Below are 57,671 nucleotides of genomic sequence, written 5' to 3'. Positions count from 1 at the left end.
TCGGCGCTGTCGGTCCACCGGCCCGGCAGGCCGGCGGGAATCACGTCGACGTCGCCGTGCGCCTGGATGCGCGACACGCGTTCGCCATCGCACACGCAATCCGCGCGCACGGGCGAACCGATATGCACGCCGATGCGGTGATGCTCGGCGGCCGGAATCCGGTACGTGCCCGCGCGAATCTCCAGCAACGACGCGCCGAAGCCGCGCCAGCCGAGCCCGCGGCTGGAGCGCAGGCTGACCGGCACGCCGTTGTCGGTCGGCGCGGCGAGAATCGGATCGCTCATGGTTCCCCTCCAGCAGATCGGGTGTCGAACGCGCATTGTGACGCTTTTCCGCGGTGCTTGCCGGGCCTGGACACCCGTTCCCGCAGCGCGCGGAAAAAGATCATCCGTTTCTGCTCAAACCGATCCGCGCCTGCGCGCCGGCAAGCGCCGACACGCCTACGATCGCCTCATCCGACACCTACGGAGCCCGTCATGCCCGATTGCCGCCCGTTTCGCGCGACGTTCGCCGCGCCGCCGCCGTCCGGGGCCACCCGCGTTGCTTCCCGCCGCGCTTCCCGCCCTGTTTCCCGTCCTCGCTCCGGCAGTATCCGCGCGACACTCGTCGCACGCTGCCTGCTCATGATCGGCTGGTATCGGCTCGAGCGGCTGCTCGCGTCGATTCCCGACAGCAACGACGACTTCGGGATCGTTTAACCGCCACGACACAGGGCACACACCCCACCCGCATCGGCCTACTTGCGCCGCCGCTCGTGCGGCGCGACGGTCGCGCCGTCGATCACCGGCGCGCCCTGCTTGATCAGGAAATCGCGAAACAGCCCCGTCACCTGCGAGATCCGCCGGTCGGCGAGCGTGACCACATACCATTCGCGCTCGATCGGGTTGCCCGGAAACGGCAACTGCCCGAGCAGCCCGGTGCGCAACTCGAGTGCACACGCGTGCAACGACAGGAACGCGACGCCGAGCCCCGCTTCGGCCATCTGCTTGATCGCCTCGTTGCTCGACAGTTCGGAGCCCACGTGGAAGCGGTAGCCGGCCGTCTTGAACAGGCTCTCGACCGTGGAACGCGTGCCCGCGCCGCGTTCGCGCACGAGCAGGTGCGCGGATTCGAGATCCTTCAGCGCGACGCGCTTGCGCTGCATCAGCGGATGGCCGGGCGCCGCGACGAACACCATCGGATGCTTCGCGAATTCGACCGCGTGCGTGCGCAGCTCCTTCGGCGCGCTGCCCATCACCGCGAGATCGATTTCATGCGTCGCGAGCATGCGAATGATGTCGTCGCGATTGCCGACCTTGAAATAGGTCTTCACGTGCGGACGCGTCGCGGTGAATTTCACGAGCAGCGGCGGGATCAGGTACTCGGCCGTCGTGATCGCGCCGATCCGCAGCGTGCCGCCGAGATCACCCGTCAGCGCGGCCACTTCGTCGCCGGCCTCGCTCCACAGATGCAGGATCTCGCGCGCATAGCGCGCCACGATTTCACCGGCGGCGGTCAGCTGCACGCCGCGCCCCACCCGCTGCAGCAGCGCGGCGCCCACCGCCTCCTCGAGCAGGCGCACCTGCAGCGACACGGCCGGCTGCGTCAGGTTCAGCTCCTCGGCCGCGCGCGACACGCTGCCGAGCCGCGCAATCATGTCCAGCGCCTTCAGCTGCCGGAACGTCGCGGTCTTTCCTATAAGTGAATACATATGAGTCGCTTATAAACATTAAATTGTTCGCGTAGGTTCAAAACTATATCGTCGGTTCTTGAGCAATGTCATCCGAATCGTCATCAGCGGGAGCCACAACATGGACACCATCACGCCTACCCTTGCAACGGATCGCGCACCGCGCGTGCCGCGCATCGTGATCGTCGGCGGCGGCGCCGGCGGCCTGCAGCTCGCCACGCGCCTCGGCGACACGGTCGGCCGCCGCGGGCAAGCCGACGTCGTGCTCGTCGACCGCTACCCGACGCACTTCTGGAAGCCGCTGCTGCACGAAGCCGCGTCCGGTCATCGCGATCCGGCCTCGCACACGATCGAATACGCGGCGCAGGCGAAGCGCCACGGCTTCCGCTTCGTGCAGGGCGCGCTGCAGCGGGTCGACCGCGCGGCACGCACGGCGACGATCGCCGCGGTGCAGGACGCGGACGGCACGGAGATCCTGCCGCAGCGCGAGCTCGGCTACGACGACCTGGTGCTGGCCGTCGGCAGCGTGACGAATTTCTTCAACGTGCCGGGCGCCGCGCGCCACGCGTTGCCGCTCGAAAACCTCGACCAGGCCGAGGACTTCCGCCGCAAGTTCCTCGCCGCGTGCACGAAGGCGAACCACCTGGCCGAGCAGCAGCCGGCGCGGCGCGCCGCGCCGATCTGCATCAACGTGATCGGCGCGGGCGCGACGGGCGTCGAACTGGCCGCGGCGCTGCGCCATGCGATCCAGCAACTGACCACGTATCGCTTCAAGGCGCTGGTGTCCGCACGCGACGTGCACATCCGGCTGATCGAAGGCGGCCCGCGCATCCTGCCTGCGCTCGACGCAAGGCTGTCGGCCAAGATGCACGCGCAACTGCGCACGCTGAACGTCGACGTGCTGACGGACACGCGCGTCGCGGAAGTCGGCGCGGACGCGGTCACGACCGCGGCCGGCGAGCGGCTCGCGAGCGACATCACGATCTGGGCGGCCGGCGTCGCGGGCCCCGCGATGCTGCGGGAACTCGGCGACATCGCGCTGAACCGGTCGAACCAGGTGATCGTGACCGACACGCTGCAGACGCCCGACGATCCGCACGTGTACGCGTTCGGCGACTGCGCCGCGTGCCCGTCGGCCGACGCGGGCGGCTTCCTGCCGCCGCGCGCGCAGGTCGCGCACCAGCAGGCCGTGTACCTGGGCGAAGCGCTCGCGCGGCGCCTCGCCGGCAAGCCGGTGGCGGGCTTCACGTTCCGCGACGCGGGCACCGTCGTGTCGCTCGGCCAAGCCGGTGCCGTCTATCAGGCCGACCTCGGCGTGCGTTCGCGCTCGCTGATCGTCGACGGGCTCGCCGCGATCGGGCTGTACAAGTTCCTGTACCGCAAGCACCTGTTCAGCGTGTACGGACTGAAGCGCGCGCTGTTCCAGTCGCTGAGCCACTGGCTGCAAAGCCGCAACCAGCCGTCGATCAAGCTGCACTGAGCGTCGACTGCCACGCGGCATCGCAAGACGGCGTATCGGGCGCACCTCGCCCGATACGCCGTTTTTTCACGTGCACACATCCGGTGCATTCATATCGCGCACGCGTCGGGTGCCTCACATCGAACGCCATCGATACGATGCCGATCATCCGGAACACATCGATCGCGTGCATCCCGCGCCGGTACTGGCTCGCCGCCCGATTCATCAGTCAAACCCTATGAGTCGGCTATAAATATTAATTGGTTGCAATTTCCGGATCGACGCTAAGGTGTGGGGCATTCCCGTCCGCGAACGGACCGTCACGTCTCAGGAGAGGAATCACCGTGGTCATCGAAGCCATCGTCACCCGTCTCGACGCCGCATTCGCGCAGATCGAAGCGACACCGGATTCGCACGAATCGCGCAACCAGCGCGATGCGATCATCCAGTGGCTCGACAGCGCGTCGGAGCAAGGATATCGACTCGGTCTCGTCACGACGCTGCCGGCCGCCCGCCTCAGCGACATGTTCGAAGGCCAGTTCGGCCGCGCGAACCTCGACCGCTTCTCGGTCGTCGTGACCGACGCCAATCAGCAGGACTCCATAGCAAATCAGCATCCGTTCGACGTCGCGCTGCAAGCGCTGGGCGTGCCGCCCGAGCGCGCGGTGGCCGTCGCGAGCAGCGAACCGGAACGCCGCGAAGCCGAGACGTTCGGCCTGTCGCGTTGCGTGCGCATCACCGACACGATGCGCTCGATCGCATCGGCAGGCGTGCACTGAGCCGAGCGCCGCATACGGGCCGGCTCACGCCGGCCGGTCGCGATCCGGCGCGATGCCGAGGATTGCCCGACCGAATCCTGAAATTCTGCCGTCAAAGTGGACTGCAACACTTCCAGGCTCGACCGATCCTGCACGGCGACCAGATGTCGTCGATAGCGGCGAACATGCGATGGGACGTGTATCGCAACGGCTCGCGGCTCATCGCGACGATGCTTGTACAACGAGCGCGAGATGGATTTCCAGGCGGCGTGCGACCGCGCGAAGATGGCCGCGGGTAGTCACTTCTATGACTACGCGGAATTGAAGCGCTGTGACGGGTATCCGTGACGCGCTGTCAGTCCACCGGGTAATCGAGATCGTGCCAGCGCTTCGCCGATTTCCCGCCGGAGCCGAGGTGACCGCCGGGGAAGCGCATCACCGCAATCGCGTGCAGCGCTTTCGTGTCGAGCGCGGCGTCGCCGCAGCTGCGCCTGACCTTGAGATCGCGGACGCGCCCCTGCTCGTCGAGCCAGACCCGCACGATCACGCGCCTTTTCGACACGGGAGTCTGCACGCCGCGTGACAACAGGCGATCCATCAGCGACATGAAGTTCTCCCCGATCGTCGAATGCTTCGGTTATCGCCGCGCGCATCGACGGATCGACGCGCGCTGGTGTGCGCGCCGCGTCAATGCCGGGCGGCTGTGCTCATGTGTGCCGGCGCGGCCTTCGGCTTCGCGGCGACATGCGCCTTCTGCTCGGCGCCGGCCGCATGTTGAACCTTGCCGGTCTTCGCGGGGGCCGCGTGTGCGTTCGGCGCAGGTTTCGCGCCGGCATGCGCCGCGACCGGCGCCTTCGACTGCTGACGAACGGTTTGCCGCCCCGGCTTCACGGCCGCCGCACTGCTCGCCGTCACGGGCGGATGCTTGACCTGCTGCGCGTACGCGTTGACGTCGTGATCGCTCATCCACGATTCCGTGTAGGCCGCCGACGCGGGATGAGCCAGGTTGAGATACGCGACCGATGCGACGAGAAAGGCACGAACATGCTTGCGACGATTGAATGCGGTAATGACGAATGCTCCTTGCGATCCGGCTTGACGCCGTGTATCGGCGCCGTCGTGGCGGCACGATAAATGAGCGCCTTCGGCATCGCAAGCCTCCGTCGGCGATTCAAACGATTCTTGACGTTTGAACGATCGATCCGGTGCGTGCGAGGTCGAACCGGCGCGGCAGCTGCGCGGTCGCTTCGGCATGCACATGTCGTCGCGCACGGGGCCGGAACGCTGAAAGCCAATCGCCCCCCCGACGAGGCCGAACTCGGATTCGCCGACGGTGTCGAACGTGCATCGCCGGAGATTCACATGAAACGCGCCGCCCCGTTCGCCCTCCTGATCCTGCTCGCCGCCAGCAGCTTGCCGGCCCTCGCCGGCAGTGCCGCGTCGCCGGTCCCGCAGCAAGCGAAAAACTGCGTACCGTCATCCACGTCCGCCGGCACGGCGCCCGGCTCCCGCACTGCATCAAAAGCGCCGCCGATCCGCGTATGCGTCGGCGATTCCGACACGCAACTGAACCTGCCGTGGTTCCTGACCGACGTCCTCACCGCCGTGGACACGCATCAATCTCCCCGCGACCTGCTCCACAAGATGCGCAACGATTTCTGAAGCGCGGCTGTGCCGCGGCACGCGGGTTGGACCTCGTTCAAGGCGATCCGGGGCCCGGATCGGCGGAGGTGACGCGCGATGCAAATATTTCCCATCAGGCATCAATCCAGCAATTGCGCTTTTTTTGAATATCAATATTTCGCAATCGGGCATGGCACGCCTTATACTTGCCGCGCACCATCCTCGTGCCAAGAGACGGTGTCTTTTGTCCCGGCTGCACACCGATGCGGCCGGGTTTTTTTCGTGTGCGATACCGATATACATGCGTGGTCGGGGTATGTTACGGAGAAGCGCCTCGAATCCAGCGCCCCGCCGCGATGCCGCTTCGTGCGTTTCGCGAGCTAGAATCGCCTTGCGTCCCGATATCGGCGCGAGCCGCGGTGCCCCGGCCAGGCACCGCGAATGCATCGCGTCTATCCATCGACCGGTTCGATCTGCATTCTCATGCGTACAACAACAAGTACGACCCGAGGACCTGCCGCGCCCGCACTGCGCCCGAAGCCCGCATTCCAGCGCAGCGGCGCGTGGCCGCACGTCGTTTTCCCGTTCGCCCTGATCGTCTGCATCCTCGTGTTCGTGGTCGCGCTCGTCGTTGCCGGGCGCCTGGCGCGCGACGCGATCGCGCAGCACGAACGCGTCGTCGCGAACGACATCGTGATATCGGTCGACCGCATTCTCGACGGGATTCGCTCGCGTCACCCGGCCGAGCTGGACGCGCTGGTCGGGCGACCCTGCATGACGATCTTCAGGACGCTCGCCGAAGTAGGCACTCACATGCGCTATCTTCGGGCCGTCGGGCTGGCGAACGACGGTCGCGTCACGTGCTCGTCGGCACTGGGCGCGATCGACGTCCCGCTCGCCGCATACATTCGCGCGCCCGGGCCGGGGATGACGGCCATCACGCTGCTTCGGCAAACGCCGTTTCAGCATCGCGTTCCGGTGCTGGCGGCGTTTCGCGCGACCGCGCCCGAATCCGGCGTCCTCTATGTGGTCGAAGGCGACTATGTGGCGGACATGCTCGCGCACGGCACCCGCTTCGGGGCGGAAACGGCCACGCTGTCGATCGAAGGCGCCGGAAGCATCGATCAGCATGGCGCGTTCGTGCCGCCGTTCGGCGCGGCGCCGCCCACCGGCAGCACGATCGCGTCGAACGCCTGGCCGTTCACGGTCTCCGTCACCTCGTCGGAACCCTACGTTTCGCAGGTGCAGCGGCGCTACGGACTGATCTGCGTGACGATCGCGCTGCTGGTCAACGGCCTCGTCGCGGCCGCGTACCTGCTCGCGATGGCGCCGCGCCGGCTGTTGCTGAAGGCCGTTCGCAATGCGCTGAAGCGCAACGAGTTTCATGTCGTCTATCAGACTATCGTCGATGTCGAAACGCGCAGGACCGTCGGCGTCGAGACGCTGCTGCGCTGGCAGCATCCGAAATGGGGGCCCATCAGTCCGGCCGTGTTCGTCCCGGAGGTTGAATCGAGCACGATCCTGCCGAAGGTGACCGAATTCGTGCTGCGCACGGCCATCGCGGAACTGTCCGCGCTCGCGCCGTCGATGCCGCTGCATGTCGCGATCAACATCGCGCCGAAGGATCTCGAACGCGCGCGCTTCGTGTCCGTCGTCGAAGACGCGATCCGCCGGCTACCGCCGGGCTGCACGCTGGTGCTCGAAGTCACCGAGCGCATCCTGCTCGAGAAGAATCCGCGCACCATCGAGATGTTCGCCGCGCTGCGCGCGAAAGGCGCGAAGTTCGCGATCGACGACTTCGGCACGCATCACAGCAACCTCGACATGCTGTCGCGCTTTCCGTTCGACTACGTGAAGATCGATCGACAGTTCATCTCCCAGCTGACGACGGGCAACGCGAAACTGATCGAAGGGATCGCCGCCGTCGCGCACCACTACGGCCTGAAGATCATTGCCGAGGGCGTGGAGACGGAGGAGCAGCATCGCGCGCTGCATGCGGTCGGGATTCAGTATGCGCAGGGCTATCTGTACCAGCGACCGCAGCGACCGGAAGACCTGAAACGGGAATTCGCGCCGATGCCGGCCTAGGGCCTGCGCTGCGGCAACGCTGCCGCAGCTGGCGGACGACGCGCTCGCGCGCTCGACAGACGAATGCGTACCGCACGAACGTCATCCGGCCTGCGCGCGACGCCGATTGCTTCACGCGGCCGATGCAACGCGCACCACGTGGCGGATCCGGCACCGCGTCCTGCCACCCGATGCCAGCGGCGCCGCTTCGGCGGGAACCGCGCGAGAAGCGCTAAAATCCGCCGCCTGGGCATCCACGACGAGCAAGTGTTTTGACTGCGTTCGAGCAGGGTTTCATCCTCACCCGCCACTGGCGGGACACCGCGTCCGGCATCGAGATCGAGTTCTGGCTGGCAACCGAACACGGTCCGCGCCGCGTGCGGCTGCGCCCGCAGGAAGCCGTCGCGTTCGTGCCGGCCGAGCAGCGGGCGCTCGCCGAACGCACGCTGGCCGGCGAGCGCGATGCCGAACTGCGCCCGCTCGCGCTGCGCGACTTCCGCCAGCGCGCGGTGGCCGGCCTCTACTGCCGCCGCTACCGCCATTTGTCCGGACTCCAGAAACGCCTCGCCGCGGCCGGCGTCGACGTCTACGAAGCCGACGTGCAGCCGCCCGACCGCTATACGATGGAGCGCTTCATCACGGCGCCCGTGCAGTTTCGCGGCACGGCCGGCCGCGACGGCACGCTGACCGACGGCGAACTGAAGCCCGCGACCGGCTATCGTCCCGCGCTGCGCTGCGTATCGCTCGACATCGAGACGAGCGTCCACGGCGAGCTGTATTCGATCGCGCTCGAAGGCTGCGGGCAGCGGCAGGTCTACATGCTCGGCCCGCCGAACGGCGACGCGCGCGCCGCGGACTTCAAGCTCGACTACTGCGACAGCCGGCCCGACATGCTCGCGCGGCTCAACGACTGGTTCGACGAACACGATCCCGATGCGGTGATCGGCTGGAACCTCGTGCAGTTCGACCTGCGCATCCTGCATGCACACGCGGAGCAATACGGCGTGCCGCTGAAGCTCGGGCGCGGCGGCAGCGTGCTCGAGTGGCGCGCGCACGGGCAGCAGCCCGACCATTTCTTCGCGGGCGCGGCCGGCCGCCTGATCCTCGACGGCATCGACATGCTGAAATCGGCGACGTGGACGTTCCCGTCGTTCAGCCTCGAATACGTATCGCAGTCGCTGCTCGGCGAAGGCAAGTCGATCGACAATCCGTATCAGCGGATGGACGAGATCCAGCGCCGCTTCGATCACGACAAGCCCGCGCTCGCGCACTACAACCTGAAGGACTGCGAACTCGTCACGCGCATCTTCGACAAGGCCGACCTGCTGTCCTTCGCGCTCGAACGCGCGACCGTCACGGGCCTCGCGGCCGATCGCACCGGCGGCTCGGTCGCCGCGTTCACGCACCTGTACCTGCCGCGCATGCACCGGCTCGGCTACGTCGCGCCGAACCTCGGCGACGTGACCGGCCAGAACAGCCCCGGCGGCTTCGTGATGGATTCACGACCCGGCCTGTACGACTCGGTGCTCGTGTTCGACTACAAGAGCCTTTATCCGTCGATCATCCGCACGTTCCTGATCGATCCGGCCGGGCTGATCGAAGGGCTCGCGCATCCGGGCGACGACACGTCGGTGCCCGGCTTTCTCGGCGCGCGCTTCTCGCGCACCGCGCATTGCCTGCCCGACATCGTGCGGCGCGTGTCGGAAGGCCGCGACGAAGCGAAGCGCCAGCGCAACGCGCCGTTGTCGCAGGCGCTGAAGATCATCATGAATTCGTTCTACGGCGTGCTCGGCTCGACGGGCTGCCGGTTCTTCGATCCGCGCCTCGCGTCGTCGATCACGATGCGCGGCCACGAGATCATGCACCGCACGCGCGAGCTGATCGAGGCGCAGGGTTACGAAGTCATCTACGGCGATACCGATTCGACCTTCGTGTGGCTCGGGCGCGAGCACGACGACGACGCGGCCGCCGCGAAGGGCCGCGCGCTCGTCGAGCACGTGAACCGCTGGTGGCAGGCGCACCTGCGCGATCGCTTCGGGCTCGAAAGCGCGCTCGAACTGCAGTACGAGCGGCATTACCGGCGCTTCCTGATGCCGACCGTGCGCGGCGCGGAAGAAGGCAGCAAGAAGCGCTATGCGGGCCTCGCGCGCGCGGCGGACGGCGGCGAGGACCTCGTGTTCAAGGGGCTCGAAACGGTGCGCACCGACTGGACGCCGCTCGCGCAGGCATTCCAGCGCGAACTCTACCGGCGGGTGTTCAAGCGCGAGCCGTACCAGGATTTCATTCGCGATTACGTGCGGCGCACGCTCGCCGGCGAATACGACGCGCAACTGATCTATCGCAAGCGCGTGCGCCGGCCGTTGAGCGAATATCAGCGCAACGTGCCGCCGCACGTGCGTGCCGCGCGGATCGCCGACGACTTCAACCAGGCGCGCGGCAGGCCGCTGCAGTACCAGCGCGGCGGCTGGATCAGCTACGTGATGACGACGGCCGGCCCCGAACCGCTCGAAACGATGCGCTCGCCGATCGACTACGCGTTCTACGTGAGCCGCCAGCTGCAGCCGGTCGCCGATGCGATCCTGCCGTTCCTGCGCGACGATTTCGAACGCGTGATTTCCGGGCAGGGGCAATTGTTCTGAGCGCGATGCGCGGCGAGCACGGCTGCCCGAGCCGACCGTCTCGCCACCGGCCCCGGCGATGCCGGCTAAAATACCGGCCTGCCGCGCCTCCCGCCGCGGCCGGAGGACCTTCATCATGACCGCACGTCGCGGTGCCGCGGTCGCCATCGCGCCCGGTCACGAGACAGCCAGCCTGTCCAAAGCCCAGCAAGCCTTCAATACGCTCGTCAAGCACATCGAAAAGCGGCGCGAGCGTCTGGGCGCATGGGAAGCGGTCACGCCGGCCTTCCAGAAGAAATTCGTCGACGGGCTGCTGCCGCTCGAACAGGAAGCGACCGCGCTGCGGATCAGGCTGCTCCATCTGCTCGACGACGCGTTCCTGCAGAAAGGCCTGAGCAAGGCCGAGCAGCGCATGCTGTCCGACCTGATCACCGACATGGCGCGCGACTTGCTGAACGTCAGCGACGACGCGGCGCTGAAGGTCATTTACAACCGCCATCGCGCATCCGACGACGCCGGCAATGCCGCGGCCGATCCCGAGCCGAGGAAGCGGGAGCCGAAGCCGATGCCCGCCACGGAGCCGGCCGACGATCTCGACACGCTGTCACCCGACGAGCTCGCCGAGCGGATGCAGGCCGAACTCGACGCCCAGTTCGAGCGCGACATGGCCGCTCACGCGGCACGCGAGGCCCAGCGCGCGAAGCGCAAGAAGGCGCCGAAGCAGTCGGCCGCGCAGGCGAAGCGCGAGGCCGAGCAGGCCGAATCGAGCAAGTCGATCCGTGAGATCTATCGCAAGCTGGCCAGCGCGCTGCATCCCGATCGCGAAACCGATCCGCAGGAACAGCAGCGCAAGACCGTGCTGATGCAGCGGGTCAACCACGCGTATGCGAAGGGCAATCTGCTGCAACTGCTGGAACTGCAGCTGGAGATCGAACAGATCGACCGACGCGCGATCGACGGCCTGAGCGAAGCACGGCTCACGCGCTACAACGGCATCCTGGAGGAACAGCTGCGCGAGCTCGATCAGGAGATCCGGCACGTCGAGAACGATTTCCGGCGCACTTACGGCATCGCGTCGTCCGTCAAGATCGCGCCCGATACCGTGATCCGCATGCTCGCGCGCGACATCGCCGGCATGCAGCGCGGCAACCAGGACCTGACCGTCGCGCTGCGCGAGTTCGAGGATCCGGACTATGTCAGGGACTGGTTGAAGGACATGAAACGCCGGCCGGTATCGTCGCGCTTCGACGACGATTCGTTTTGAGCGAAGCCGGCGTGGGCCGGCGCGCGGCGCGCACGCGCCGTCACATCACGGCGACTCGCCGATCCCGCCCATCAGCATCATCAACTGCTCGCGCAGCCACTGGCTGCCCTGATCCTGATCGGCGCTGCGATGCCAGTAGCAGAAATATTCGAGCCCCGGCATCTCGAACGGCAGTTCGAGAATCCGTGCGGGGTAGCGCTGCAGCAGCCGCAGCGGCGCCGTCAAAGCGAGGTCGCTGCGCATCGCGATCAGCGGCGCAACCATGTAGTGCTGCACGCGCATCTGGATGTTGCGGCGCAGCCCGAGCCGCGTCAGTTCCGCATCGACGTGCCCGCTGCCCTTGCGGCGGCTCGACACGTGGATGTGCCCCATCGACAGGTAGTCGTCCAGGGTCAGCGTGTCGCCCTTGAACGGGTGGTCGTCGCGGATCATGCACGCGTAGCGGTCGCGCACGAGCAGCGCCTGGTGCAGGTGCGGGTCGCCGATCAGCGGCGCGTCGATCGCGATGTCGACGGAGCCGTTCGCGAGCGCGGTCGCCACTTCGCGGCGGTCCATCGTGTAGCTGCGCACGTGCATGCCGGGCGCATGCGTCTGCAGCAGTTCGCCGAGCGCGGGCAACAACAGCGCTTCGGTCAGGTCGCTCATGCTCAACCGGAACACGCGCTCGGACGACGCCGGATCGAACACGTCGCCTTCGTGCGCGCTCGAATCGAGCAGCTGCAGCGCCTCGCGCACGCGGCCGACGATGTTCTCGGCCATCGGCGTCGGCATCATCCCGGCCGGCGTGCTGACGAACAGCGGATCGTTCAGCGTCTTGCGCAGCCGCGCCAGCGCGTTGCTGACGGCCGGCTGCGTGAGGTTCAGCACCTCGGCCGCGCGCGTCAGGTTGCGCTTGTTGTAGATCGCCTCGAATACGACGAACAGGTTCAGATCAATCTTCGAAAGGCGCATCGCCGGATCTCCTTGCCGGCATCTTAATACGGCGTGCGTCTCCCGTTCGCCCACGTCGCTGGCTCGCGCGGTGCGCCGCTCAGCCGCGCGGCGGCCGCGTCAGGTACGGTTCGGTCGAGCCACGCACGGCGTCCTTGATCTCCATGCGCGCGATCGCCTGCAGGTGCACCTCGTCCGGACCGTCGGCGAAGCGCAGCGCGCGGCCCCAGGTCCACAGGTCGGCGAGCGGCGTGTCGGGGCTCAGGCCCGCCGCGCCGAACACCTGCATCGCGCGGTCGCACACGTTCGTGTACACGGTCGGCACGAGCGCCTTGATCATCGAGATTTCCTTGCGCGCCGCCTTCGCGCCGACCTTGTCGATCATCCACGCGGCCTTCAGCACCAGGAGGCGCGCCTGGTCGATCTCGATGCGCGAACGCGCGATCCATTCGCCGATCGTGCCGTGCCGGTTCAGCGGCTTGCCGAACGCCTCGCGCGACTGCGCGCGGTCGATCATCAGCTCCAGCGCGAGCTCGGCCGCGCCGATCGAACGCATGCAGTGGTGGATGCGGCCCGGCCCGAGGCGCGCCTGCGCGAGCGCAAAGCCGCTGCCTTCCTCGCCGAGCAGGTTACGCGCCGGCACGCGCACGTCGTCGAACGTGATCTCGCAGTGCCCTTCGGGCGCGTAGTGATTGACCACCGTGATGTTGCGCACGATCGTCACGCCCGGCGTGTCGCGCGGCACGAGGATCATGCTCTGCTGCTGGTGCGACTCCGCTTCGGGATCGGTCTTGCCCATCACGATGAAGATCTTGCAGTTCGGGTGCGCGGCGTTCGTGATGAACCACTTGCGGCCGTTGATCACATATTCGTCGCCCACGCGCTCGATGCGCGTCGTGATGTTGGTCGCGTCCGACGATGCGACGTCGGGCTCCGTCATCGCGAACGCCGACCGGATCTCGCCGCGCAGAAGCGGCAGCAGCCACTGCTCGCGCTGCTCGGGCGTCGCGAACATGTGCAGCAGTTCCATGTTGCCGGTGTCCGGCGCGTTGCAGTTGAACACCTCCGACGCCCAGCTCACGCGCCCCATGATCTCGGCGAGCGGCGCGTATTCGAGGTTCGTCAGGGCCGTGCCGGGCTCGTCGGCCTTCAGGTGCGGCAGGAACAGGTTCCACAGGCCTTCGGCCTTCGCGCGCTCCTTCAGCGCCTCCATGAACGACACGGGATACTGCCCCGCATGCACTTCTTCGTTCCACTGACGAATGCGCGGCACGATGTGCGCGTCCATGAACGCGCGCACGCGTTCGCGCAGTTCTTCCACTTTCGGGGTGTAGCCAAAGTCCATGATCGACTCCTCGAGATTCCGGTTTCCGTTCGTTCGGTTCAGAAGGCCGAGACACCGCCGTCGACGGCGACGGCCTGCCCGGTCAGATAGGTGTTTTCCTTCGCGCACAGCGTGAGCATCGTCGCGACGATTTCCTCGGGGCGGCCGAGCCGCTTCATCGGCGAGCCCTGCGCGAGAAAGTCCTGGCGCGCGCCGAGCTCGCTGTCGGTGACCATCGGCGTCGCGCTGTAGAACGGGCACACCGCGTTCACGCGAATGCCGTGGCGCGCGTATTCGAGTGCGGCCGTCTTCGTGAGCCCGACCACCGCGTGTTTCGACGCCGCATAGGCGGCCAGCTTCGGCGCGCCGCCGAGCCCGGCCATCGACGCGACGTTCAGGATCACGCCTTCGCGCTGCGCGAGCATCTGGCGAATCTGGTGCTTCATCGCGAAGAACACGCCCTTCGCGTTCACCGCGAAGCTCAGATCGAGATCGGCTTCGTCGGTATCGATCAGCGCCTTCATCGGCGGGGCGATGCCGGCATTGTTGATGCCGACGTCGAGCCGTTCGAAGCCCGCAACCGCCGCCTGGACCAGCAACGCGACGTCGGCTTCGACGCGCACGTCGCAGCGCTGCGCGATCACGTCGGCGCCGGCTGCGCGCAGCCGCGCGGCCACACGTTCGAGCGCCGCTTCGTTCAGGTCGCCGAGCGCGAGCCGCGCGCCCATCGCGGCCAGCTCGCTCGCGAGCAGCGCGCCGAAGCCGCTCGCGGCGCCGGTGATCATCACGGCCTGCCCGGCATAGCTGTCGATTTTCATTGCGCGCTCAGATCGTCAGGCCGCCGTCGACGACGATGCATTCGCCGTTCGTGTAGCTCGCCGCATCCGACACGAGATACAGCACGGTGCCGGCCATCTCGCGCGGCTCCGCGTGGCGGCGCAGCGGGATCTTCGTCATCCAGGTTTCGTAGATGTCCTTGTCGGCAAACAGCGCGCCCGCGAACTTCGTCTTGGTGAGGCCCGGCAGCAGCGCGTTCACGCGGATGCCGAACGGCCCGCACTCCTTCGCGAACGCCTTCGTCATGTTGACGACCGCGGCCTTCGTGATCGAGTAGATGCCTTGCCGGTCGCCCGGCTGCAGCGCATTCACCGACGCGGTGTTGACGATCGCGCCGCCGCCCTGCGCCTTCATCAGCTTGCCGGCCTCGACCGACATGAAGAAGTAGCCGCGGATGTTCACGTCGACCGTCTTTTCGTACGCGGCGAGATCGGTGTCGAGGATGTGCCCGAAATACGGATTCGCGGCCGCGTTGTTCACGAGGATATCGAGCCGGCCGTGCTTGCCGCGGATCGTCTCGAACGTCGCGGCGATGTCCTCCAGCCGCCCGACGTGGCACGCCAGCGCTTCGGCGCGGCCGCCCGCCGCGACGATTTCGTCCGCCACCGCCTGGCAGTCGCCGAGCTTGCGGCTCGACACGATCACGTGCGCGCCCTGCTGCGCGAGCAGCTTCGCGATTTCCTCGCCGATGCCGCGGCTCGCGCCCGTCACCAGCGCGATCTTGCCCGTCAGGTCGAACAGATTCGTTGCCATGTTGCTGTGCTCCTCCATTGATGTGTTGTCGTGCGCGCCGCGCGGCGAAGCCCGCGATTTCAGCGCTGCGCGTCGATCACGTCGACGGCCATCTCGGCCAGCCGGCCGGCCATCGCGCCGACGCGCAGCGCCTGCTCGCTCGACGCGTTGCCCTGCAGCGCGCGCGCCTTCACGCCCTGCGCGATCGCCGCGAGCCGGAAGAAACTGAACGCGAGATAGAAATGCCAGTCGCGGATCGGCTCGATGCCGCGCAGCTCGCAATAGCGCGCGACGATCGCCGCTTCGTCAGGAATGCCGAGTTCCGCGCGATCCTGGCCCGCGAGCCCGCGCACCTGGCCGCCCGACGGCAGCCGCAGGCACATGCAGAAATACGCGAGATCGGCGAGCGGGTTGCCGAGCGTCGACAGTTCCCAGTCGAGCACGGCCTGCACGCGATAGCCGTCGCGCGCGAACATCAGGTTGTCGATCCGGAAATCGCCGTGCACCAGCGCGGGCCGGCCGGTGTCCGCCGGGCACGCCTTCGGCAGCCAGTCGATCAGCGTCTCCATCGCGTCGAGGCGCTCGGTTTCCGCCGCGCGATACTGCTTCGTCCAGACGCCGATCTGGCGCTCGAAGTAGTTGCCGGGGCGGCCGTAGTCGGCAAGGCCCACCGCGTCGACGTCCACGTCGTGCAGCGCGGCCATCGTGCGCAGCAGCGCGTCGTAGCAGGTCGCGCGCTCGGCCTTCGGCAGCTCCGGCAGCGCCGGATCCCAGAAGATCCGGCCGTCCTCGAAGCTCATCACGTAGAACAGGCTGCCGATCACGTCGCGGTCTTCGCAGAGGTGATACGGATGCGCGACCGGCACCGCGGTGCCCGACAGCGCACTCAGCACGCGGAATTCGCGGTCGACCGCATGCGCGGATTTCAGCAGCTCGCCGGGCGGCTGGCGGCGCAGCACGTAGCGGCCGCTCTTCGCGTGCAGCAGGAAGGTCGGGTTCGACTGGCCGCCGGCAAACTTCTCCATGTCGAGCGGGCCTTCGAAACCCGGCACGTGCGCTTCCAGATAGCGCGTGAGGCGGGCTACGTCGAGGGGCTGGGAAGGATTCGTCATCGTCGCGATCGTTCGTGGGGTCAGCCGTAGGTGCGCCACGTGTGCCGTTCGGGATCCTCGAGATGCGGGATGCCGTTGAACGACGCGAGGTGGAACGCTTCGGCGTTGAAGAAAAACTGCGAAAGACTGCTGTTGCGGATCTGCAGGTTCAGCGCGATCGCGCTCGACGGCGGCGCGGCGAGCACCTGCTGCACGGTCACCGCGATCGGGCCGCCGGAGCTCACCGCGAGCACGCGCTGGCTGCCGCCGCCGCGGATCGCGGCGCGCGCGTCGGCGACGCGCTGCTGGAACTGCGCCCAGGTTTCGGGCGCGGTGTCGCCGAGCCTGTCGTCGGCCCACAGGTGCAGCACCTGCCGCAGCGCGCGAAAGTGCTCCTTCATCGAGCCGGCCGCGAGCCGCGCGATCTCCGGATAGTCGCTCGCCGCCGCCGCGAACAGCCCGTGGAAATCGTATTCGTTCAGGCCGGGATGGCGATCGACCGCCACGCCGTCGCGGCCCATTCCGCGCAGGATCGCGGCGACCGTCTGCGCATGCCGGTTCATCGTGCCGCAGATCACGCGGTCGAACGCCAGGCCCTGCCGCGCGAAGTATTCGCCGAGCCAGACACCCTGCTGCTCGCCGGCAGCGGATAGCCGGTCGTAGTCGTCCGTGCCGAACGACGCCTGCCCGTGCCGTACCAGAAAGAGTTCAGCCATTGCCTGTTCCGCCTGAATGAAACCGAAAGATCAGCATAGCGACGGGGTCTTCATTTTTGAAATTTATTTTCTGAATCGGACGCTATTCATCCCATGAATTCCGGTATTCAAACAGTGCGCTTTCGCCGGCTTGCGCCGATGGCCGTGCATCGCGGCACGGGAATTGCGCAAGCAGGCACCGTCAAGTCGAACAAGTTCAGGAGGGGTGCGATGCTCGGTACAATCCTTATCATCGTTCTGGTTCTGCTGCTGATCGGGGCGTTTCCGGCGTGGCCGCATAGCCGAAGCTGGGGCTACTGGCCATCGGGCTCCCTCGGGCTGATCGTCGTCATCGTCGTGATACTCGTGCTGCTGGGCCACATCTGAGTGTGACGACGCGTGCCGGTTCAACAGGCACGCGTCGTTCGGTCCGCGCGCCGTGGCTTCTTTACAAACGCCCGCGATGAACGCCAAGCCGGCAATGGCGAGCCGATAGATCGCTCGGCCGCCTGCTTGGTACGCGCCTTCACGAGCGCGCGCGCCGGCGCGGACGGCACCAGCCATTCGCGCTTCGCGCCGTAATACCCGGCGATCCCGAGGAACAGCGTCATCGCACCGCTCACGATGAGCGCGCTGAACAGCGCGTCGAGCATCACGCACGCGAACTCGAGCATGAACACGGCAACCAGCGGCATCAGCAGCAGCCGGAACGAATAGCCGTCGCGGCCGTGCCCCTGGATCCACCATTTCACCGGCTGGAGTTGCCAGAAGCGGTTGTCCCGGTGGCGTGAAAGTCGTTGTTCCATGTCCGTCCATTCCCGACTGTGCGATTGCGCCGCGTCACTGCATCATGACGGCACCGGCGTCGAAACGCGTTCGACCCATGCCGCGCGTCGTGTCCGTGCGCGGCCATCCCGCATCATGCCGCAACCGTTCGTGGAAAACCCGCACGGCGCCCCGAGCCGGCACCCGAACGCGGCGAAACCGAACACCGCAGGTTATCGATTGATCCAAAAGATTCAATAGACGATGCCTCCTCCGGCGCGCGATGCTGGCCCGGCCAGTGAACGCGGCGTCATTGCAACGACGCGCACAAGAATGGAGTGAGACACATGCCGACCGATCACCGTCAACGACGCCACACGCTGTGGCTGCTGTGCGCGCTTTCGTTCATCCTCTACGTCGACCGCGTGAACCTCGCGACCGCGGCCGGTGCGATCAAGGCCGAACTCGGGCTGTCGAACACCGAACTCGGCATCGCGTTCTCCGCGTTCGCGTATTCGTACGCGATCTGCCAGATCTTCGGCGGCTGGATCGCCGACCGCTTCGGCGCCCGCATCACGCTGATCGGCTGCGGGCTGATCTGGGTCGCGTCGACCTTCATGACCGGGCTCGTGCACAGCCTCGCGCTGCTGTTCGCCGCGCGCCTGCTGCTCGGGATCGGCGAAGGCGCGACGCTGCCCGCGCAGGCCCGCGCGATCACGCACTGGTTCACGCGCGAACGGCGCGGCGTCGTGCAGGGCTTCACGCATTCGTTCTCGCGGCTCGGCAACGCGGTCACGCCGCCGATCGTCGCCGCGCTGATGACGTGGCTGTCGTGGCGCGCGGCGTTCTTCGTGATCGGCGCGGTGACGCTGGTGTGGCTCGTGTGGTGGATCGTCGGCTTTCGCGAGTATCCGGTCGGCGGCAGCGGCGACGGCGACAGCCGTACGCGCGCCGCTGCCGCCGCCCGGCCGGCACCGGGTCCGACGCCGTGGGGGCCGCTGTTCCGCCGGATGGCGCCGACGATCTTCGTGTACTTCTGCTACGGCTGGACCGCCTGGCTGTTCTTCACGTGGCTCCCGACGTTCTTCCTGAACGGCAAGGGCCTCGACCTGAAGTCCACCGCGCTGTTCGCGTCCGGCGTGTTCTTCGCGGGCGTCGTCGGCGACACGCTCGGCGGCTGGCTGTGCGACCGCATCTACCGCAAGACCGGCAACCTCGCGCTGTCGCGCCAGAGTGTGATCGTCGCGAGCTTCACCGGCGCGCTCGCCTGCATGCTGCCGCTCGCGTTCGTGCATTCGACGGCCGGCATCGCGCTGTGCCTGTCCGGGTCGTTCCTGTGCCTCGAACTGACGATCGGGCCGATCTGGGCCGTGCCGAGCGACATCGCGCCGACGCACGCGGGCATCGCGAGCGGGATGATGAATGCGGGTTCCGCAATCGCGGGGATCCTGTCGCCGATCCTGTTCGGCTATCTCGTCGACCACACCGGCAGCTGGACGGTGCCGTTCGTCGGGTCGGTCGCGATGCTGCTGATCGGCATCGTCGCCGCGCTGCGGATCCGGCCGGATCGCGCGTTGTCGGCATCGACGCCGTCGCTCGCCGAAGCGCCGGCCGCGCCGTCGGCACGCTGAAGCGGGGTGGCGGCGGTTCGCCGCGCGGTATCGGGCTTGGTCCGGCTCGGCGTGGATTGTCCCGACCTGCCCTGATCGCCGTCATCACGCACCGCGAGCGTAGCTTGCCGGTGCGTGACGCCGCAACGTAGCCGCCCCGCCTTCCATCAATCGCCCGCGCCCTGCCCGCCTTCCTGATGGAACAGCGCCAGAAACTGCTGCGCCGGAATGCTCAGCGGCCGATCACGCCGCACGAGGCTGCCATACGACGGCAGCTTCTGGTCGAGTTCGTAATCGAGGATCGCAACCAGCCCGTGCGCCGCGTTGCGCTGCGCGACGGTCAACGGAATCACGCCGAGCATCCGCGAACGGTCGACGAGGTTCATCGTCGTCAGGATCGAGCCCGTTTCGACGAGCCCGCGCGGCATCGGCTGGTGACGCGCGCGGAACTCGCGCTCGACCACCTCGCGCGCCGGGCTGCCGGCCGGCTGCAGGATCCACGTGTAATCGAGCAGCGCGTCGAATTCGACCGGCCCCGCGCCCGCGAGCGGATGGTCGCGGCCCGCGATGATCGCGAGCGCCTCGTCGTCCACCACGCGGAAGTCGCAATCGGTGCCGACGTTGCGGCCGATCACCACCTCGAGCACGCCCTCGCGCAACTGCGGCATCAGCCGGTCGCTGGTATCGACCGCGATGTCGATCGCCAGCAGCGGATAGCGCGCCTTCAACTGCACCAGCGCCTCGGTGAGCCGCCCCGGCGACGCCGCCATGATGCTGCCGATCGCGAGCCGCCCCGCGCTGCCGAGCTGCAGTTCGCCGAGCTCGCGATTGAGCGCCTCCATGCTGCCGCGAATCCCGCGGAAATAGCCGAGCACGCGCTCGCCGGCCGGATTCAGCACGAGCCCGCGCCCGACGCGATCGAAGAGGCGCTGGCCGAGCGCGCTTTCCAGTTCGGCCAGCATCTTCGTCGCGGCCGGCTGCGTGAGGCCGAGCTGCCCGGCCGCCGCGCGCAGCGTCGAGCATTCATCCACCGCGAGCAGCAGCGCGATCTGCCGCATCCGCAGCCGGTTCAGCAATTGGGGAGTCGAGTCTCGTCGATCGATCGAGCCCATTTCGATTACTCCAGGTTATCGATTCATCAAGAGTTTTCAATTTACCGACTCATTCCGTCTACCTAGCATGAACCCCATACACCAACGGCCGCACGCCGCCACCGGAGACACCGCATGAACATGCAACCGCCCGCCGCCCGCCACGGAGACGCCGCATGACGACCGCCGCCACCGTGCCCGCTGCTTCACTGCCCGTCATCGCGCTGACCCTCGGCGACCCCGCCGGCATCGGCGCCGAACTGATCGCGAAACTGCTCGCGCGGCCCGACGCGACGTCCCGCGCGAACCTCGTGCTGATCGGCGACCGCTGGCTGTGGGAAGCCGGCCAGCGCGTCGCCGGCGTGACGGTCGACGTCGAACCCGTCGCGTCGCTCGCCGCCGTGCGCGGCCGGCCGTCCACCGCGCGCGCCGCGTTCGTCGCGCTCGACACGATCGATCGCGCGCAGGTCACCGTCGGCCAGCCCGGCGCGGCCGGCGGCCGCTCGACGCTGACCGTGCTCGACCGCTGCCTCGACGCCGCGCTCGCCGGCGACATCGACGCGATCTGCTTCGCGCCGCTGAACAAGTACGCGATGAAGCTCGGCGGGCTCCGGCACGACGACGAGCTGCACCACTTCGCCGCCGCGCTCGGCGTGACCGGCTACTTCTGCGAATTCAACACGCTCGGCGAGCTGTGGACCGCGCGCATCTCGTCGCATATTCCGCTGAAGGATGCGGCGGCCCAGCTGAGCGTCGCGCGAATCGAACAGGCATCCGAACTGATCTACCGGTCTCTGCTCGCGAACGGCGTCGCGGCGCCGAAGGTCGCGATCGCCGCGTTCAACCCGCACGGCGGCGACGGCGGCAGCTGCGGCCGCGAGGAAGTCGACATCATCGAGCCGGCCGTGCGCAAGCTGCAGTCGCGCGACTGGCCGACCGACGCGCCGTTCCACGGCCCGTTCCCTGCCGACACGATCTTCCTGAAGGCGCAGGCCGGCGACTACCAGGCGATCGTCACGATGTACCACGACCAGGGGCAGATCGCGATCAAGCTGCTCGGCTTCTCGCGCGGCGTGACCGTGCAGGGCGGGCTGCCCGTGCCGATCACGACGCCCGCGCACGGCACCGCGTACGACATCGCGGGCCGCGGCACGGCCGACGTCGGCGCGACCTGGCAGGCGCTGCAGATCGCGTGCCGCATGGGCGCCGCGCGCCGCACCCACACCGTTTCGGCGTGACGCTCGCGCGCCCGCCACACACGACGCACACACGACAACATCGATTCCAGGAGACACCAACATGAAGATCCGCTCCGTGCGCGCCCGCGTATTCCAGTGGAAAGGCAAGACCGTTCCGCCGCAGGGCAACTTCTGCTCGAACGCGATGGACCTGCTGTACGCGCCGCAGGAAACCATGAGCACGTTCCGCTTCCACGCGTGGACGGTCGTGGAAGTCGAGACCGACGACGGCATCGTCGGCCTCGGCAACGTCGCGCTCGCGCCGCACGTCGCGAAGGCGATCATCGACCAGTACCTCGCGCCGCTCGTGATCGGCCAGGACCCGTGGGACTACGAGTACCTGAACCAGCGGATGTACCGCGCGACCCACGCATGGGGCCGCAAGGGCATCGGCATGGCGGCGATCTCGGCGGTCGACATCGCGATCTGGGACATCCTCGGCAAGAGCGTCGGCAAGCCGGTGTTCAAGCTGCTCGGCGGGCGCACCAAGGAGAAGATCCCCTGCTACTACTCGAAGCTCTACCGCACCGACCTGAAGGCGATGCAGGAGGAAGCGCAGCAATACCTGAAGGAAGGCTTCCGCGCGTTCAAGATGCGCTTCGGCTACGGGCCCGCGCACGGCCAGCAGGGCGTGGTGGAGAACCTGAAGTCGGTCGCGGCGATCCGCGAAGTGATCGGCTACGACAACGACCTGATGCTCGAGTGCTACATGGGCTGGAACCTCGAGTATGCGAAGCGCATCCTGCCGAAGCTCGAGAAGTACCAGCCACGCTGGCTCGAGGAGCCGGTGATCGCCGACGACATCGACGGCTACGCGGAGCTGAACCGGCTGACGAGCATTCCAATCTCCGGCGGCGAGCACGAGTTCTCGCTGTACGGCTTCAAGCAGCTGCTCGACCGCAAGGCCGTGTCGGTCGTGCAGTACGACACGAACCGCGTCGGCGGGATCACGATGGCGCACAAGATCAACGCGCTGTGCGAGGCGTACAGCGTGCCGGTGATTCCGCATGCGGGCCAGATGCACAACTATCACCTGACGATGAGCACGCTCGCATCACCGATGAGCGAGTACTTCCCGATGTTCGACGTGGAAGTCGGCAACGAGCTGTTCTATTACATCTTCGACGGCGAGCCGGTGGCCGAGAACGGCTTCCTGCAGCTGCGCGACGACGTCCCGGGCCTCGGTCTCACGCTGAAGACCGAGTTCCTCGACCAGTTCGACATCGTCGAGTGAGGCTGGCCATGCACGCACGCTACCAGGGCGTCTTTCCGGTCGCGCCGACGATCTTCGACGCGCATGGCGCGCTCGACCTCGACGGCCAGCGCCGCTGCCTCGACTTCATGATCGATGCCGGCTCGCAAGGCATCTGCATCCACGCGAACTACTCGGAGCAGTTCGCGCTCGGCGACGACGAACGCGACCTCATCACGCGCACGACGCTCGAGCACGTCGCCGGCCGCGTGCCGGTGATCGTCACGACGTCGCACTTCAGCGCGCGGATCTGCGCGGAACGCAACCGCCGCGCACAGGCACTCGGTGCCGCGATGGTGATGGTGATGCCGCCGTACCACGGCGCGACGTTCCGCGTGCCCGACGCATCGATCCGCGCGTTCTTCCGCGAAGTCGCCGACGGCCTCGACATTCCGCTGATGATCCAGGACGCGCCCGCGAGCGGCGTCGCGCTGCCGGCGTCGCTGCTCGCGACGCTCGCGCGCGAGATCGACGCCGTGTCGTACTTCAAGATCGAGACGCCCGGCGCCGCGTCGAAGCTGCGCGAGCTGATCGCGATCGGCGGCGACGCGATCGAAGGGCCGTGGGACGGCGAGGAAGGCATCACGCTGCTCGCCGACCTCGATGCCGGCGCGACCGGCGCGATGACGGGCGGCGGTTATCCGGACGGCATCCGCCGCATCACCGACGCGTATTTCTCCGGACGCCGCGACGAAGCGTGCGAGCAATACGCGCGCTGGCTGCCGCTGATCAACTACGAGAACCGCCAGTCGGGCTTCCTGACCGCGAAGGCGCTGCTGAAGGAAGGCGGTGTGATCGCGTGCGACCGGCCGCGCGCCCCCTGGCCCGAACTGCATCCGCAGGTGCGTGCAGGCCTGCTCGACGCGGCACGGTGGCTCGATCCGCTCGTGCTGCGCTGGGGCCGCTAGCCATCGTTTCGTACCCGCAACGCGCGTTGCGTTGCGCATCGGCGTGACGGCGGCCCGACAGAAGGCCGCCGCCGCTCATCACATGGATCGGAGACACCATGACTCTGCTGAACCCCGCCACCCCGGCCTATGAAGCCGGCGATGCCATTCCGCGCCGCCGCTGGCTGCGCGTGATTCCGCCGCTGCTGCTCGCCTGCATCGTTTCGTACATGGACCGCGTGAACATTGCGTTCGCGATGCCGGGCGGGATGAACGCCGAACTCGGCATGGACGCGACGATGGCCGGCCTCGCCGGCGGCATCTTCTTCTTCGGCTACCTGTTCCTGCAGATTCCCGGCGGCCGGCGCGCCGCGCTCGGCAGCGGCAAGAAGTTCATCGCGTGGTCGCTCGTGAGCTGGGCCGTGCTGTCGGTGCTGACCGGGCTCGTCACCCATACGTGGCAACTTTTGGCGCTGCGCTTCCTGCTCGGCGTGGCGGAAGGCGGGATGCTGCCGGTCGTGCTGACGATGGTCAGCCACTGGTTTCCCGACCGCGAACGCGGCCGCGCGAACGCGATGGTCATCATGTTCGTGCCGCTCGCCGGCATGATCACCGCGCCGCTGTCCGGCTTCATCCTCGCTGCTTACGACTGGCGTCACCTGTTCTACAGCGCCGGCGCGCTGTCGCTGCTGTGCCTGTTCGCGTGGCTGATGTTCGCCGACGACAGCCCGGAAACCGCGCGCTGGGTGTCGCCGCGCGAGAAGGCGTACATCCTCGACGCGCTGCGCGACGAACAGGCGCGCAAGCAGGCCAAGGGCACGCCGGCCGCCGCGTCGTTCGGCGCGATACTGCGCAACCCGACGATCTGGCTGCTGATCGCGATCAACTTCTGCTATCAGGTCGGCATCTACGGCTATACGATGTGGCTGCCGACCCTGCTTAAAAACCTCACGCACGGCGGGATGGGCAAGGTCGGCCTGCTCGCGATGCTGCCGTATGTCGCGATGGTGATCGGGATGTTCACCACGTCGTATTTGTCGGACCGGACCGGCAAGCGCCGCCTGTTCGTGCTGCTGCCGCTCGTCGGCTTTGCCGCGTGCCTCGCGCTGTCGGTGCTCACGCATGGGTCGATGATCGTGTCGTTCGCGTTCCTGATCGGCTGCGGCTTCTTCCTGCAGGCGGCGGCCGGCGTGTTCTGGGCGATTCCGCCGAAGCTGTGCAGCGTCGAGACGGCCGGCAGCGCGCGCGGCCTGATCAACGCGCTCGGCAACCTCGGCGGCTTCTGCGGCCCGTATGCGGTCGGCGTGCTGACCCAGCACGTGAGCGCGGCCGCCGGCGTGTACAGCCTCGCCGTCACGCTCGCGGTGGCCGGCCTGCTCGCGCTGACGCTGCCCAGGCGCTGCGAAGACTGACCGGACACGCACGGACACGCGAACGAATCAACGGAGACACCCCATGAACGACATCCTGTTGCTGGTGCAGAAATGCGCCCACACCTTCAGCTTCTACGACCTCGAAACGAAAGCCGCGCTCAAGCACATCGTGCTGCCGAACTTCCCGCACGAGTTCACCGTCGACGTGAACGACCGCTTCGCGTACGTCGGCATCTTCGGGATCGAGACCGCATGGTCGCGCGGCCATGAAGGCGATCACCGGATCGCCGAGATCGATCTCGTCGAGCGCACGCACACGCGCATGCTCGACCTGTGGCCGTACTACCGGCCGCACGGGATGGCGGCCGATCGCGACGGCCGGCTGTACGCGATGAGCGAGGCGCACGACATGCTGCTCGTGTTCGACGCGCCGACCCGGCAGGCCGTGCCGAACATGGCCGTGCCATCCGGCGGCGTGAAGACGCACCTCGTGACGCTCACGCGCGATGCGAGCCGCGCGTACGGCGTGCACCTGCTGTCGAACACGGTCACGCAATTCCATCCGCGCGACGCGACCGTCGCGCCGCGTGCGGTGATGCCCGGCCCGCGTCCCGAAGGCAATGCGCTGTCGAGCGACGAGCGCACGCTGTTCGTCGCGAATCGTGGCGACGACACGCTCGTCGAGATCGACACCGACACGATGACCTGCGGCCGCCGCGTGAAGACCCGCAGCGATCCCAACCGCATCTACCGCACCACCGCGCCGGACGGCCGCGACCTGCTGCTGCTGACCAATTCCGGCGAGCGGTCGATCTCGGTGTTCGATGCGCGGCAGCTGGAGGAAATCGAACGCGTCGCGCTGCCCGCGAACCCGACCGCGCTGTCGTTCCATCCGTCGCGGCGCGTCGCGTACGTGTCGTTCCAGGACGACTACGTGCGCGAGCTCGATCTCGATGCGTGGCGGTTCGTCGGTGCATTGCCGACGCTGCGCGAACCGGATGCGTCGTATGTGCTCGCCGGCACGCGCTGAGCGGCGCGACGACGCGCCGCCGCCCGACGCGATGCCGGCGGCGCTCGTCGACGCGCATCACCACCTTTGGCAGCTCGGCGCGGATGCGCACTACCCGTGGCTGCAGGACCGGTACGATCCTGCGCACTTCATGTTCGGCGACTACGCGGCGCTGTGCCGCGATTTCGGCGTGGACGACTACCGGCACGCCGCGCAACGCGCGCCGCTCGTCGCGAGCGTGCACGTCGAGGCCGAACGGGCGCGCGACGAGGCGCTCGCGGAGACGCGCTGGCTGCACGAGGTCGCGGCCGCGCACGGGCTGCCGTCGGCCGTCGTCGCGTGGGTCGACCTGCTGGCCGACGACGCGCACGAGCGGCTCGCCGAACAGGCCGCATGGCCACGCGTGCGCGGCGTGCGGTTCAAGCCGCGCACCGCTGCGTCGCCGGACGCGGCCGTCGACGGGCCCGGCACGCTGCGCGACCCGCGCTGGCCGGCCGCGCTGGAACGCCTGGCCGCGCATGGCCTGAGCTGGGACCTGCGCGTGCCGTTCTGGCATCTCGGCGACGCGGCCGCGCTGCTGGCCGATGCGCCCGGCGTCGACGTCGTGCTCGAACATGCCGGGCTGCCGTGGGACCGTTCGGACACAGGGCTCGCGCGCTGGCGCAGCGGCATGGAAGCGCTCGCCGCCTCGCCGCGCGTGACCGTCAAGATCTCCGAACTCGGCTTGCGCGATGCGGCGTGGAACGACGCGGACAACGCGCGGATCATCCGCGACACGATCGCGATATTCGGCTGGCAGCGCTGCCTGTTCGCAAGCAATTTTCCGGTGGCGGGGTTGCGGGTGTCGTATCCGGCGTTGCTGCGCACGTTCGCCCGCGCGATGGCGGACCTCGACGATGCGGCGCGCCGCGCGATCTGGCATGACAACGCGATGCGTGTGTACCGGATCGCGTGAGCGGGCTTGATGCATCGGCCGGACGGCCAGAATCGTACGTATCCGGTTGACCGCAGGATGATTCGAAAGGTATACGAAAGCATTGCGCTTCGCGCGTCGATGGCCTTTCGAGTCAACCCATCCGGCATGATCAACCGCAACGGAAACACGGCCGGCTTCGCCGCGGCCGGTACACTTGGCGACATGAGCCACTTTCGCATTACCTATGACGGGCCGGCACTCGAATCGTCCGAAATGGACGTGCGGGAACTCGCCCCCGCCCTTCTCGCCGTCGGCGACTTGCTCGAGGCCTCGGCCAAGGCGCTCTGCGGAGACCAGGTTCGGCCACAGGTGAACGTCCGGGGCAGCTTCAAGACCGGCAGCTTCGGCATCGACTTCACGCTCGCGACCTCGCTCCTCGGCAGAATGCGCGACATGCTGAGCGGCAGCGAAGGCGCGGCACTCGCCAATGCCGTCACGATTCTGACCGCGCTCGGCATTGCCGGCCCGAAAGTCGGAACGGGCCTGTTCGCGGTACTCAAGTGGTTACGCGGCCGCCCGATCCAGCGCGTTCGGATGAACGAACGCACCGCCGTGCTGCACGTCGATGGCGAAACGCTCGAGATCGAACTGTCCGTCCTCACCCTGCTGCGGGACGTGAGTGTCCGCGAGGCGACCACCCGTGCGCTCATGCCGCTTTCGCGCGACGGCGTGACGATTTTCTCGGCCGGCACCGACACGGACGTGTTCGAGACCGTCACCCGGGACGAGGTCGACTGGTTCCGCGTACCCGAGCAAGCCAACGTACCGATCCTCGACGAGCATCGCAAGATGGCGTTTTCGATCGTGTCGCTCGCGTTCAAGGACGACAACAAATGGCGTCTCTACGACGGTGCCGCCACGATCCACGCCGCGATCACCGATGCGAATTTCCTGAAGCGCGTGGACAACAACCAGATCAGCTTCAGCAAGGGCGACGTACTCGTCTGCAGCGTGCGCGTACAGCAATGGCAGACCGCCGACGGAGCCAAGACCGAATACGAGGTCACGAACGTCCTCGAGCATCGTCCGGCCGCGCGGCAAATCCAGTTGCCCGGCCTTTGACCGGCATGCCGCGCTCGTGAATCATGCGCTGCATGCCATCGAACCCGCTCTCGAACGCGCTCCGACCATGCTCCCTGCGATCCGCCTGCGCCCGGCATCTGCCAGCAACCTGCCGTTCCTGCTGAGACTCCGCCGGCTCACGATGACCGAGCATCTGCAACGCGTCGGCGCCCCCACCGACGACGCAGCGCACCACCAGCGCATCGTGGCGAATTTCGACGACGCGATGATCGTCTGCGAAGGCAGCAACGCCGATGCCGACTCGATCGGCTTGCTGAAGGTGACGCGCGCCGCCGGCGAATGGCACGTCCACCAGATCCAGATCCTCCCGTCGCGACAAGGCCGAGGCATCGGCGAAGCCGTGCTGCGCGAACTGCTGAGCGAAGCCGCGCGCGAGCCCGTGCCCGTATCGCTCAGCGTGCTGCACGGCAACCCGGCGCGGCGCCTCTACGAACGGCTCGGGTTCCGGCTCCTTTCCGAAACGGACAGCAGCGCGAACCTGATATGGCACGCATGACGCCGCGCGGCCCGGCCGGCCGCACACGTAGCGCACCGAATGCCGCCGACGCAGCCCCCCGCCGCACACCTCGCAAAAAAACACGGGCCCTCCCGCCGGGAGGGCCCGCTTGCAGACCGTCCAGCCGGATGATCAGTCGTCGTCGCGGCTCGCCACCTTCTGCGTCACGCCCCTGAGCTTCGGATACGGCTGCGATCCCATCATGCCCTTCCACAACACGCGGTTGAACTGATCCGCCGGCACCTCGTCTGCATCGTCGAAGTCGAACTTCGCCGTCACCTTCGCCCAGTACGCCGCGTCATGCTTCGGCGTGACGTCCGGCCCCGCCGCGTAGTGCAGCAGGTTCTCGCCCGCCCCGTCGGCCAGGCGCAGCCCGGTGCCCTTCAGCGCCGTCGACGCGACGGCCGTGTAGGTCCACGACGCCGGGCCGTGCACGTCGAACACGTCGGTCATTGGCCGCTGGTACGCGGTATTCAGGTTCATGTGCTGCGTGCCGAGCACGTCCTCGATGGTGCGCAGCGCATTGACCTGGCTGTAGCGCGTCCGGATCACCGCGCCCTGCTTCACGTACGGCCCGACGATGTACGCGGGCCCGCGATGCGAATCCACGTGGTCGGGGCCGTCCTGCACGTCGTCCTCGGTCACGACGATCAGCGTGTCGTTCGCATACGGGCTCTTCGCGACGGCTTCGACCAGCCGGCCGACCGCCAGGTCGTTGTCCGCCTGCTGCGTCTCCGGCGTGTTCACGCCGGCGAGCGCCGTGCCGAACGCCCCCATGTGATCGTGCGACAGGCGCACCAGCGACAGCGTCGGCAGGTTGCCGCCCGCGACGTACTGGTCGAACTCGCGTTTCCACTCGTCGAGGCGCCACTGGTCCGGATAGTTCTGGTCGAAACCGCGGAAATACACGTCCGTCATCGACGCGAGCCGCGGGTCGAGCGCCGCGGCCTGGACGACGCCGGCCGCGTGCGGATCGACGATCGGGTTCGCGGCCGTGCCGATGCTGCCGATGTTGTTCACGAGGAAACCGTAGTTGCGGACCGTGCCGCCGCCGGCCAGCACCGCGTCGAAGATGTAGCCGCGCTGGCGGCCGAACGGCGCGTCGGACGACGCATGGTTGCCGGTGCCCGGCAGCAGGTTCGCCGCGCCGCCCGGCAGGGCGGCGGCCGCGTTGCTGTAGTTCGTGGTGCCGGCCGGGCCGGCCGCCGCATCGCGCTGCTGCACCGTCTCCCAGTTCACCGGCACGTTGCGGTTCGTGCCCTCGCTCTCGTACGACAGGCCGCGATTGACCGCCGCGTAGTTGATCTGCTGGGTGATCGTCTCGGTGTTGGTGACGCGCCCCTGCAGCGCCCACGACCAGCCGTCCATGCTGCCGTCGCCCGGGTTCATGAAGTTGTCGAGCGTCACGAACTGGCTCGCCAGGCGATGGAAGTTCGGCGTGATGTTCCGGCCGAACTGGGCGAGCTTCGGATCGCCGTCGGCGCCGTTGCCGATGTCGCCGAGCACCTGGTCGAACGTGCGGTTTTCCTTCACGACGTAGATCACGTGCTTGATGTGACGGCGCAGGAAGCCCATCACTTCGTTGTCCCTGTCGTTGTCTTCCGGGCGATAGAAGTTGTTGCGCGCGGCCTGCTGCGTCAGCGCCGGCAACTCGTGGGCCGCCGGCACCGGCGCGCTCACGAGCGACGCGCGCTCGAGCTGGAACTGGTATTCGTTCGATGCGCGCGACGCGGCGGCCTGCGCCGGTGTCGCGCCGAACAGATGGCCCGGGTTCGGGCCGGTGGTGCTCTTGCCGTTCACCACGTACATCCACGTGCCGTCGGCGCTGAACGTCACGTCGTGCGGCTCGAACGCGGTCGGAATCAGGCCGGTGACGCGATACGCGCGCTCGCCGACGAGCGGGATCACGGCGACTTCGTTCGCGCCGGCATTGGTCGCATACAGCGTGCGGCCATCGCGCGACAGCGTGACCGCGTACGTCGCCGCGCCCGTGTGCGCCTGGCCGTGCGCCAGCACGCCGGCCGGCGCGCGCGCGTCGATCCGGGCCACGACCGCGTTGGTGTTCGTGTCGATCACCGCGACCTGGTCGGCATTGTCCTGCGCGACGAACAGCCTCGATTGCGACGCGTCGAGCGTCATGCCGAGCGCATTGCCGTCCAGCTTGATGCGCTTGAGCAGGCGGCCGCGCGACGGCGACGACACGTCGATCGCGACGATCTCGCGATCGCGATCCGACGACACGTACGCGATGCCGTTGCCCTTCATCGCGACCGCGAACGGGAACGTGCCGCCGGCGTCGCCGCTGCGGCCTTCGTTGCCGGAGAAGAACGGCCGCAGGTCGTGCTCGTAGCGCACGTTGCGGGTCGCGGTATCGATCACGCTGATCGAGTCGTTGTAGTTGTTCGCGACGACGAGCGTCTTGCCGTCGGCCGACAGCGCGAGCCCGGCCGCATTCGGCTGCACGCGGATGCCGACGCCCTTGCCGGCGTGGCCGAGCGCGATCGTCGTCAACAGCGCCCACGCGCCGCCCTGCTGCGCGTAGACGTAGACCGCATCGTCGCTGCCGCCGGTCGCATAGAGCGTGCTCCCGTCATGCGAAAACGCCAGGCCGACGAACGCGTTGGTCTGCTGAAGCACCTGCCTGAGCACCGGGCGCGTCTTGTTCGCGCCCGCGACGTCGTACAGGAAGATGAATTGCGTCGAGGCCGCGGTGTCGACCGAACCGTCCGGCTTGTACAGCGAGTTCTGGCCGGCGGTGATGATCGCCAGCGTCTTGCCGTCCGGGCTCAGTTGCGAGCGCACGGCTTCTCCCGCGACGAAATGCGGATAGGCCGGCAGCCCGGGATTCAGGAATTGCTGGACTGCGCCGCGCACGGCGAGCGGCGTGACGAACTGACCGCTCGGCACGCGAGCGGCATCGGTGGCGTCGAAACCGTCCGCACGCGCGTGCGACGCAAGCAACACGGCCGACATGACGGCTCCGAGTCGGAGCGCGCGCTTGACCTGGCTATTTTTCATAGGAATCCTCTGTACTGATGGGGGCGATTACCGTCTGACGTGTCCGGCATGATCCTGGCGTTGTCTGCCCATGTCGCACGGTGGCGAGGGCCTTTGCCAGTCGATCGAGTGCATTGCGTCGACGATCGCCGACGTGCCGGCATTACATCGCCGCCCAATGTCAAGCGGATGACCGGCTCCGTTGCGGGCCGGCTTCTTACACATCGTTACAGCGAAGGCATTTCGATGACAGCCATCGCGGTGTCATCGCGGCATTCGACGCGTCGCCATCACGGCGTCCACCGGTAAACGGTGATGCTGTTCCCTTTCACGTTGTTCTTCGTCACCACGTACTCGCCGTTCGCACGACGGTATGCGCGCACGCTGTACATCGCATCGATCGCGCTGCTGGTATCCACGGTCGCCGGGCTCGCGTTGACGAGCGTCGTGTCGAGATTGCCGGTGTCGAGATTGAATGCGTCGATGTTCGGCCACAGCGGCCCGCTGCTGCTGAACCAGTAGCCGACGAACAGGTGGTTGCCGGCCGCATCGATCGACTTCGCGCCGCTGTGCGGCAGCGTGATCACCGGGTTCGGCTTCGTCGTGTTGCCCGCGCGCCAGCCGTGATACACCTCGATGCGCGTGCCGATCGACGTCCAGTCGGTACTGCCGACGACGCCCTGCGCGAGCACCATCGTGTCGCTGTCGGCGAGATAGACGATGCGCGTGAGCGGCTGGATGCTGGCCGGCACCGGCGTCGGCACGCCGGGCCCCCACGACGGCTTGCCGCTCGCATCGAAACCGGTCAGCGGATAGTGATAAATGGCGCCGGTCTTGTCGAGGCCGGCCCATACGCCGCCGTTGCTGTCGAGGCTGAAGCCGGCCGACACGCGCCGGGTCGTGTTGAACGCGGGCCCGGGGATCGATCCGTCCGGAATCGCGACGTAGCCGTTGGCCGCGTTGAAGTGGAAGAAATAGTAGACCGGCGGATTCTGCCCCGCCGCGACGAGGATCCGGTTCGCGCCGACCGACGTCAGCAGCCCGAAGTGCTCGTCGCGCTGCGTGTCGCCCATATTGATGCGCGGGTCCGACGGATACGTGAACGGATCGACGGTGTTCGCGACGAAGGTGCCGCCCGCGGTGCCGCTGTAGACGTGCGTGCCGCTGTAGAACAGCGCGCCGTCGGTGACCGGGTCCGGTGCGGCGATGCCTTCGAAGTTCAGCGACTGCAGCGTCCACCGCAGGCTGCCGGTGCTGCCGTACGCGTGAATGTCGGTCGCGCCGTTGCGGCCGAGATCCCAGCTGCCGCCCCACGGGTTGTTGAGCACGTACAGGTTGCCGGCCGTGTCCTTGCCGATGCCGGCCACGCGGGTGAAGCGCTGCGCGCCGACTTGCCCCTTGGTGCCCGTCGTCGTGTCGAGATAGCCGCCGCGCACGCCGAACGTGCCGGCCAGCGCGGGCCGGCCCGCGACGGTATAGCGCTTGATGTTCATGTCGGGGCCTTCGTCGCCGACCATCAGTTGCCCCGCCGCCGCATCGAAATAGAGCGCAGACGGCTGCGACCCGGCGGCCAGCCGGATCGTGTTCAGCAGCGCACCGGCCGGGCTGAATTCGACGACCGCGCCCGCGCTCTTCTGCGCGACCCAGACGTTGCCCGCACCGTCGACGGCGAGCGCGCCGGGCGCCGATACGCCGATGTCGCGCTGCCACACGCCGTCGGTCGTGAACACCCGCACGCGATTGCCGTAGAAGTCGCTCGCATAGAGCAGCGAGCCGGCCGTGGCGAGTCCGGTGACGACGTCGATGCGCGGCTGGTTGGTCGCCGCCGTGACCTGAATCAGCTTGTCGCGGAACCGCGTCGCGCGGTTGTAGCGCCCGACCGCGCCGCTGCCGTATCCGTTGCCGGGCTGCAGCGCGACGAACAGCGACGTCGCGTTGCCCGTGATCGCGCTGCCCTGGAATTCCGAGTGCGTGCCGATCGAGCCGGCGCTCTTGCCGTTCTGGTAGATCGCGACGCCGCCCTCGTCTTCGTCCCACATCGACGCGGTGTAGATCACGCCTTCGGGCGCGACCCACATCGAACGCGCGACGTTGCCGACGTGCGCGGCGAGCGTGCCGTACGTGTTCGCCAGCCAGTCGGTGGTGTTGCCCGCGTATCCGGCCGGCGCAATCGTGGCGATCGCGGCGGCGAGCAGCACGGCCTGAATCGGTTTTCCGGCGACCATGGCTGATGCTCTCCTGAATGGTGGAATCATTCACATGAGGGGGCAGCCGGATGGTTTGAAATCGGCAGTGCGTAAATACTTCCGCTTAAATCATCCGGTGCAGTCGGTATTACATCGCGCGCGCATTCGATAATCGGCTGCAGCGAGAATAGCGTTATATAAATCGAAAAAAATTGCGGACCGCTGGCGCAGACGGCGCGCGCGATTGCGCGAGAGTGAATGACCACTTACGCGCGGACCTTGATATCGAGGAAATCCGGCGTTCGCCGAGGGGAATATCACCGCGGGTCCGAATGCGGCGTATCGGGAATGGGGGGTTTTTCGGCGAATCGGGAAAATCGCCGGAGGCAGGTAAAGGAACAACTGCCGGTGGGTATTGCTGGCAGATATTGCACCGGCCTGTATCCAGGTCGAATCCAGGCCGGTGCAGATCATTTCATTTGAAACAGGGAAATCACGCGGACGTCGCCGTCTCCCGCGCCTCCACCTGCTTGATCTCGCCGCCGCCGTCCGGATCGGCGTCGTCGCGCGAATCGCCGAGCTGGCCTTCCCACTTCGCGACCACCGCAGCCGCGATCGAGTTGCCGACCGCGTTGGTGGCCGAGCGCCCCATGTCGAGGAACATGTCGACGCCCATGATCAGCAGCAGCCCGGCTTCCGGCAGATGGAACTGGCCGAGCGTCGCCGCGATCACGACGAGCGATGCGCGCGGCACGCCCGCCATCCCCTTCGACGTCACCATCAGCATCAACAGCATCGTGATCTGCGTGCCGAGCGGCAGGTCGATCCCGTACACCTGCGAGATGAACAGCACCGCGAACGTGCAGTACATCATCGAGCCGTCGAGGTTGAACGAGTACCCGATCGGCAGCACGAAGCTCGAAATCTTGCGATTCACGCCGAACCGGTCGAGCGCGTCGAGCAGCTTCGGATACGCGGCTTCCGAGCTCGCCGTCGCGAACGACAGCAGGAACGGCTCGCGGATCAGGCGGATCAGCGTGAACGCGCGCTTGCCGAGGAACGCCACGCCGGCGAGCGTCAGCACGCCCCACAGCAGCGCCAGCGCCAGGTAGAAGCTCGCCATGAACTTCGCGAACGTGAGCAGGATGCCGAGCCCTTCCGTCGTGATCGTCGACGCCAGCGCCGCGAACACCGCGACCGGCGCGAACCACATCACCGCGCCCGTCACCTTGAGCATGACCTGCGCGAGATCGTCGATCACGCCGGTCAGGCGCTTGCCGGCGTCGCCGAGCGCGGACAGCGCGGTGCCGAAGAAGATCGAGAACACGACGATCTGCAGGATCTCGTTGTTCGCCATCGCCTCGGCGATCGATTTCGGCACCAGGTGGACGACGAAATCCTTCAGCGTGAATGCGCCCGTCTTCAGGTTGAGCGCCGCATCGGCGGCCGGCAGCGGCAGGCTCAGGTGGCTGCCCGGCTTCAGGATCGTCGCGGTGATCAGGCCGAGCAGCAGCGACGTGAACGACGCGATGAAGAACCAGCCGAACGCCTTCACGCCGACGCGGCCGACCGACCCGCTGTCGCCCATCTGCGCGATGCCGACCGTCAGCGTCGCGAACACCAGCGGCGCGATGATCATCTTGATCAGGCGCAGGAACACGTCGGACAGCAGCGACACATAGCCGGCGACTTCCCTGGCCATTTTCGGGTCGGGAAACGCGCTATGACAGGCGTAGCCCACGGCAATGCCAAGCACCATCGCGATGACGATGTACTTGGTGATGTTGTGCTTCTTCTTCATTAGCAATCCAAATTACAGAACGGGTGTTTCCAACGGCAGGTCGATCGCCGGCATTGAAACGGGGATGGAATTCCGCGAGCGCGGTGCGCGCCGTTTTCGAATGCCGGAGCCCGTCCGTGGGCATGGCCACGGCGAACAGGGGACGCATTCTATCGCAAACGCCGGACAATCTTTCAAATCTGAAAGCTAATGGCGGGACGCGACGCGGGGAACTAGGCGGAGTGGGCCTTCGCCGGTCTGGAGCTTCGGGCTTCGGGCTTCGGGCTTCGGGCTTCGGGCTTCGGGCTTCGGGCTTCGGGCTTCGGGCTTCGGGCTTCGGGCTTCGGGCTTCGGGCTTCGGGCTTCGGGCTTCCAGCTTCGGGCTTCGGGCCGGGGGCCGGGGGCCGGTAGCCAGTGCGCCGACGGGGGGCGCCCCGGCTTCGATCTTCGGGCACCGTCGCGCCCGCCCGTCAGTTCGGCCTTGCGCGGGGCGTCGGCGAGCCCGCGGCGTGACGCATCACGCCGGCGACGTGCCGGGTCGCGGCATGAACCGGCACAGGCACAGCGGCACCACGACCAGCGCCGCACCGGCGAGAAACGTGGCCGACGCGCCGAAACGCGCCCACAGCGCGCCGGCGATGCTGCTCGCAAGCAGCATGCAGATGCCGCTCACCAGGTTGAATACGCCGAACGCGGTCCCGCGCAGCGTGGCCGGCGAGGTTTCCGACACCATCGCGGCGAGGATGCCCTGCGTGAAGCCCATGTGCAGCCCCCACACGGCCACGCCGGCGAACATCGAGAGCGTCGACGTGCCGATGCCGAGCAGCAGGTCGGCCGCGATCAGCAGCACCATGCCGGCCGCGAGCAGCACGCGGCGATCGAGCCGGTCCGACAGGATGCCGACCGGCCAGGCGGACAGCGAATAGGCGACGCTCATCGCGACCATCACGCCCGGAATCCACGCCGCATCGAGCCCCGTCTGCTGCGCACGCAGCACCAGGAATGCCTCGCTGAAGCGCGCGAGCGTAAACGTCGCGCCGGCCGCGACGACGAACCAGTAGCCGCGGGGAAACTCGCGCAGCGCGTTCCAGCGCAGCGGCGAGCGAAAGTGCCGGTCCGGTTTCGACTGCTCGGGCTCCCGTACGCCGAAGACGATCAATGCGATCGCGACGAACGCCGGCACCACTGCGAACCACAGCACGGTCCGGATGCGGTCCTCGAACCAGAGCATCAGCACGATCGCGAGCATCGGCCCGAGAAACGCGCCCACGGTATCCATCGACTGACGCAGGCCGAAGCAGGCGCCGCGGATTTCGGGCGGTGCGACGTCGGCCACCAGCGCGTCGCGCGGCGCGCCGCGAATTCCCTTGCCGACGCGGTCGAGCAGACGGGCCGTCACGACCACGGCCGGCGTGGACGCCAGCGGAAACAACGGCTTGGTCAGCGCCGCGAGGCCATAGCCGATCAGCAGCAGCCCCTTGCGGCGCCCGAGCCAGTCGCTGATCGCGCCGGAGAACACCTTGACGATCATCGCCGTCGCTTCGGCCGCCCCTTCGAGCACGCCGAGCGCGGCGACGCTCATGCCCATCGTCGACACCAGATAGATCGGCAACAGCGCATGGATCAGCTCGGACGACAGGTCCATGAAGAGGCTCACGAGGCCCAGGGCCCACACGGTCCGTGGAATCGCGGGCTTGCCGGCAATCGGGGTTGGAGCGCTCATGATCGATCTGCATCGAGGTTGCGGGCGGTGCGACTTGCCACGGGGTTCCCTGTCCCGACAGGACAGGCGCGCCGCGGCGCGGGAACACGTTAGCGCCGGTAATCGGCACACCGCGCGGCAGGACTCGCGTGACGGTGCCGATTGCCCGGCCGTCCGCCACCTCGACACGCGGCGCGGCCGCTGCCCGTTCCGTCAGGCCGCGCACGCTGGCAGTATCCGACCGCTTCGTGACACCGACCGTGACGAGATGCCACGGCCGCCGGAAGATCTCAGGATACAGCGCGCCATGCCAGACCGGCACGCGCGCCGCCCCGCCGGTCACCACCTCGTAGTCGGATCGCAGGAGTCGCAATACCGGACGATTCGATGGCCGTGCCGGATCGATCGTGACGAACCTCCCCCGGCGATGCGCCCGGCTGGCGCTTCACCCGCCGTCATTGCCTGGTCGCATGCCGTGCTCGTCCGAATCCGGGGCGAACGCAACGTTCGGCAGCGGTAAACATCAGACAAAACAAGGATCTCGGTTACTGCGCAACACTTGTTGACCCTTCCCTCCTTTCAAATGATAATGCGTCGCGTTACGCGATTACGAATCATTACACAGGGCAGGTTGGGAAATGAAACACGTGTTGCACCCGGCACGACGGGCCATTCTGGCCGCCATCGCGTGCCAGCCGATCATGGTCGGCGCGGCCTTCGCACAGGAAAACGCAAGTGCGCCGACCGGCACGGCCACTGACGTGTTGCCGGCGGTATCGGTGAACGCCAGCGCGCTCCGCGATCCGGGGGAAGGCTACAACCCGACGAACGCGGTCAGCGCCACCAGGATCGACGCGCCGCTGCGCGATATCCCGCAGACGGTGAACGTGGTCACGGCCGAAGTGATGCGCGACCAGCATGCGAACTCGCTGCAGGACGTGCTGAAGAACGTCGCGGGCGTCGGGTTCTCGACCGGCGACGGCCAGCGCGACCAGGTGACCATTCGCGGCTTCTCCGCGATTGCCGACCAGTTCGTCGACGGCATTCGCGACGATGCCCTGTATTTCCGGGATCTCTCGAACGTCGACCGGGTGGAAGTGGTCAAGGGCCCGGCGGCGGTTCTTTACGGCCGCGGATCGTCAGGTGGACTAATCAATCGCGTGACGAAAAAACCCGGGATCGACGTGACCAACTTCGGGATCAGCTACGGTTCGTGGGCCGATCGCCGGGTGGAGGCCGACGTCGGGCGCGTGCTCGCGAACGGCGCGGCCGCCTTCCGGATCACCGGCGCACACGAGGAAGCGAAGAGCTATCGCTCGCAACAGTTCCTGAATCGCACGGCGGTCGCGCCGTCGTTCGAGTTTCGCATCGCGCCGAAGACGACCGTCCTGCTGCAGGCGGACTACCTCGAAGATCGTCGCGTGACGGACTTCGGCATTCCGGCCTATCACGGACGACCGGTCGACGTGCCGGCATCCGCGTATTACGGCGCGGCGAACGCCGGCGACGTGGACTATACGCGATCGCGGGTCTATTCGAGTACCGCGACGATCAAGCACGAGTTCAACGACCAATGGTCGATCCGGAACGCCACCCGCTACTATCACTACTCGCTCGACCGGAACAACACGCTGGTCGGCAGCGTCAACGAGGCGGCCCGGACGTTCACGCTGAATCACGGCAACGTCTATCGCGAGGAACACGGCTGGTTCAACCAGACCGATCTCACGCAGAAGGCCACGCTGTTCGGCATGAAGCACGAGTTGCTGTACGGGATGGAATTCGGCCAGCAGAACAAGGATCTCGTCAGCTACTCGGCGCCCGTCACCGGCGCGAACGGCAAGCCGATGAATTTCGACCTGTTCGCGCCCGCCCTTCCGACGCTGCCGCTGCACACGTCGACCACGCCGACGGCCAACAACCTCGGCATCTTCAAGACCCTCGGGTTCTACACGCAGGACCTGATCAGCTTCAACGAGCAGTGGAAGGCGCTGCTCGGCATCCGCTACGATCGCTTCGAGCAGGAGACGCTCGACCGCCGTCCGAAGCAGCCGGGCCTGTCGCGCACCGATACGGCGTGGAGCCCGCGCGTGGGTCTCGTCTGGCAGCCCACCCGAACGCAGTCGTACTACGTGTCGTGGAGCCGCTCGTTCCAGCCTTCCGGCGAAGCGTTCTCGCTGGCGGCCAACAATGCCGAACTCGCTCCGGAAACCACGACCAACACCGAGATCGGCGCGAAGTACGACTGGCTCGGCGGCAAGGCCACCACGACGATCTCGGTGTTCCGCCTGGACCGCAGCAACATCAAGGTCGCCAATGCAAGCAACACGGCGCTGATTCCGATCGGCGAGCAGCGGACCGACGGCGTGGAACTCAGCGGCGCTGCGGAACTCGGCCACGGCTGGCGCGTGCTCGCGGGCTACGCCTACCTGGATGCCACCGTCACCCAGTCGACGGCCGCGTTGCAGGGCAAGCGCGCCACCCTGACCCCGCGCCACTCCGGCAATCTGTGGCTCACCAAGAATCTCGGCAGCGGCTTCGGCATCGGCGGCGGCCTGAACCTCGTCGGCGCGCGCATGGCCGATCCGCAGAACACGGTGACGCTGCCGGGTTACGTGACGGCCGACATGATGGCCTGGTATGCGCACGGGCCGATGTCGCTCCAGTTGAACCTCTACAACCTGTTCAACAAGGGCTACATCGTGTCGGCCCACGGCTCGAACCCGAACCTCAACATGCCGGGGGCGCCGCGCAGTGTCATGGCGACGTTGCGATACGAGATGTAGAAGCGGCGCAGTCCCGACGAGGCGTGCCGGGCGGATCGACGACCGTCACCGACCGCCGCCTCGGCAATACCGGATCACGAGCGTCCTGATCCGCGTGACGGCACGCGGACGGCGTACATCGTCCGGCAAACGCGCTCGTCGGGAATGCACCGGCGTGGCGGGACCGGTTGATGCAAGCGACGCGGTCGGCACGCGCAACGACACACGCGCGACTTCGCGCGTACCTCGACTTCAAGCCCGCGTCAGCTTCGCATGCCGCCGCGCGCGGTCGTTCACGATTTGATGGCGCCGGTGATCCGTCATCTTCTTCCAGTCGCGCGCTTCGTCGCGCGTTCGCAGGCATGCCACGCAATAGCCGGTGCGACCGTCGAACGAACACACGTCGACGCAAGGGGACTTGACCGCCATGCTCATCGCCCTCGCGTCGCGGGCACGACTTCGACGGTCACGTGCGACAGGTTCCTGAACCGCTGCAGCACGCCGTGATAGAAGCGCGCATCGCGCTTCGGATCGTCCGTCACCACCGACACGACCGCGCTCATGTGTCCCGGCCCGAGCCGCCACACATGCAGGTCGCCGACCCGGTCGCCCGTGCCTTCGATCGCACCGCGCACGTTGTCCGTCAGGCGGCGATCCGAATTCATGTCGAGCAGGATCCCGCCCGTATCGCGCATCAGGCCGTACGACCAGTTCGCGATCACCAGCGCGCCGATGATGCCGGCCAGCGGATCCATCCAGACCCAGCCGAACGCCCGCGCGAGCAGCAGCCCGACGATCGTCAGGACGGACACGGCCGCGTCGGCGATCACATGGATGTACGCGGAGCGCATGTTGTGATCGCGCGCCGCCGCCGCGGACGTGCCGTGGTCGTGCTCCTCGAACGCCAGTTCGTGCTCGCGGCCGTTCAGCCGGACGATCGCGTTGAATTCATGCGGTTCGGGAATGGCTTCGGTCGACTCCAGATAGCCGCCGCGACTTTGCATCGCGAACACCTGACGGCTGCCGTCCGGGCGGATCGTGGTCACCGACACCGCGCTCGCATCGACGAGCTTCGTCTCGTGCGTCGCAGGCGCGACGCGGAACACCGGCGGAACGCCCTCCTCGAACACCGACACGGCGAATACGCCCTGCTGATCGAAGATCTGGTGCGCTTCCTGTTCGTGGTCGTGCGCGTGATCGTCGTGATCGTCATGACCATGCCCGTGATGATGACCATGACCGTGGCCATGATGGTCGCCGCTCAGCAGCCACACGCTCGCGATGTTGACGAGCAAGCCTGCCACCGCGATCGGAATCGCCTCGCCGAAATGAATCGGGACCGGGGCGAGCAGGCGCGCGACCGCCTCGTACCCGATCAGCAGCGCGATCATCGCGAGCACGATCGCGCTCGTGAAACCCGCGAGATCGCCGAGCTTGCCCGTGCCGAACACGAAGCGCGGGTCGCGCGCATGCTTGCGCGCGTAGGTATAGGCGAGCGCGGCGATCAGCATCGCGCCCGCGTGCGTCGACATGTGCAGGCCGTCCGCGATCAGTGCCAGCGAACCGAACAGGGACCCGCCGACGATCTCCGCCACCATCATCGCCGCGCACAGCGCGATGACCATCCAGGTCCGGCGTTCGTTCTGCTCGTGCGCGGCGCCGAGAAAGATGTGGTCGTGCCCTGCGCCGAAGGCGTCGTTGCTGAAGCTGTTCATTCCGCCTCCGGTTACTTGAAGTAGCTGTGCACGACTTCGATCAGCTGTTCGGTCGCGCTGCCTTCGTCGTCGTGACCTTCGGCGTCGACCAGATGGCTGCGGATGTGATCCTCGAGCACGACCGCGAGCAGGCCGTTCATTGCGCCGCGACCGCTCGTGATGAGGCGGAGGATTTCGTTGCAACCGCGCTCGTCCTCGAGCGCGCGTTCGATCGCTTCGACCTGCCCCTTGATCCGGCGGACACGGTTCAGCAGCTTCTGCTTTTCCTGGATGGTGTGGCTCATGGTGATCCCTTCATATACCGGGGGGGACTATATATCAAATCGCGTTTCCATATAGGGGGAGGGGGTATTTTCCGGAAAAAAACCAGACGAATGACGCGCGCCTCGCAGGCCGCCCCGCCGCCAGTCACCGCAGCCGCCGCCAAAGTTAACTTGTAGAAGTCGTAACGCATGAGTAGCATTTGCTACATGAATTCACTCACGACATGGTCGCTCCTCGTGCTGACCCTTCCCACGCAGAACGCGACGGCGCGCATGCGGTTCTGGCGCGCGCTCAAGGCAAAAGGCTGCGCGGTGCTGCGCGACGGCGTCTACCTGCTGCCCCAGTCGGAAGCGCATGAACGGATGCTGCGCGAGCTCGCGGACGCGATTGCCGACAGCGGCGGCAGCGCTCACCTGTTGCGCGCGCCGAGTCTCGATGCGTCACAGGAGCGGGAATTCCGCGCGCTCTTCGATCGCGGGGAAGATGACGCCGCCTTTATCCAGGTCCTTGCGGACGCCCGCAAGACCCTCGCCGGACAGTCGGCCTCGGAACTGACGCGCTTGCTGCGCCGCATGCGCAAGGATTTCGACGCCATCCGTGCGATCGACTATTTCCCGGGCGACTCGGCCACTCGCGCCGAAGTCGCGCTGCAGGATTTCGTCGCGCTGGTCGACACCGTGCTGTCGCCGGGCGAACCCCACGCCGCGGACCGCGCGATCCGGCCGCTGGCGATCGGCGAATTTCAGGGCCGCACCTGGGCGACGCGGCAGCGAATGTGGGTCGATCGCGTCGCCAGTGCCTGGCTGATCCGCCGCTTCATCGACGCACGCGCCCGCTTCGTCTGGCTCGCGTCGCCGGCGGATTGCCCGGCCGACGCGCTGGGCTTCGATTTCGACGGCGCGACGTTTACGCATGTCGGCGAGCGCGTGACGTTCGAGGTGCTGCTGGCGAGTTTCGGGCTCGACAACGACCCCGCGCTGATGCGGCTCGGCGACATCGTGCATGCGCTCGACGTGGGCGGCCCCGCGGCGCCCGAAGCGATCGGCTTCGAGGCCGTGATGGCCGGCACGCGCCAGCAGGCAGAGAACGACGACCGGTTGCTCGAGCAGATGGGCGCCGTGCTCGATGCCCTGTACGCACACTTCACGTCGAACGGCAAAAACCACACCGCGGCCAGATCATGACCACTTCCATCGCCACCACCGAACCGACCTACTCACTTGGCCAGCTGGTCGCCTACATGCTGCGTCTCGGCACGTTCGGCTTCGGCGGGCCGGTCGCGCTCGCAGGCTACATGCGTCGCGACCTGGTCGAACGTCGCGGCTGGATCACGGAAGCCGACTACAAGGAAGGGCTCACGCTGGCCCAGCTCGCACCGGGGCCGATGGCGGCCCAGCTCGCGATCTATCTGGGCTTCGTGCACTACCGCCTGCTCGGTGCGACGCTCGTCGGCTTCGCGTTCGTGCTGCCGTCGTTCCTGATGGTGGTTGCGCTCGGCTTCGCGTACTCACATTTCGGCGGGCTGTCCTGGATGCAGGCCGTCTTCTACGGCGTCGGCGCCGCGGTGGTCGGCATCATCGCGATGAGCGCCTACAAGCTCACGACGAAAACCGTCGGCCACGACAAGCTGCTCTGGGCGATCTTCGTCACGCTTGCCGCCGTGACCTTCATCACGGAATCGGAAATCGCGTGGCTGTTCGTGGTCGCGGGCCTGGTCGGCTGGCTGTGGCGTGCCCCGCCCAAGTGGCTGCAGCGCGGTGGGCTGAACGCGGTTGCCGCCGCCAACCTGCCGGCAGCCAGCGGCATATTGAGCGGCATCGACCTGCCGCAGCTCGTTCAGATCGGCGCGTTCTTCATGAAGGCCGGCGCGTTCGTGTTCGGCTCCGGGCTGGCGATCGTGCCGTTCCTTTATGGCGGCGTCGTCACCGAACATCACTGGCTGAACGACAAGCAGTTCGTGGATGCCGTGGCGGTCGCGATGATCACGCCCGGCCCGGTCGTGATCACGGTCGGCTTCATCGGGTATCTGGTGGCGGGCTTCCCGGGCGCACTCGTCGCCGCACTCGGCACGTTCCTGCCTTGCTATCTGTTCACGGTCATCCCCGCACCTTACGTGAAGAAGTACGGGCACCGTCCGGGCGTCAAGGCGTTCGTCGACGGCATCACCGCCGCAGCCGTCGGGGCGATCACCGGCTCCGTCCTCGTCATCGCGAAACGCTCGATCGTCGACCTGCCGACCGCACTGCTCGCGGTCGCGACCGTGCTGCTGCTGTGGCGTTTCAAGAAGTTGCAGGAGCCGGTCGTCGTCACGGCTGCCGCGCTCGTCGGGCTCGTGGCCTACCCGCTGCTCCATCATTGAGCCGCATTGCCGGGAGGCGGCCGTGACGCATCGGACGACGTTCGTCCGCCATACAGGAGGCGTGCCGTGAAATGGATTACGCGCGAACGGCCGAAGGTTGACCGCATCGCATGTCCGTGGCTGATTGCGCGGTTCATCGACGATGCGCCGGAATTTCTCTACGTCCCGGGTCCGGACGTCCTGCGACTGGCGGACGAAACGGGCGCGGTGCCCTACGACGTGCCAGGCGTCGAGCTGGGCCACCACGGTGAACGCTGCAGCTTCGATGCGTTTCTCGACCGCTACCGGCTCGACGCCCCGGCGCTGCTCAAGCTCGCCGCGATCGTGCGCGGCGCCGATACCGGACGGCTCGATCTCACGCCGGAATCGGCCGGGCTGTACGCGATCTCGATCGGCCTGTCCGGACACTTCGCCGACGATCACGAGCAACTGCGGCACGGCATGGTGATGTACGACGCGCTCTACGCGTGGTGCCGGCGTGATGCACGTCCCTAGCAGCCGCCGCGCGTCGACGCTCGCCAGCCGGATGCTGCCGGCGGGCGCGGACAAGGCCGCATGGCTCATCCTCGCCAGCCGCGGCATGCGCGGTTTCTGCGATGGATTCATTGCCGTGCTGCTGCCCGCGTATCTGCTGTCGCTCGGGCTGTCGCAACTGGATGTCGGCCTGATCGGCACCACGACGTTGACAGGTTCCGCGATCGCGACGATCGCGGTCGGCATGCTCGCGAGCCGCTTCACGCAGCGCCGCATGCTGACGCTCGCGGCGACACTGATGGCGGCGACGGGCATCGGCTTCGCGAGCGTCTCCACGTGGTGGCCGCTGTTCGTCATCGCCTTCGCCGGCACGCTCAATCCGAGTTCCGGCGACGTCAGCGTGTTTCTGCCGCTCGAACAGTCGCGCCTGGCGCAAGCCGCCGACGGCGACGCTCGCACGGCGCTGTTCGCCCGCTACAGCCTCGTCGGCGCCGTATCGGCAGCGGTCGGATCCCTCGCGGCGGGCGTGCCGATCGCGGTTGCGTCACATACCGGAATCTCGACGCTGGGCGCGATGCGCGGCATGTTTCTGGTCTATGCGGCCACAGGTGTCGTCGTCTGCATGCTGTATCGGCGGCTGCCGCGCCAGACAGTTCGCGCGGCGCAGGCAGCGCCCCCGCTCGGCCCGTCACGCCCGATCGTCGTGCGGCTGGCGATGCTGTTCAGCGTCGACGCATTCGCGGGCGGGCTCGTCGTCAACTCGCTGCTGTCGCTGTGGTTGATGCAGCGCTTCGGGCTCTCGATCGTCGCGACCGGCCAGTTCTTCTTCTGGGCGGGCCTGCTCTCGGCCGGCTCGCAGCTCGCGGCCGCGCCGCTGTCGCGCAGGATCGGCCTGCTGAATACGATGGTGTTCACGCATATTCCGTCGAGCGTCTGCCTGATCGGCGCCGCGCTCGCGCCGTCGTTGCCGCTGACGTTGACGCTGTTGCTGATGCGAAGCGCGCTGTCGCAAATGGATGTCCCGACCCGAACCGCCTATGTGATGGCGGTCGTCACGCCGGCGGAGCGACCGGCAGCGGCCAGCTTTACATCCGTCCCGCGCAGCCTCGCGGCCGCTGTCGCGCCGGCCTTGGCCGGCGGCCTGTTCGGCCTCGGCTGGCTCGGTGCGCCGCTGGTCGCATGCGGCGCGCTGAAGATCGCGTACGACCTTTCGCTGCTCGCAGCGTTTCGCCACGTCGAACCGGACGACGGCCGGGCACGGTAATCGCGGCCACGGCCGAACGGCAAACGAGCGGGGAACCATGCAAAGCGATGCCGCCGCCGTGCCAATGCGGTGGCGGCTGTCGCGGGAGGCAATCATGAAGGACTCCGGACGCTGGCGCTACGGCCTGCTCCTGTTCGTCGCGCTATGCGGCGGGCTCGGCACGTCGGGCCTACCGACTCACCAGGTTTTCGCTGCCGGCGAAGAAGGCGCCTCGACCGGCACCCTGCCGCTGAAGCATGTCGCGGACATCGCGTTGCCGGGCCGCGCGACACGACTCGACTACGCAAGCCTGGACCCGAGCCGCAACCTGCTCTTCATCGCTCACCTCGGCGACGGCGAAGTGATCGCTTTCGATACGCATGCATCGCGCGTGACCGCCCGGATCGCAGGCGTATCGTCGGTACATGGCGTGCTTGCCGTGCCGGCGCTGTCGCGCATCTACGCGTCTGCGACCGGGTCCGACGAGATCGTCGCGATCGACGCCGCGACGCTGAAAATCGTCGCGCGCATGCCGGGCGGGCATTATCCCGACGGCATCGCCTATGCGGCCGACGTGCACAAGCTGTACGTATCCGACGAATACGGAAAAACGGAAACGGTCATCGATGTCCGCAGCAACCGGCGCGTCGCGACGATCCCGCTCGATGGCGAAGCCGGCAACACGCAGTACGACCCGGTTTCCCGACACATCTTCGTGAACGTCCAGACGCGGCGCCAGCTCGTCGAAATCGATCCGGCGACGGACCGTGTCGTCGCCCGGTTCGACTTGCCGGGCGCGAAAGGCAATCACGGATTGCTGATCGAGCCGCGCGCCGGCCTCGCCTTCATCGCGTGCGAGGACAACGACGCGCTCCTCGTCTTCGATATGCGCACACGGCACGTCGTCCGCGCTTTCGACCTCGGCGGCGGCCCGGATGTGCTCGCGTTCGATTCGGCGTCGGACGTGCTGTATGTTGCCGGTGAAGCCGGCATCGTTTCGATGTTCAGCGTCCGCGGCCGGAACGTTGCCAAGATCGGTGAAGGCCGGCTCGGGCCGAACGCGCACGTCGTCGCTGTCGATCCGGGCACGCATCGCTCGTATTTCCCGCTGAAGGATGTCGGCGGCCGGCCGGTGCTGCGCGTGATGGAAGCCGCGAGCGTCGCAAAGCCGGCCGGCACGGTGCCGCCGGGTGCAGGAATGTAACGGGCGAGCATGAACGGCGGCATCCGTCGTCGCGCAGTATCTCGTACCGTTCGATGTGATGCGATCCGCGGCCGGTCGGTCGTCAGCGGCGCCGCCGCCGCGCGGCACGCCGAACCGATTCTCGCCAGCACGCCGCCCACGATCCGGTCGCAGCGTTCCCCGTCGAACGAAAACACGACGCGCTCGACCAGGTCGATCGTTGCCCGCCGGCGGGACGACGCATCGCCCCGCCGGCCGACGCTCGCCGGACGCATTCGCCCGGCTGCCTGTTACCGGTCGTACTCGAAGGCCTCGGTGAAGAGCGTGTCGACCGGGTCGGACCAGCTCAAGTTCACGAACGAGAAGTCCGCGCTGCCGGTCCAGCCGGCCACCGACGGGAACGCGACGCCCTGGTCGCCCGGCACGTTGAGCGTGACCGAGGCGCCCGGCTGGACCGGCGACGCCGATGCCGAACCGTTGACGAACGTCGCCGCCGGCTGCCCGGCCGCGGTTGCGCGAATCTGCACGTTGCCGCGTTTGACGAACGGCAGCCCCGATTTCGACGTCCAGCCGAGCGGGAAGGTCGCGCCGCCCGCGAACGTGCTGGCGGAGCCCGGCGTCAGCTTGTCGCGCGTGGACTGCGCCAGATCGTGCCACGCGTACTGGCGCAGTGCGTCGGGCGACGGCGACGGCGTACGCAGCCGGACCGTGTAGTGCCGGGCCGGCGTCGACGTGTTGCCGTTCTGGTAGATGTCGATCGTATAGGCGCTGAACGGCTTGATGTCGGCCAGCTCGGCGGTGCTCAGTTGCGGCTTCGCCCATGCGGTATTGTTGCGCGGCGCGTCGCCGGGCCACGTGAACAGGCCCTGGTTGGCCGGGTCCTGCGCGACGCCGGCCAGACGGAAGTTGTTGCGGCACTGCGGATTCTTCGCCAGTGCGGCGAGCTGCGCCGGCGTCTGCCCGCTTGCGATCTGCGCGCGGATGTTCAGCGTGTCGCAGGTCCCGCTCGACGGCTGGAGAAACACGCCGTTGCGCAAGCCGGGGCCGTTGACGATCGCGAAGTCCACCGCGGTGCCGGCCGCGTCGACGGCACCCACCTGCAGGTTGAGCGAATCGACGAACGCGTTGGTCCCCGTCGACGGATTGGCCGGATTCAGCCAGTCCCACTTCTGTGCGTTCGCATTGACCTTGCTCAGCACCGCGCGCTGATTGCCGACCACGCGCCAGCCGGTATCGCCGTTCGCGAGACTGCCCGCCCGCACTGCAAGCTGTACATGCTGCTGCATGCCGTCGCGAATCCCGTCGCTGCGCGTCCACGCGAGCTTGACCCACATCGTGTCGCTGGCAACGACGCGGATGACTTCCGGCAGGCTGAAGCTCGCGTTGTTCATCGCATCGTCGGCCACGATGCCCGGCGTGCCGCCTGCCGGCGCGCCGAACTCCTGGTCGACCGACATCCCGTTGTTGAGGTACGCGGAAGGCACGCCTGCATTCAGCGCGCCGGACGCGACGTCGTCGACGAAGATCCGGCCGCATGCCGATACGCTGCCGCCCGTGCGCGCAGCACCGGTCGAACCGGCGAAGCACTGGTTGAGCGCGCTCTGCAATGCCGCCAGATCGCTGGCGCTCGGCAGGTTCGACACCACCGCGCCATTGATGGTCGCGGCGGCCGGCAGGCTGGCCTTGTCGCTCGCCTGCGGCGCGACGCCGGGCGCGAGCTGAAGCTGCACCGGCGTATCGCTGGACGCGCCCGCCACCGAGCTGATCTGGACGCCGCCATCCGGCAGGACGTTGATCTTGATCTGGTCGAGCAGCCGGTCGAGACCCGGCGCGCCCGCCGTCAACGGGCCGGAAATCAGGTCGACGCCCGCATTGCCGGTGGCGGCCAGCAGGTCGGCCAGCGCCGACGAATAGGCTTGCACCGTGCTGGCGACGGCCTGGGCCGTGACCTTGCTTTGCAGCAAACCGGTGTCGGCCAGCAGCTTGGTCGGGTTGTCGCCGACGATCGTGGCGGCGATCGCGTTCGTGATCGGCGTGATGTTGATCGTCTGCGTGCCGGCCGTGGCGCTGAGCGCGATCAGCGTGGCCTGCGAGTCGGCGACGTTGCCGTATGCGGACAACGCGAAAGGCGCGCTCAGGCCGGTCACCGTGCATTGAAACGCGCCGGTCGACGCATCGGCCGGGCAGTCGACCGCTTTGCCGGTCGCATCGACCAGTTTCACGGTGGCGGCCTGCATCGCGGCGCCGGCGGCCGCGACCCCGCTGACCGTCTGCGCGGCGGGCGGTGCGGGTGGCGAGGAGGAATCGCTGCCGCCGCCACAAGCCGACAGGACAAGCACTGCAATACCGGATACGACAGGTGTGAGTTTCATTGCGTTTCCCCCGAGCCCCTTCTGGTTGATGCGTGTCACATACATTGCGCGTGCACGCTGAATGGCGAGGATTCTCGCAAAGACGATTTTCTCGATCATCATTCAGGTGGATGAAAATCGGGAAATAACAGGGCATGAAATGCAAATAACCTGTGTTAGCCTGAAAAAAATTCGGTATTCGAAGCAATATCGTCAGACAAAATCAGAATACGAAGATCGCGAAGCGACGGGGTGAGCACATGCAACGAGACCAACTCATCGGGGACCTCTATGAGGCCGCGCTGCATCCGGACGGTTTTCTCGAAGTTTTTCACCGGGTGTCCGAATCGCTCGGCGCAGACGTATTTCACATGTTCAGTTGGGACGTCGCGCGCAATGCCCCGAAATTCTCGATCTATTCGCCGCGCGCGGAATTCGACGAGATCATCGCGCTCTACGATCAGTATTACGGCGCGCTCGATCCGCGCCGCGGCTTCGTCGAAAACGCACCGCTCGGCGAATTCGTTTGTTGTCAGGATCATCTGACCGAGCGCGACGTCGAACGCAGCGAGTTCTTCCAGGACTATCAGATTCCGTCGGGATTTCGCTACCTGATGGGGATTCGCTTCGCGCGCCCCGGCAGCGACAACATTCTGCTCGGGTTACTGCGTGCGCACGGCCGCACACCCTATTCTCCAGAAGAACGCGCGACCCTGACCGGTATGGCCGGGCATCTGCAGCGCTCGATCAACCTGTGGCAAGACGCGCGAGTGCTGCATCGCGACGCCACGCTCGGCGCCGAACTGATGGAGGAGCTGGGCCTCGCCGTCTTTGCGCTGGACCGGCACGCGCGCGTCCAGTTCGTCAACCGGGCGGCCGAGTCGATGCTGCGCGCCACCACCTGCCTCAAGCTCGAGAACGGGCACCTGAGCGCGACGAGCGCGCCCCAGAACGACGCGCTCAAGGCGGCGCTGGCACGCGTCGCGAAGACCCGCAAGAGCGAGAGCCTTGCCCTTTCCGGCACGTTGGCCGCGGCGCACGAGATCTTTCTCGGCATCGCGGCATTGTCCGGACAGGCGCTCCATGCCACGTTCGGCGATGCGACGATACTGATCACGGTCAGGCGACGCAGCGGCGCCCCGCTCGTCGTCGCACAACAGCTGCGGCAATCGTTCGGCTTGTCGAGCGCCGAAGCCGCGATCGCCGAAGCGTTGATCAGCGGCAAGACGCCCGACGAATGTGCGGCGAGCGCCGGCGTGTCGCTTGCGACGGTTCGCAGCCAGTTGCGTGCGATCTATGAAAAGACCCACTCGCGGAACCAGGCTGAAGCGGTCGGTCGGATGCTGTGGGTCCTACCGCAACACAAGCTCACGAATTGATACGTCGAAAACGGCGAGCGGGGCAGCGGTCAAAACGCTTTGGCATATTTTTTTAAGACGGGTGCACTTTGCCGGTCTCGGGAAAAGCGTCCGTTACGAAAATTCCCGGAAAAACCGTCTTTGGAAGATTCCAATCCCCGCCAGTGCGTCTCGTGCAGAAAGTGGCGAGAGACGGCGCATCGGCGTGACGCTTGTCGGTGGAAGACATCCGCGTTCCTTGAGCAGGATCTTGGCTGAACCCGATGAGAATTCGTCGGAACTCGGTGGTGCTGCTCGATCATTGGCGGCTATACGATGGACGCGATACTTCCTCGTCCCATGCAGTTTGCATGGTTCGTTAGCCCCGGCAAGTTTCACGGCCATTGTCGGGGCCTTTTTTGATTTCAGTTCCTGTCCCATTCGCTCGCCGACGCGGCCATGCCGACCTCCGATCGGCTGTCGCGACGCGCGACGGCGAGATGGCTGGTGTGCACACTCGCTGCACACATGCCGGCCATATTCCCGGTGTTTCAGGGCCGCTCCAATTGCCCCAATGGCGTCCGTTCCAGCAGGACGGCGAACAGATGAGCGCTCGGCCACGGCCAGCACGGCGGCCGGGGTGATTTGGTATGGGAGGTATCCGGAATTTCGTGTGTGAGGCGGGTTAAAACTCAGACTCCGATGCTGAGTCGTTCCGGGTAAAGCAATGCAAGCTGCGGCATCACGCTTCTCCAGGCGTGCCGGGAGCCTGTCTACTTGGCAACGACGTTGCGCAAGGCCAACCGGATCGGCACGAGCGCGTGCCGACATTTGCGCCTGCGGCGGATCCAGGCGTGGTGCGCGAGGCTGAAGGGGCGGACAGCACGTCTGGCGCACGGCTGGATCGGCCCGCGACTCACCATCGAACCGATGGAGCGCTGGCGGCGCCATAGCATGGCGTCGAACGCTAACTATTCGTAATACTTACGAAATCAGAAGCGTGCGCAAACCCTGTTGATGTGCAGTCAATGCGACACTGCCGATCTATCCGGCGGGTAGCGTTTAAACAGCACCGATGCATTGACGCCGCCAAACCCGAACCCGTTGGACAGTGCGATCTCGACGGGAACGCGCCGTGCGGAAGGCCCGATCAGGTCAAGTCCGGCAGCGGCTTCGTCGGGGTTCTCGAGATTCAGCGTTCCGGGCAGCACGCCGTCCCGGAGCGCGAGAATGGAAAACGCCGCTTCGATGGCGCCCGCCGCGCCGAGCAAATGCCCGGTTGCCGACTTGGTCGAGGAAATCGCCGGGCCGGCGCCCACGCCGAAGACAGTCTTCAGCGCCTCGATTTCTCCAGCGTCGCCGACCGGCGTCGATGTCGCATGCGCATTGACGTAGTCGACCTGCTCCGGGGCGATTTCGCCCATCGCCAGGGCCAGCTTCATCGCCCGCATGGCGCCGGATCCGTCGTCGGGACCGGCGGTCATGTGATAGGCGTCCGCCGTGGTTCCGTACCCGATGATTTCCGCGATCGGGCGGGCGCCACGTGCGAGGGCATGGTCCAGGGACTCGACCACGAGCATGGCCGCTCCCTCGCCCATGACAAATCCGTCACGATCGCGGTCGAACGGGCGCGAAGCGCGAATCGGCTGATCGCCGAAGCCGGTCGACAACGCTCGCGCCGCCGCGAATCCGCCCAGGCTGACCTTGTCGAATGCCGCTTCGGCGCCGCCCGCCAGCACGACATCGGCCTCACCGGTCCGGATCATGCGCATCGCATCGCCGATCGCCTGCACGCTCGCCGCACAGGCCGTCACCGGACAGCCGAGGGGCCCACGGAACTGATGCTTGATCGAAATCTGGCCGGCCGCCAGATTCGAGAGAAAGAACGGAATGGTGAACGGCGACAACCGCCGCACGCCACGCGTCTCGCCGATCCTGACCGCCTCCGCCAGCCCGGGAAACCCACCGATGCCCGACGCCACGACCGTCGCCGTCCGCTCGCGCTGATGCTCGGCTTGCGGAGCCCATCCGGCTTCCGCGAGCGCCTCGTCTGCAGCGACCATCGCCATCTGGATGAAGCGGTCCATCTTCCTCAGCTCCTTGTTCGGCACCGAGAGTTCCGGATCGAAACCGCCGTCGGGATCGTCGGCCTTCCCCTGTACGGTCCCGCCGACCTTTGCGGGCAGTTCACCGACGATATCGTCGCCGAGCCGGCGAAGCCCGGAGCCGCCTCCGATCAGGCGCTGCCACACCAATTCCTTACCGCAACCCAGCGGGGACACAATGCCAATACCGGTTACCACCACTCGAAGCGTCATTTCACCTTCCCCTCACGGACCAGGACCAACTGACCCACATCGTTAAAGCCGTTCATCTTCAGGCACACCTTTAGTAATGCTGTATTGCGCCGAGCCACTTCAGGAGAGAGCCGGGGCCGCCAGACTCGCGGCGGACCCTGGACCCGTCCCGATACGCGTCGCGACTTCACGGCGCTCGTCAGAACGCGTGCGACACATGCACACTGCGCGACATGTTGAGCGGCACGCCGTACTCCAACACGTCGAGGTTCAGCGCTGCGCGCGTTTGTTGATCTATCTCGATCCAGAACGGCAAGGTCGGCTTGCCTTCGATCATTTGCGGTGGCGCAGCGCGATGCACATTGACGCCCATGCGCTTCAGAAGCCGTTCGTTGCCGAGCACCGAGAATGCAATGAGACGGTCGGCGCCATGTGCATGCGCGACACGGACGATTTCGGACATCAGGGAGCGCGTGTTTTGCCACGATTCTTCCGCCGTCAACGACTCGCCGCTCGGCATGCTCATCGCGAAGCGCGACAGTTCCCACACATTGCGCGTACTGGGAAGGGCGGCACCGCCCATCAAATCCGGAAAAACCTCACCCAGCAGATAAGGCTCGTCGGTCGGCAACAACCGGCCGCAACCGACGATTTCGTCGCTGCGGTCGAATGCGACGACATAAAGGGTGTCCGCGTGATCGAAGTCGTCAAATTCGATGCCATCGTCGGTAGGCAACGACCAGCCGAGTTCCTGTATGAAGACCTTATGCCGAAACTTCGCAAGTCGATGCATCGTCTCGCGACTCAAATCAGCGCTTTTTCCCGACAATAAAGTCAGCATCGCGAATGCCCTCTCTCTTATCTTCAGAATTGTTAGGCGCGATTGGACCCGAAATTGAAAAGACAAAAAAGCTGCCCGAATGGGCAGGGAGGCAGGCGTCTGGACGAGACTCGTCGCGCCGAGTGCGACGGGACACTGCGACGGACAAACGGGGTTCGGAATTCAACCGGCGATCGCTACGCGAATCGGGCGGAGCGACCGTCCGGAGCGCGCTGATCAGCGGCGGCTCGAAGCAACCATCCTGAGCCGCGGCGTCACGGTATAAATGATCGTAGCGGTCATCGCGCCATTGCCAAGCCGATCAGGAAGATCAACGGAAATTGGCGGTAGCGCCGCATACAGGATTTGTTACGACGCTTAGGCTTTTTTGAATGTATTTATATCCACTGAACACGAAATCAGTGACCGGCGAAGATGGCCGATTCAAGTTCGCGTTGACGCATTCCCGAGCACAGCCAGTTCTGGATCAACTCCTGGCTGTATTGCGCGCCGTAATCGTCACCATTCATGTTGAGGAGCATGACATTGCTGCTGACGTCGTCCTTCCCGACCATCACCTCAGACTGGCCCACGGCCACATGCCATACGCAGCCTACGCTCACGGCCGGCCGCGTTTCGGTGCAGACCAGCTCGTAGTAGCCGGCATTGACGGCGCTAATGCCCTCGCCCCATAAGTCATGCAACAAGTTCAGGGCTTGCTGGCACATATGTTGATGGAAGCGCAGCGCGTAGAACGCGGGCAAAGTCAATCGTACGTATCCGTCGTTCAGTTTTTTAGGCATGTCCGTTCTCTCAATGTGGCACCTGTTAAAATTGATACCGCATAGTTTGGCAAGATTCGCGGCGACCGGCTAGGCGCGCGCCCTTCCAAAGCTTATGGCGCGCCTGCTTGTGATTTGTGGTAGCCGGTAGATCGCGCGCATGTTTTTTACGAGTATCACAGATCACCCGGAGAACGCCATCGCATTATCAAGATAACGTACGGCCCCGCTAGCGGTGATTGCCTGACGGTGCTCGATCATTGTGCAATTCCAGGATTTTCGAACTCGTCGCAATTTTCGGCATCGGAACTTGGCTGATGTACGAATACGCATGCCTATATGCAAATTCCCGAACCCAATCGATCAATGGCGAGTGCGGACGCCACCTCGAAATCCGCCGCCGGATAACAATTCAGCACCCGACACCATGCTTGCCGCTCGATATCTCAAATATTGACGACGATCCTTGAATAATTTATAGAAAATCGATCAACGCACCAACCACGCAATACAGCCCCTTTAGGGACAAGATTGACCAAAAAGGTAATGATATGCAGGCCTGGAGAGAGAAGTATCTGAATGGATACGCCAAGGCAAAATCCGTGGCTGACGTGTTTCTGGAGTTCACGGCAGACGTGCGAGCACTCGGATTCGAGTACTGTTCGTTCGGTCTGCGCGTTCCGTTGCCGGTGAGTCATCCGCGGTTCATGCTGCAGTCCAACTATCCGGAGACGTGGGTCGAGCGCTATGTGAGCCAAAACTATTTTGCCGTCGATCCGACGGTCCGGCATGGGCTCAGTCAGCTGACCCCCCTGATCTGGCGCGCCGACAGCCAGACACAAAACGTCGAATTCTGGGACGAAGCGGAGCACTTCGGCTTGCGCCACGGCTGGTGCATGCCATCCATCAGCCGCACCGGGGCGATCGGACTCGTGACCATGGTGCGATCGGGCGAGCCGATCGAGGAGAGTGAACTCGCGGAAAAGGGATACCAGATGTCATGGCTCGCGAACACCGCCAACTGCGCGATGAGCATGCATTTGCTCGCGCAGCTTGCGCCCGAATATGCCGTCGAGTTGACGGCACGCGAGCGCGAGGCGTTGCAATGGTCCGCCGCGGGAAAAACCTACGCCGAGATTGGCAAGATCATGTCTGTCGACGAGCGGACCGTGAAATTTCACCTCGTCAATGCGATGCGCAAATTGAATTCGGCCAACAAGACCGAGGCCGCGGTCAAGGCGGCAATGCTGGGGCTCTTGTTCTGACGCCATTTGCTTCGTCGCTCATGCGCTGAATGGCGAGGCAACTCGGTGCGAGTACCGAAATTTCAGTCGATCGACTCACCGGACCGACAGTGTGACCGCAATCTCCGCGGTCAGCGTTTCAGCGCCCGAGTTCGACTGGATGCAGGTGACCGGCGCGGCGCCGCAAGCGTCGAAGCCAGTCGCCAGTTTCACATAGTGTTGGTCGGGACAGAGATTATTCGCCGGATCGAAGCCGATCCAACCGAGATGGTCGACGTAGACTTCAGCCCACGCATGATCAACTGCCCGGATTCCGTCGTCGTCGCCTATCAGATAGCCCGAAGCGAAGCGCGCGGGAATGCCGAGCCGATGCGCGACGGCGATGAATACATGAGCATGGTCGCGACAGGTTCCGTTCGAACTGATCCACGCAGCCTCTGCATCGGTGGCGTCGTCGCAATTCTCCGCCCCGGCTGCGAGGCGATCGTGCACGATGTCCATCAACTCGTGTAGTTGCAGAAGACGGTTTTGCGTGCTCTTCAGGGCGGAGGCAAGCTCCATCAGCGAGTCTCCGGGACGCGTGAGAGGCGACTCGCGCAGGAACAGCCACGGATTCGTACGATCGTCTGCAGTGCCGATCACACCATCCTTGCTGTGCGTCGTCACTTCGCCGCGTGAAACGATGACGATCTCCTTGTGGTCGTTCGGGTGACACACAAGGTCGACATGGTTGCCGAATCCGTCGATGTACGACAATGCCGGCTGCATGTCGTTTGCAAGCAATTCCCAAGACCCGACCGTCTGACCGGGATTCGACGACGGTCGCAGTCGAAGGCGCTGCAATGCCAGCTGCAACGGCTCGTCGACGGTATAACGCAGGGTATGGGTGATCCCGATATGCATTGCGGTACTCAATCGAAGTTGTAGGCCTGGGCGATTTCGAGCCCAAGTCGCTGGTTGCGCCGAATGAAGCCGGTCAGGAACTCGTGCAGGCCGTTCTTGAAGACTCGTTCGATCGTACTGTCGGAAAGCATCGTGAGCGTCTGTGCGGCGGTGCCGTGGCACGCGTGAGCGATGCCATGCTCTTTCACGAGCAAGTTGAGACTCGACATGACGCGCCCGTAGCAATAGCGCAGCGAGCGCGGCATGCGGCCGTTCAGGACCAGGTAGTCCGCGATGTTCAGCGGCTTGTACTGCACACCGTACACCCAGCGGTACGAGTTGTTTGCCTCGACCGACCGCAGGATCGATTCCCAGTGGTTGGTATCGAGGATCGTGCCCACGTGCGACACCGATGGCAGCAGCAGGTGGTATTTCACGTCGAG

Annotated in this window: 49 protein-coding genes and 3 pseudogenes (1 of these 52 running past the window's edge); 26 read left to right on the top strand and 26 right to left on the bottom strand. The window is 66.4% G+C overall.

What is annotated here, in order from left to right:
- Positions 1-284, bottom strand: the start of a protein-coding gene (locus tag NQV17_RS25430; protein ID WP_124667405.1) for an AraC family transcriptional regulator. 622 nt of this gene lie to the left of the window's left edge; 284 of the gene's 906 nt are visible here — the first part of the coding sequence; it begins with the start codon at positions 282-284; its stop codon lies beyond the left edge, outside the window.
- 192 nt (positions 285-476) lie between these two features.
- On the opposite strand from NQV17_RS25430, the gene NQV17_RS25425 reads away from it, so the two are divergent.
- Positions 477-698 (top strand): hypothetical protein, encoded by a 222-nt coding sequence (locus NQV17_RS25425; protein ID WP_257774348.1) that lies wholly within the window; start codon positions 477-479, stop codon positions 696-698.
- A 38-nt stretch (positions 699-736) separates the two neighbouring features.
- Here NQV17_RS25425 and NQV17_RS25420 read toward each other — a convergent pair whose 3' ends face one another.
- Entirely contained in the window at positions 737-1,690 is a 954-nt protein-coding gene (locus tag NQV17_RS25420) for a LysR family transcriptional regulator (protein ID WP_059533632.1), read from the bottom strand.
- Between the two features lie 100 nt (positions 1,691-1,790).
- On the opposite strand from NQV17_RS25420, the gene NQV17_RS25415 reads away from it, so the two are divergent.
- The 3 genes and pseudogenes from NQV17_RS25415 to NQV17_RS25405 form a co-directional block, all read left to right on the top strand.
- Complete coding sequence (locus NQV17_RS25415; RefSeq protein ID WP_257774347.1) at positions 1,791-3,149, top strand: NAD(P)/FAD-dependent oxidoreductase; 1,359 nt, start codon at positions 1,791-1,793, stop codon at positions 3,147-3,149.
- 323 nt (positions 3,150-3,472) lie between these two features.
- Positions 3,473-3,907 carry a phosphatase gene (locus NQV17_RS25410; RefSeq protein WP_257774346.1) on the top strand — a complete coding sequence of 145 codons (435 nt, stop codon included), beginning with the start codon at positions 3,473-3,475 and terminating at the stop codon, positions 3,905-3,907.
- Positions 3,908-4,041: 134 nt separating this feature from the next.
- A pseudogene (locus NQV17_RS25405) lies at positions 4,042-4,234 on the top strand (histidine-type phosphatase); the annotation flags it as partial.
- A gap of 7 nt (positions 4,235-4,241) precedes the next feature.
- On the opposite strand, the gene NQV17_RS25400 reads toward NQV17_RS25405, so the two are convergent.
- Together NQV17_RS25400 and NQV17_RS25395 are read right to left on the bottom strand one after the other, a co-directional pair.
- On the bottom strand, positions 4,242-4,493 hold the full coding sequence (locus tag NQV17_RS25400) for an energy transducer TonB (protein WP_257774345.1): 252 nt from the start codon (positions 4,491-4,493) through the stop codon (positions 4,242-4,244).
- 80 nt (positions 4,494-4,573) lie between these two features.
- Positions 4,574-4,852: a transcriptional regulator gene (locus NQV17_RS25395; RefSeq protein ID WP_257774344.1), complete on the bottom strand. Its 279-nt coding sequence runs from the start codon at positions 4,850-4,852 to the stop codon at positions 4,574-4,576.
- 396 nt (positions 4,853-5,248) lie between these two features.
- Here NQV17_RS25395 and NQV17_RS25390 point away from each other — a divergent pair, with 396 nt between their 5' ends.
- From NQV17_RS25390 to NQV17_RS25375, 4 genes are all read left to right on the top strand, one after another.
- On the top strand, positions 5,249-5,548 hold the full coding sequence (locus NQV17_RS25390) for a hypothetical protein (protein WP_257774446.1): 300 nt from the start codon (positions 5,249-5,251) through the stop codon (positions 5,546-5,548).
- A 402-nt stretch (positions 5,549-5,950) separates the two neighbouring features.
- Positions 5,951-7,597 carry an EAL domain-containing protein gene (locus tag NQV17_RS25385; RefSeq protein ID WP_257774343.1) on the top strand — a complete coding sequence of 549 codons (1,647 nt, stop codon included), beginning with the start codon at positions 5,951-5,953 and terminating at the stop codon, positions 7,595-7,597.
- 251 nt (positions 7,598-7,848) lie between these two features.
- Complete coding sequence (locus NQV17_RS25380) at positions 7,849-10,215, top strand: DNA polymerase II (RefSeq protein WP_257774342.1); 2,367 nt, start codon at positions 7,849-7,851, stop codon at positions 10,213-10,215.
- Between the two features lie 115 nt (positions 10,216-10,330).
- A complete protein-coding gene (locus tag NQV17_RS25375) occupies positions 10,331-11,458 on the top strand; it encodes a molecular chaperone DnaJ (protein ID WP_257774341.1) in 1,128 nt (375 codons plus the stop codon).
- Positions 11,459-11,503: 45 nt separating this feature from the next.
- On the opposite strand, the gene NQV17_RS25370 is transcribed toward NQV17_RS25375, so the two are convergent.
- The 6 genes from NQV17_RS25370 to NQV17_RS25345 form a co-directional block, all read right to left on the bottom strand.
- On the bottom strand, positions 11,504-12,409 hold the full coding sequence (locus NQV17_RS25370; RefSeq protein WP_257774340.1) for a LysR family transcriptional regulator: 906 nt from the start codon (positions 12,407-12,409) through the stop codon (positions 11,504-11,506).
- 79 nt (positions 12,410-12,488) lie between these two features.
- Positions 12,489-13,733, bottom strand: a complete 1,245-nt coding sequence (locus tag NQV17_RS25365) for an acyl-CoA dehydrogenase family protein (protein ID WP_124520964.1) — start codon at positions 13,731-13,733, stop codon at positions 12,489-12,491.
- Between the two features lie 38 nt (positions 13,734-13,771).
- On the bottom strand, positions 13,772-14,530 hold the full coding sequence (locus NQV17_RS25360; protein ID WP_257774339.1) for an SDR family NAD(P)-dependent oxidoreductase: 759 nt from the start codon (positions 14,528-14,530) through the stop codon (positions 13,772-13,774).
- Positions 14,531-14,537: 7 nt separating this feature from the next.
- Positions 14,538-15,302 (bottom strand): SDR family oxidoreductase, encoded by a 765-nt coding sequence (locus NQV17_RS25355; RefSeq protein WP_257774338.1) that lies wholly within the window; start codon positions 15,300-15,302, stop codon positions 14,538-14,540.
- 59 nt (positions 15,303-15,361) lie between these two features.
- Entirely contained in the window at positions 15,362-16,393 is a 1,032-nt protein-coding gene (locus NQV17_RS25350; protein ID WP_124529371.1) for a phosphotransferase, read from the bottom strand.
- A gap of 20 nt (positions 16,394-16,413) precedes the next feature.
- Positions 16,414-17,088 (bottom strand): histidine phosphatase family protein, encoded by a 675-nt coding sequence (locus tag NQV17_RS25345; RefSeq protein WP_257774337.1) that lies wholly within the window; start codon positions 17,086-17,088, stop codon positions 16,414-16,416.
- Positions 17,089-17,298: 210 nt separating this feature from the next.
- On the opposite strand from NQV17_RS25345, the gene NQV17_RS25340 reads away from it, so the two are divergent.
- The gene (locus tag NQV17_RS25340; protein ID WP_044848819.1) at positions 17,299-17,454 is read left to right on the top strand and encodes a DUF3309 family protein; all 156 of its coding nucleotides are present in this window, start codon (positions 17,299-17,301) and stop codon (positions 17,452-17,454) included.
- Positions 17,455-17,564: 110 nt separating this feature from the next.
- Here the strand turns inward: NQV17_RS25340 and NQV17_RS25335 are convergent.
- A pseudogene (locus NQV17_RS25335) lies at positions 17,565-17,873 on the bottom strand (hypothetical protein); the annotation flags it as partial.
- Between the two features lie 306 nt (positions 17,874-18,179).
- Between NQV17_RS25335 and NQV17_RS25330 the strand changes: the two are divergent.
- On the top strand, positions 18,180-19,463 hold the full coding sequence (locus tag NQV17_RS25330) for an MFS transporter (RefSeq protein WP_257774336.1): 1,284 nt from the start codon (positions 18,180-18,182) through the stop codon (positions 19,461-19,463).
- A gap of 146 nt (positions 19,464-19,609) precedes the next feature.
- Here the strand turns inward: NQV17_RS25330 and NQV17_RS25325 are convergent, their stop codons facing one another.
- Positions 19,610-20,554, bottom strand: coding sequence for a LysR family transcriptional regulator (locus NQV17_RS25325; RefSeq protein ID WP_257774335.1), 945 nt, complete (start codon positions 20,552-20,554; stop codon positions 19,610-19,612).
- Between the two features lie 155 nt (positions 20,555-20,709).
- Between NQV17_RS25325 and NQV17_RS25320 the strand changes: the two genes are divergently transcribed.
- From NQV17_RS25320 to NQV17_RS25285, 8 genes are all read left to right on the top strand, one after another.
- The gene (locus NQV17_RS25320; RefSeq protein WP_257774334.1) at positions 20,710-21,771 is read left to right on the top strand and encodes a 4-hydroxythreonine-4-phosphate dehydrogenase PdxA; all 1,062 of its coding nucleotides are present in this window, start codon (positions 20,710-20,712) and stop codon (positions 21,769-21,771) included.
- Positions 21,772-21,832: 61 nt separating this feature from the next.
- Entirely contained in the window at positions 21,833-23,005 is a 1,173-nt protein-coding gene (locus NQV17_RS25315; protein WP_124487123.1) for an L-rhamnonate dehydratase, read from the top strand.
- Between the two features lie 8 nt (positions 23,006-23,013).
- A complete protein-coding gene (locus NQV17_RS25310; protein ID WP_257774333.1) occupies positions 23,014-23,931 on the top strand; it encodes a dihydrodipicolinate synthase family protein in 918 nt (305 codons plus the stop codon).
- Between the two features lie 98 nt (positions 23,932-24,029).
- Entirely contained in the window at positions 24,030-25,322 is a 1,293-nt protein-coding gene (locus NQV17_RS25305; RefSeq protein WP_257774332.1) for an MFS transporter, read from the top strand.
- 43 nt (positions 25,323-25,365) lie between these two features.
- Positions 25,366-26,313, top strand: coding sequence for a YncE family protein (locus NQV17_RS25300; RefSeq protein ID WP_044847506.1), 948 nt, complete (start codon positions 25,366-25,368; stop codon positions 26,311-26,313).
- Positions 26,291-27,247 (top strand): amidohydrolase, encoded by a 957-nt coding sequence (locus tag NQV17_RS25295; RefSeq protein ID WP_257774331.1) that lies wholly within the window; start codon positions 26,291-26,293, stop codon positions 27,245-27,247. The genes NQV17_RS25300 and NQV17_RS25295 overlap by 23 nt, the downstream gene beginning before the upstream one ends.
- Before the next feature lie 126 nt (positions 27,248-27,373).
- Complete coding sequence (locus NQV17_RS25290; RefSeq protein ID WP_257774330.1) at positions 27,374-28,330, top strand: hypothetical protein; 957 nt, start codon at positions 27,374-27,376, stop codon at positions 28,328-28,330.
- A 67-nt stretch (positions 28,331-28,397) separates the two neighbouring features.
- The gene (locus NQV17_RS25285; protein WP_257774329.1) at positions 28,398-28,847 is read left to right on the top strand and encodes an N-acetyltransferase; all 450 of its coding nucleotides are present in this window, start codon (positions 28,398-28,400) and stop codon (positions 28,845-28,847) included.
- Between the two features lie 132 nt (positions 28,848-28,979).
- On the opposite strand, the gene NQV17_RS25280 is transcribed toward NQV17_RS25285, so the two are convergent.
- The 4 genes from NQV17_RS25280 to NQV17_RS25265 form a co-directional block, all read right to left on the bottom strand.
- Complete coding sequence (locus NQV17_RS25280; RefSeq protein ID WP_374692744.1) at positions 28,980-31,865, bottom strand: beta-propeller fold lactonase family protein; 2,886 nt, start codon at positions 31,863-31,865, stop codon at positions 28,980-28,982.
- A 269-nt stretch (positions 31,866-32,134) separates the two neighbouring features.
- Positions 32,135-34,069, bottom strand: coding sequence for an SMP-30/gluconolactonase/LRE family protein (locus NQV17_RS25275; protein ID WP_257774327.1), 1,935 nt, complete (start codon positions 34,067-34,069; stop codon positions 32,135-32,137).
- Between the two features lie 454 nt (positions 34,070-34,523).
- A complete protein-coding gene (locus NQV17_RS25270; RefSeq protein WP_257774326.1) occupies positions 34,524-35,831 on the bottom strand; it encodes a dicarboxylate/amino acid:cation symporter in 1,308 nt (435 codons plus the stop codon).
- 496 nt (positions 35,832-36,327) lie between these two features.
- On the bottom strand, positions 36,328-37,533 hold the full coding sequence (locus NQV17_RS25265) for an MFS transporter (RefSeq protein ID WP_257774325.1): 1,206 nt from the start codon (positions 37,531-37,533) through the stop codon (positions 36,328-36,330).
- 617 nt (positions 37,534-38,150) lie between these two features.
- Here NQV17_RS25265 and NQV17_RS25260 point away from each other — a divergent pair.
- Entirely contained in the window at positions 38,151-40,298 is a 2,148-nt protein-coding gene (locus tag NQV17_RS25260; protein WP_044847512.1) for a TonB-dependent siderophore receptor, read from the top strand.
- A gap of 231 nt (positions 40,299-40,529) precedes the next feature.
- Here NQV17_RS25260 and NQV17_RS25255 read toward each other — a convergent pair whose 3' ends face one another.
- The 3 genes from NQV17_RS25255 to NQV17_RS25245 are packed head-to-tail and all read right to left on the bottom strand — an operon-like array spanning position 40,530 to position 42,276.
- On the bottom strand, positions 40,530-40,706 hold the full coding sequence (locus tag NQV17_RS25255; protein WP_185500436.1) for a DUF1289 domain-containing protein: 177 nt from the start codon (positions 40,704-40,706) through the stop codon (positions 40,530-40,532).
- A gap of 2 nt (positions 40,707-40,708) precedes the next feature.
- Complete coding sequence (dmeF, locus tag NQV17_RS25250; RefSeq protein ID WP_257774324.1) at positions 40,709-41,992, bottom strand: CDF family Co(II)/Ni(II) efflux transporter DmeF; 1,284 nt, start codon at positions 41,990-41,992, stop codon at positions 40,709-40,711.
- Between the two features lie 11 nt (positions 41,993-42,003).
- Positions 42,004-42,276: a metal/formaldehyde-sensitive transcriptional repressor gene (locus NQV17_RS25245; RefSeq protein ID WP_044847515.1), complete on the bottom strand. Its 273-nt coding sequence runs from the start codon at positions 42,274-42,276 to the stop codon at positions 42,004-42,006.
- Positions 42,277-42,462: 186 nt separating this feature from the next.
- On the opposite strand from NQV17_RS25245, the gene NQV17_RS25240 reads away from it, so the two are divergent.
- The 5 genes from NQV17_RS25240 (at position 42,463) to NQV17_RS25220 (ending at position 47,536) form a co-directional block, all read left to right on the top strand.
- Positions 42,463-43,440: a chromate resistance protein gene (locus tag NQV17_RS25240; protein WP_257774323.1), complete on the top strand. Its 978-nt coding sequence runs from the start codon at positions 42,463-42,465 to the stop codon at positions 43,438-43,440.
- The gene (locus NQV17_RS25235; protein WP_044847517.1) at positions 43,437-44,615 is read left to right on the top strand and encodes a chromate transporter; all 1,179 of its coding nucleotides are present in this window, start codon (positions 43,437-43,439) and stop codon (positions 44,613-44,615) included. Before NQV17_RS25240 ends, NQV17_RS25235 begins: the two co-directional genes overlap by 4 nt.
- Before the next feature lie 66 nt (positions 44,616-44,681).
- Positions 44,682-45,110, top strand: a complete 429-nt coding sequence (locus NQV17_RS25230; RefSeq protein ID WP_257774322.1) for a chromate resistance protein ChrB domain-containing protein — start codon at positions 44,682-44,684, stop codon at positions 45,108-45,110.
- Positions 45,097-46,353 (top strand): MFS transporter, encoded by a 1,257-nt coding sequence (locus NQV17_RS25225; RefSeq protein ID WP_257774445.1) that lies wholly within the window; start codon positions 45,097-45,099, stop codon positions 46,351-46,353. Before NQV17_RS25230 ends, NQV17_RS25225 begins: the two co-directional genes overlap by 14 nt.
- A gap of 94 nt (positions 46,354-46,447) precedes the next feature.
- A complete protein-coding gene (locus NQV17_RS25220; RefSeq protein WP_257774321.1) occupies positions 46,448-47,536 on the top strand; it encodes a YncE family protein in 1,089 nt (362 codons plus the stop codon).
- Positions 47,537-47,805: 269 nt separating this feature from the next.
- Here NQV17_RS25220 and NQV17_RS25215 read toward each other — a convergent pair whose 3' ends face one another.
- Positions 47,806-49,887 (bottom strand): hypothetical protein, encoded by a 2,082-nt coding sequence (locus tag NQV17_RS25215; protein ID WP_257774320.1) that lies wholly within the window; start codon positions 49,885-49,887, stop codon positions 47,806-47,808.
- Positions 49,888-50,126: 239 nt separating this feature from the next.
- Between NQV17_RS25215 and NQV17_RS25210 the strand changes: the two genes are divergently transcribed.
- Positions 50,127-51,245 carry a helix-turn-helix transcriptional regulator gene (locus tag NQV17_RS25210; RefSeq protein ID WP_257774319.1) on the top strand — a complete coding sequence of 373 codons (1,119 nt, stop codon included), beginning with the start codon at positions 50,127-50,129 and terminating at the stop codon, positions 51,243-51,245.
- Between the two features lie 650 nt (positions 51,246-51,895).
- Here the strand turns inward: NQV17_RS25210 and NQV17_RS25205 are convergent.
- The 4 genes and pseudogenes from NQV17_RS25205 to NQV17_RS25190 all read right to left on the bottom strand — a co-directional run.
- A pseudogene (locus NQV17_RS25205) lies at positions 51,896-52,024 on the bottom strand (IS256 family transposase); the annotation flags it as partial.
- Positions 52,025-52,228: 204 nt separating this feature from the next.
- Positions 52,229-53,521, bottom strand: a complete 1,293-nt coding sequence (gene fabF, locus NQV17_RS25200) for a beta-ketoacyl-ACP synthase II (protein ID WP_257774318.1) — start codon at positions 53,519-53,521, stop codon at positions 52,229-52,231.
- Between the two features lie 178 nt (positions 53,522-53,699).
- Positions 53,700-54,341 (bottom strand): acyl-homoserine-lactone synthase, encoded by a 642-nt coding sequence (locus NQV17_RS25195; RefSeq protein WP_257774317.1) that lies wholly within the window; start codon positions 54,339-54,341, stop codon positions 53,700-53,702.
- 398 nt (positions 54,342-54,739) lie between these two features.
- Positions 54,740-55,123 carry a DUF4902 domain-containing protein gene (locus NQV17_RS25190; protein WP_257774316.1) on the bottom strand — a complete coding sequence of 128 codons (384 nt, stop codon included), beginning with the start codon at positions 55,121-55,123 and terminating at the stop codon, positions 54,740-54,742.
- Between the two features lie 581 nt (positions 55,124-55,704).
- On the opposite strand from NQV17_RS25190, the gene NQV17_RS25185 reads away from it, so the two are divergent.
- Positions 55,705-56,367, top strand: a complete 663-nt coding sequence (locus tag NQV17_RS25185; protein WP_257774315.1) for a LuxR family transcriptional regulator — start codon at positions 55,705-55,707, stop codon at positions 56,365-56,367.
- 75 nt (positions 56,368-56,442) lie between these two features.
- Here the strand turns inward: NQV17_RS25185 and NQV17_RS25180 are convergent, their stop codons facing one another.
- Together NQV17_RS25180 and NQV17_RS25175 are read right to left on the bottom strand one after the other, a co-directional pair.
- Positions 56,443-57,249: a transglutaminase family protein gene (locus NQV17_RS25180; protein ID WP_257774314.1), complete on the bottom strand. Its 807-nt coding sequence runs from the start codon at positions 57,247-57,249 to the stop codon at positions 56,443-56,445.
- Positions 57,250-57,257: 8 nt separating this feature from the next.
- A partial coding sequence (locus tag NQV17_RS25175; protein WP_257774313.1) for an alpha-E domain-containing protein occupies positions 57,258-57,671 on the bottom strand: 414 nt, incomplete at its 5' end.

The sequence above is a fragment of the Burkholderia sp. SCN-KJ genome, from assembly GCF_024656005.1.
GTDB lineage: Bacteria > Pseudomonadota > Gammaproteobacteria > Burkholderiales > Burkholderiaceae > Burkholderia.
Note: the sequence above shows the minus strand (reverse complement) of the source record. Positions and strands in the feature narration are given on the sequence as shown.

Coding starts and splice junctions, on each gene's coding strand:
- NQV17_RS25425 (WP_257774348.1), top strand. CDS start 477: ATGCCCGATTGCCGCCCGTTTCGCGCGACGTTCGCCGCGCCGCCGCCG.
- NQV17_RS25420 (WP_059533632.1), bottom strand. CDS start 1,690: ATGTATTCACTTATAGGAAAGACCGCGACGTTCCGGCAGCTGAAGGCG.
- NQV17_RS25415 (WP_257774347.1), top strand. CDS start 1,791: ATGGACACCATCACGCCTACCCTTGCAACGGATCGCGCACCGCGCGTG.
- NQV17_RS25400 (WP_257774345.1), bottom strand. CDS start 4,493: ATGTCGCTGATGGATCGCCTGTTGTCACGCGGCGTGCAGACTCCCGTG.
- NQV17_RS25395 (WP_257774344.1), bottom strand. CDS start 4,852: ATGAGCGATCACGACGTCAACGCGTACGCGCAGCAGGTCAAGCATCCG.
- NQV17_RS25390 (WP_257774446.1), top strand. CDS start 5,249: ATGAAACGCGCCGCCCCGTTCGCCCTCCTGATCCTGCTCGCCGCCAGC.
- NQV17_RS25385 (WP_257774343.1), top strand. CDS start 5,951: ATGCATCGCGTCTATCCATCGACCGGTTCGATCTGCATTCTCATGCGT.
- NQV17_RS25375 (WP_257774341.1), top strand. CDS start 10,331: ATGACCGCACGTCGCGGTGCCGCGGTCGCCATCGCGCCCGGTCACGAG.
- NQV17_RS25370 (WP_257774340.1), bottom strand. CDS start 12,409: ATGCGCCTTTCGAAGATTGATCTGAACCTGTTCGTCGTATTCGAGGCG.
- NQV17_RS25365 (WP_124520964.1), bottom strand. CDS start 13,733: ATGGACTTTGGCTACACCCCGAAAGTGGAAGAACTGCGCGAACGCGTG.
- NQV17_RS25360 (WP_257774339.1), bottom strand. CDS start 14,530: ATGAAAATCGACAGCTATGCCGGGCAGGCCGTGATGATCACCGGCGCC.
- NQV17_RS25355 (WP_257774338.1), bottom strand. CDS start 15,302: ATGGCAACGAATCTGTTCGACCTGACGGGCAAGATCGCGCTGGTGACG.
- NQV17_RS25350 (WP_124529371.1), bottom strand. CDS start 16,393: ATGACGAATCCTTCCCAGCCCCTCGACGTAGCCCGCCTCACGCGCTAT.
- NQV17_RS25345 (WP_257774337.1), bottom strand. CDS start 17,088: ATGGCTGAACTCTTTCTGGTACGGCACGGGCAGGCGTCGTTCGGCACG.
- NQV17_RS25340 (WP_044848819.1), top strand. CDS start 17,299: ATGCTCGGTACAATCCTTATCATCGTTCTGGTTCTGCTGCTGATCGGG.
- NQV17_RS25330 (WP_257774336.1), top strand. CDS start 18,180: ATGCCGACCGATCACCGTCAACGACGCCACACGCTGTGGCTGCTGTGC.
- NQV17_RS25325 (WP_257774335.1), bottom strand. CDS start 20,554: ATGGGCTCGATCGATCGACGAGACTCGACTCCCCAATTGCTGAACCGG.
- NQV17_RS25320 (WP_257774334.1), top strand. CDS start 20,710: ATGACGACCGCCGCCACCGTGCCCGCTGCTTCACTGCCCGTCATCGCG.
- NQV17_RS25315 (WP_124487123.1), top strand. CDS start 21,833: ATGAAGATCCGCTCCGTGCGCGCCCGCGTATTCCAGTGGAAAGGCAAG.
- NQV17_RS25310 (WP_257774333.1), top strand. CDS start 23,014: ATGCACGCACGCTACCAGGGCGTCTTTCCGGTCGCGCCGACGATCTTC.
- NQV17_RS25305 (WP_257774332.1), top strand. CDS start 24,030: ATGACTCTGCTGAACCCCGCCACCCCGGCCTATGAAGCCGGCGATGCC.
- NQV17_RS25300 (WP_044847506.1), top strand. CDS start 25,366: ATGAACGACATCCTGTTGCTGGTGCAGAAATGCGCCCACACCTTCAGC.
- NQV17_RS25295 (WP_257774331.1), top strand. CDS start 26,291: ATGTGCTCGCCGGCACGCGCTGAGCGGCGCGACGACGCGCCGCCGCCC.
- NQV17_RS25290 (WP_257774330.1), top strand. CDS start 27,374: ATGATCAACCGCAACGGAAACACGGCCGGCTTCGCCGCGGCCGGTACA.
- NQV17_RS25285 (WP_257774329.1), top strand. CDS start 28,398: ATGCTCCCTGCGATCCGCCTGCGCCCGGCATCTGCCAGCAACCTGCCG.
- NQV17_RS25280 (WP_374692744.1), bottom strand. CDS start 31,865: ATGAAAAATAGCCAGGTCAAGCGCGCGCTCCGACTCGGAGCCGTCATG.
- NQV17_RS25275 (WP_257774327.1), bottom strand. CDS start 34,069: ATGGTCGCCGGAAAACCGATTCAGGCCGTGCTGCTCGCCGCCGCGATC.
- NQV17_RS25270 (WP_257774326.1), bottom strand. CDS start 35,831: ATGAAGAAGAAGCACAACATCACCAAGTACATCGTCATCGCGATGGTG.
- NQV17_RS25265 (WP_257774325.1), bottom strand. CDS start 37,533: ATGAGCGCTCCAACCCCGATTGCCGGCAAGCCCGCGATTCCACGGACC.
- NQV17_RS25260 (WP_044847512.1), top strand. CDS start 38,151: ATGAAACACGTGTTGCACCCGGCACGACGGGCCATTCTGGCCGCCATC.
- NQV17_RS25255 (WP_185500436.1), bottom strand. CDS start 40,706: ATGGCGGTCAAGTCCCCTTGCGTCGACGTGTGTTCGTTCGACGGTCGC.
- dmeF (WP_257774324.1), bottom strand. CDS start 41,992: ATGAACAGCTTCAGCAACGACGCCTTCGGCGCAGGGCACGACCACATC.
- NQV17_RS25245 (WP_044847515.1), bottom strand. CDS start 42,276: ATGAGCCACACCATCCAGGAAAAGCAGAAGCTGCTGAACCGTGTCCGC.
- NQV17_RS25240 (WP_257774323.1), top strand. CDS start 42,463: ATGAATTCACTCACGACATGGTCGCTCCTCGTGCTGACCCTTCCCACG.
- NQV17_RS25235 (WP_044847517.1), top strand. CDS start 43,437: ATGACCACTTCCATCGCCACCACCGAACCGACCTACTCACTTGGCCAG.
- NQV17_RS25225 (WP_257774445.1), top strand. CDS start 45,097: ATGCACGTCCCTAGCAGCCGCCGCGCGTCGACGCTCGCCAGCCGGATG.
- NQV17_RS25220 (WP_257774321.1), top strand. CDS start 46,448: ATGAAGGACTCCGGACGCTGGCGCTACGGCCTGCTCCTGTTCGTCGCG.
- NQV17_RS25215 (WP_257774320.1), bottom strand. CDS start 49,887: ATGAAACTCACACCTGTCGTATCCGGTATTGCAGTGCTTGTCCTGTCG.
- NQV17_RS25210 (WP_257774319.1), top strand. CDS start 50,127: ATGCAACGAGACCAACTCATCGGGGACCTCTATGAGGCCGCGCTGCAT.
- fabF (WP_257774318.1), bottom strand. CDS start 53,521: ATGACGCTTCGAGTGGTGGTAACCGGTATTGGCATTGTGTCCCCGCTG.
- NQV17_RS25195 (WP_257774317.1), bottom strand. CDS start 54,341: ATGCTGACTTTATTGTCGGGAAAAAGCGCTGATTTGAGTCGCGAGACG.
- NQV17_RS25190 (WP_257774316.1), bottom strand. CDS start 55,123: ATGCCTAAAAAACTGAACGACGGATACGTACGATTGACTTTGCCCGCG.
- NQV17_RS25180 (WP_257774314.1), bottom strand. CDS start 57,249: ATGCATATCGGGATCACCCATACCCTGCGTTATACCGTCGACGAGCCG.